The organism is Pseudomonadota bacterium (assembly GCA_039196715.1).
In the GTDB taxonomy this organism is placed as follows: Bacteria; Pseudomonadota; Gammaproteobacteria; order CALCKW01; family CALCKW01; genus CALCKW01.
Genome location: JBCCUP010000029.1, coordinates 1 through 56,292, shown reverse-complemented (window position 1 = coordinate 56,292; position 56,292 = coordinate 1). Strand labels below are relative to the sequence as shown.

The following is a 56,292-nucleotide window of genomic DNA, read 5'->3' as shown; positions in this document are numbered from 1 at the left end:
GTGTGAGATCAGCCGGGCGCCCGGTTCGCCTGAAAATCGCGCTGCGGTCAGCGCGCAAGGCCAACGGCCGTCGAGCATGCCGCGGTACGCTTCGACCGTGGAGTTGACCTCAAAAACCGAGTCAAATGCAGCCAAATCGGTGTAGTGGCGTGTTGCCGGGTGCAGCGCGACGGTGTCAAGTGTGACAGTGTCCGAGCGGCACAACAGAGCAAGGGGTTGGCTTTCCGCGATGAAACAGTGGGACAGCAAGATTCCGTGCTTGTATTGTGCTTCAGACACCAAGCGGGACGCCGCCGGATGTGCTGCGCAGAGGAAGACGTGATCTGCCGTGCCACCAGCACAGGCGGCGAGCGCGTCGGTCAGATCGTCATGCAGTGCGATCTTGGCCGCGGTGTCTGCCGCAGAGAGCCAGGCGCGCAAAACGGTGTCGTGGTTCGTGCCCTCGGGTCCGAGCGTCGCATAAACCGCTGTTTTCCCGAACGGGGTTGGCATGGGCATAGGGTGGGGTGGGCAGTCTGACGGCGGTGCCCGTCACCGACCCGGCGGATGCCGGGCCGGTGGTCAGGCGCTGCGTACGGTGGGCAACACTGTGCACGGCATTGCCCACCGTGGCCACACCGTCAGCTCAGTTCGAAGCGATCGAGCATCATGACCTTGTCCCAGGCGGCCACGAAGTCGGCAACGAACTTGCCAGCGCCGTCACTGCAACCGTAGACCTCGGCCAGCGCCCGCAGCTGCGAATGAGACCCGAAGACCAGGTCGACGCGGGTGCCCGTGCAGGCGGTCTCGCCGCTGGCGCGGTCGACGCCGTCGAACAGGCTTTCGTCGTTCTCGTTCGCTTTCCACTCGGTTGACATGTCGAGCAGGTTGACGAAGAAGTCGTTCGACAGCGTGCCGACGTTGTCGGTGAAGACGCCGTGTGATGAGCCGTCCGCGTTGGTGCCGAGCACACGCATGCCGCCGATCAGCACGGTCATCTCCGGTGCGGTCAAGGTGAGGAGGTTCGCCTTGTCCACCAGCAACTCTTCGGCCGACACGGTGTAGCGGCCTCGCTCGTAGTTGCGGAACCCGTCGGCGATCGGCTCGAGTACGTCAAACGACTCCACGTCCGTCTGATCCTGCGTCGCGTCGGTGCGGCCCGGGGTGAACGGCACGGTCACGTCGTGTCCGCCGGCCTTGGCTGCAGCCTCGATGGCCGCACAGCCGCCGAGCACGATCAGGTCGGCGAGCGAGACGGGCTTGGCGTATGCTGCCTTCACACCGCGCAGTGCATCGAGCACCTTCGCGAGCTGAGCCGGGTTGTTCACGTCCCAGTCCTTTTGCGGTGCGAGCGCGACGCGGGCGCCGTTGGCGCCGCCGCGCTTGTCCGAACCGCGGAAAGTCGACGCCGACGCCCAGGCCGTCGAGACCAGCTCCGACACGCTGAGGCCGGTGTCCAGTATCTGCGCCTTGAGGGCGGTGATGTCGGCGGCGTCGATCAGCTCGTGGTCGACCGCCGGCACCGGATCCTGCCAGATCAGGACTTCGTCGGGCACGTCCTTGCCGAGGTAGCGCGGGCGCGGACCCATGTCGCGGTGGGTCAACTTGAACCAGGCGCGTGCGAAGGCGTCGGCGAATTCCTCGGGGTTCTCGAGGTAGCGGCGCGAGATTTTTTCGTAGGCCGGGTCGATGCGCATGGCCATGTCGGCCGTGGTCATCATCGGCCGGTGCTTGATCGACGGGTCGTGTGCGTCGGCGATCATGTCCTCGTCGGCGCAGTCGATCGGGTGCCACTGGTTGGCACCGGCCGGGCTCTTGCCGAGCTCCCACTCGTACTTGAACAACACCTCGAGGTAGCCCATGTCCCAGGTGGTGGGCTTGGGTTTCCAGGCGCCTTCGATGCCGCTGGTGGTGGTGTGGATGCCCTTGCCGCTGCCGAATTTGTTCATCCAGCCGAAGCCCTGGTCCTCGATGCTGCCGCCCTCGGGCTCGGCACCGACCAGCTCGGGGTCACCCGCACCGTGTGCCTTGCCGAAGGTGTGGCCACCAGCGACCAGCGCCACGGTTTCTTCGTCGTTCATCGCCATGCGCGCGAAGGTCTCGCGGATGTCGTGACCGGAGGCGACCGGCTCGGGGTTGCCGTCGGGGCCCTCGGGGTTCACGTAGATCAGACCCATCTGCACGGCGGCGAGTGGGCTCTCGAGGTCGCGCTCACCGGAGTAGCGGCTGTTGTCCTTGTCGGAGGTTGCAAGCCACTCGGTCTCGCTGCCCCAGTAGACGTCGTCCGGCTCCCAGACGTCCTCGCGGCCGCCGCCGAAACCGAAGATCGGACCGCCCATGGATTCGATCGCGCAGTTGCCCGCGAGGATCATCAGATCGCCCCAGGACAGGGCCGCACCGTACTTCTGCTTGATCGGCCACAAGAGGCGGCGTGCCTTGTCGAGGTTGCCGTTGTCGGGCCAGCTGTTGAGCGGGGCAAAGCGCTGCATGCCCGCGCCGGCGCCGCCGCGACCGTCACCGGTGCGGTAGGTGCCCGCGCTGTGCCACGCCATGCGGATGAAGAGCGGTCCGTAGTGGCCGTAGTCGGCTGGCCACCAGTCCTGCGAGTCGGTCATCAGGGCAACCAGATCCGCCTTCACCGCGTCGAGGTCGAGCGACTTGAACGCCTCGGCGTAGTCGAAGTCGCCGCCCATCGGATTGCCTGCATCCGGGTTGGGGTGCAGCATCTCGAGGTTCAGCTGGTTGGGCCACCAATCGCGGTTGGCGGTGCCGCCGGTGTTGGCCTTGGTCAAGGCGCCGTGGAGCACGGGGCATTTGCCCATGCTGGTCATGTCGTCTGTGCCCATTGCGGTTCCTTTCTTGTTGGGTGTCGTGTGGAGTCCAAGCCCGCGCACACGTTGACACCGACTGCTCGACGACGTGTATCGCAAGGTTGCAGCAGGACAGTGTCACACCTGATATCATCAATCCAATTGATTTTATTGTCTGTTTGAATAGATAGAATTTATTAGAAAATGGTCCCGATCACACTTCGTCAACTGGAATACGTGTGCGCCCTGGCCGACACCTTGAGCTTTGTCGACGCGGCAGACCGTTGCCATGTCAGCCAACCGACGATCACGGCCGCACTGCAGGCGCTGGAACAGCAACTGGGTCTGACTGTCTTCGAGCGCGACAAGAGGCGCGTTGTCCCGACATACGAAGGCCGGTCGGTGATCGACTATGCACGCGAGGCCGTTCGGCGCGCCGAAGACCTTGTGCAATTCGCGCACAGTTGCGCCGATCCGACCGTGGGTACGCTGACTGTCGCTGCGATACCGACCATCGCGCCGTTTTGCTTTGCCGAACTGCTGATTCGCTGTGAACGGCGATTTCCGACCCTGCACGTGTCTCTGCGGGAACAGGAGACCGACACCATGGTCAAGGCGCTTGCCCGGGGTGATGTCGATATCGGTCTGCTGGCGTTGCCCGCGGACACAGCCGGCCTGCTGACACGCCATATCGGTATCGACCAAATTCGGCTGGTCGCCCCCAGTGCACACGGCGTCTGCCAGCAGTCCCAGGTGTCCCTGAAGGGATTTGACGTCGATGAACTGGTGTGGCTCGAGGAGGGGCATTGCCTGCGAGAGCAAGGCATCAAGGCGTGCGGTATCGAGCAGGACATACCTGAGCAACTCTCGGTCAACAACCTGCTGACATTGGTGCAACTCGTCGCGTCCGGCTACGGGGCTGCGCTGGTGCCTCAGTTGGCGCTCGACGCCGATCTGATGGCCGGTATGCCGGTTACCCAGGTTGAGACCGTCGAGCAACCGGCGCGTGAAATCGTCTGGGCCTGTCGCGCTTCGCACCCCAAGGTGGATTTTCTGCTCGGTGCGTTAGCCGACGCGCTGTCTTCTGCTGTCATCGGCATCCACGAGTAGCCGCCCTCCTCGGCCGCGCAGTTGCCTGTCGGGGCGGCGCGACCGCACCGCCTGCGAAGACTTGTGGCCAGGGCGAATACCGTATACTGTATTCAAAAACGCGCTGCCCACGGGTGCGCGGGTCTGACGGGCCCCGACCGCGGCCGCAGCCCCGAATCACATCTGCACGGCGCAGGTTCGTGCTACAGGAGAACGCTATGTGTGGGGTAGTTGGCTTGTTCCTCAAGGACAAGGCTCTGGAACCGCAACTTGGCGCGTTGCTGACGGACATGCTCGTGACCATGACGGGCCGCGGGCCCGACAGCGCCGGTATCGCTGTCTACCGTGGCGCCGACGACGGCCAGGTCAAGCTGACCGTGCAGTCCGCCAACCCGGATGTCGACTTCGCAGGCCTCGCTGACACGCTCGGCGCCAGTGTCACGCGTTGCGACACCCACGCGATCATCTCGTGTGCGGCCGAGGAGGCCGACGCCGTGCGCACGCGCATCGCAGCGATACCCGCGTTGCGTCTGATGTCAACCGGCGACGCCATCGAGATCTACAAGGAGGTCGGATTGCCGGCCAAGGTGGCCGAGCGCTTCGACATCCCGTCGCTCGGCGGTACCCACGGTATCGGGCACACGCGCATGGCAACCGAGAGCGCGGTGACCACGTTGGGCGCACACCCCTTTTCAACCGGGCCGGACCAGTGCCTGGTACACAATGGCGCCTTGTCAAACCACAACTCGCTGCGACGTGACCTCGAAGACGAGGGCGTCGAGGTCATGAGTGCGTGCGACACCGAAGCGGCGGCCGCGTTCCTGACCTGGAAAATGCAGCAAGGGGCGAACCTCGGCGAGGCTCTGGAAGCCAGCCTGGACGCACTCGACGGCTGCTACACCTTTGTGGTCGGCACCAAGGAAGGTTTTGCCGTGCTGCGCGATCCGGTCGCCTGCAAACCGGCTGTCCTCGCCGAGACCGACCAGTACGTCGCGCTCGGCTCGGAGTTCCGAGCGCTGGCCAACCTGCCGGGCATCGACGACGCCCGCATCTGGGAGCCCGAACCGGCGACCGTGTACGTCTGGGAGCGCCAGGCATGACCGTCCTCGACCTGAGCGCGATCAAGCTTCGTGAGCTCAACGCCACGCTGCAAGGTGTGGAGCCCGACTCACACGCGGCCTTCGAGGTGCGCAATCCGCAAGGGGGGCACGCGATTGCCGTGGGCCTGAATGCGCCCATTGATGTGACCATCAACGGCTCGACGGGCTACTACTGCGCCGGCATGAATCAGCTCGCGACCGTGCGCGTCACCGGGTCCGCTGGCCCCGGCGTCGCGCAGAACATGATGTCCGGCAAGGTGATCGTCGACGGCGACGCCAGCCAGTACGCCGGTGCAACCTCGCGTGGGGGCATCCTCGTGATCAAGGGCAACGCCACGAGCCGGTGTGCGATTCAGATCAAGGGTGGCGACGTGGTCGTTCACGGTGACATCGGCCACATGTCGGCCTACATGGCGCAGTCGGGCAGCCTGGTGGTGCTCGGCGACGCCGGCGCCGACCTCGGTGACAGCATCTACGAGAGCCACCTGTTTGTGCGCGGCTCGGTCAAGTCCCTGGGCGCGGATTGCGTCGAAAAGGAGATGCGGCCGGAGCACGTCGAGCATCTCAGCCGATTGCTGCACGAAGCCGAGGCGGACGCGAAACCCGAAGAATTCCGGCGTTACGGATCGGCCCGCACGCTCTACCACTTTGAAGTCGACAACGCGGGACCCTACTGATGGACCACACACCACGGACGCACCCGGTCAAGCCCTGGACGTTTGACGATTACATCAATTCCTACATCCGGCGTGCCGCCGCGACCGGCGTATACGACATCCGCGGCGGCGGTGCCAAGCGACGCATACCGCATTTCGATGATCTGCTGTTTCTGGGTTCCGCGTTGACGCGCTTCCCGTTCGAAGGTGCACGCGAAGCCTGCGACACGGCCGTGACGCTGGGCTCGCTGAACGCCGAGAACCCGATTCAACTCGATATCCCGATCACCATTGCCGGCATGAGTTTCGGCGCGCTCTCCGGCCCGGCGAAAGAGGCCCTCGGCCGCGGCGCCAACCTCGCCGGCACCTCGACCACCACCGGGGACGGTGGCATGACCCCCGAGGAGCGCGGTCACTCGAACAAGCTGGTCTACCAGTACTTGCCGTCGCGCTACGGCATGAACCCCGATGACCTGCGCAAGGCGGACGCAATCGAGATTGTCATGGGCCAGGGCGCCAAGCCGGGTGCGGGCGGCATCCTGCTGGGACAGAAGGTCAGCGACCGCGTGGCGGACATGCGCAACCTGCCCAAGGGCATCGACCAGCGCTCCGGCGTGCGGCACCCCGACTGCAGCGGCGCCGATGAGCTGGAGATCAAGACCCTCGAGCTGCGTGAGATCACCGGCTGGAAAGTGCCGATCTACATCAAGGTCGGCGGGTCACGTCCGTATTACGACACGGCATTGGCGGTGAAAGGCGGTGCCGATGTGGTCGTTATCGACGGCATGCAAGGTGGCACGGCAGCCTCGCAAGAGGTGTTCATCGAGCACGTCGGCTTGCCCACACTCGCGTGCATCCGGCCCGCGGTGCAGGCGCTGCGAGACCTTGGCGTGTACCGCAAGGTGCAATTGGTGATCTCCGGTGGTATCCGCACAGGTGCGGACGTTGCCAAGGCACTTGCGCTTGGTGCGGATTGCGTGTCCATCGGCACGGCAGCGTTGATCGCGTTAGGTGACAACAACCCGGCACTCGAAGCGGAATACAACGAGCTTGGAACCACCGCCGGCGCCTACGACGACTGGCACGAGGGGCAGGACCCGGCGGGCATCCTGACCCAGGACCCGGAGCTGCAGTCGCGGCTCGACCCGGTGTTGGGCGGGCGGCGGCTGGCCAACTATCTGCGCGTCATGACCATGGAGGCACAATCCATCGCGCGCGCCTGTGGCAAAACCAGCTTGCGCAGCCTCGAACCCGAGGATCTCGTTGCCTTGACCGCCGAGGCGGCCGACATGGCGGGCGTGCCGACCGTGGGCCAGAGCTGGGTGCCCGGCAGCGCCAAAGACCTCTAGGCTGGCGAGCTTCTCGCCGTCGCAGCGGCGCTCGCCGCCGGCGCGTGGGGTCGCTGGCGCAATCAGGGCTCAACCCAGATGTTGCGTCGGCCTGTTGCGCGTGACAGGGCAGCACGGACGGGCGCTGCACGGCGTGAGCACAGCTGCCCCAGCGACGCGGTCCTGCACTACTGCCAGATGGCCCTCGCGCGTGCGATCGCCGCGCGCACCTCATCCGGCGCCGTGCCTCCGTAGCTGGTCCGGCTGCCGAGTGAGGTGTGCACGCGCAACGCGTCATAGATCGACTCGTCGATGCCCTGGTTCAGGCTTTGCAACTGCGTGAGGCTCAGCTCATGCAGCTCGATGCCGGCCTCTTCGGCCAGGGCGACGGCGCGGCCGGTAACGTGGTGCGCGTCGCGAAACGGCAGGTCGAGCTCGCGCACCAGGAAATCCGCGAGGTCGGTAGCGGTCGGGAAGCCGCGTGTCAGAAAGGCCTGCATGCGGTCGGGGTTCGGCTGCATGTCCTCGACCAGGCCGGTCATGACCTGCACGCAGAGGTCGATGTTGTCCGCCGCCCGAAACAACGGCTCCTTGTCTTCCTGCATGTCCTTCATGTAGGTCAGCGGCAGGCCTTTCATGACGATCAGCATCTGATTGAGCGCACCGATCACGGTGCCGGGCTTGGCACGCAACAGCTCGGCGGCGTCGGGATTCTTCTTCTGCGGCATGATCGAGCTGCCGGTGGTGAAGGCGTCGCTCAGCTCGACGAACTTGAACCCGTCGGAATTCCAGATTGTCACTTCTTCGGCAAAGCGCGAGATGTGCACCGCGAGCATCGAGACCGAGAACAGGTACTCGGCTACGTGGTCGCGGGCGGACACGCTGTCCATCGAGTTCTCGGTCGGTGCGCTGAAGCCGAGCGCATCCGACGTGAACTGACGGTCGATGGGAAAGGGGGTGCCGGCGAGCGCGGCCGCACCGAGCGGACACTGGTTCAACCGGCGGCGACAGTCCTGCAGACGGCCATGGTCGCGCCCGAACATCGCGACGTAGGCCATCAGGTGGTGGCCGAAGGTCACGGGCTGCGCCACTTGCAGGTGGGTGAAGCCCGGCATGACGGTGTCGGCGGTGCTGTCGGCTTTTTCGATCAGGGCGCGTATCAGGCCCACCAGGCGCGCACTCAGGCCATCGATTTCGTCGCGCATCCACAGCCGCAGGTCGGTCACGGTCTGGTCGTTGCGTGAGCGCGCGGTGTGCAGTCGGCCGGCTGCCGGTCCGATCTTCTCGCGCAGCAGCGACTCCACGTTCATGTGGATGTCTTCGAGCTCCACCGAGAAGCGCACCAGGCCTGCGTCGATGTCGGTGCGAATCTCCTCGAGGCCCTGACAGATGGCAGTGCAGTCACTCTCCGAGATGATGCCCTGGCGCGCCAGCATGGTGGCGTGGACCTGACTCGCCGCAATGTCCTGGCGGTACATGCGCTGATCGACGTCGATTGATGCGTTGATCTGTTGCATGAGTTCGGATGGGGATTGGCTGAAACGGCCACCCCACATGGCGTTGGCATTCGAGTCGGACATGTCGGTTCCGGTGCGCAGACGAAAAGGCACGATGGTAGCACGCAGGCCCGGTCGGTCTGATCGTGATACGTGGCCGCGGTGGACCGGCAGAGACGTGTGGCGTCCCTGTGCGGACGAGACCGCACACCGGCCGCCGTTGGCGCTGTGTGTCAGTCTTCGAGCGCGAGGATGATGCGGCGGTTCTGGCGGCCTTTCTTTTCGATTTTCTGCACGCGGATCGGCCCGATTTCGCCCGTCCGAGCGACGTGCGTGCCGCCACAGGGTTGCAAGTCGATACCGGCAAACTCGACCAGTCGAATCCGGCCGCTGCCGCGCGGCGGCTTGACCGACAGCGTGCGGACCAACTCGGGTTGAGCGTCGAGCTCGGCGTCGGTGATCCAGCGCGTGCTCATGCCAGCGTCCTGGCCGATCACGGCTTGCAATTTCTCGTTGACTTCAGCTTTGTCGATCGGGTCGGGCAGGTCGAAGTCGAGGCGTGCGCGGTCCGTCTGGATCGAGCCGCCGGTCACCGGCGCCGGCACGATGGCACAGAGCATGTGCAACGCGCTGTGCAAGCGCATGATGCGGTGACGACGCGCCCAGTCGATCTGCAACGCAGCGGCGTCGCCCACGGCGGGTGCGGTGTCGCCGTCGAGTTGGTGCCAGATGCCGTCGGCGTCGCGTACGGTGCCTGTCACGGAGTAGACCGTACCCCCTGCGCTCAAGGTGCCGGTGTCGCCCGGTTGGCCACCGCCGGTCGCAAAAAACACCGTCTCAACTGTCCGGACCCCGCGTTCGTCGACCGCGGTCACGTGGGTATCTGCCTGTTGCAGGTAACTGTCTTCGCGGAAGAGTTCGGTCATGGCTGCGGGTCTGTCGGGTACTCGAATTCGGGATCGGTTGGCACTTGCAGGGCAGTGACCAGCTAGTTGGTCATGCCGGCGAGCCCGATGATCTGCAGCAGCTCGCCGTGTTCGGCGTCAGTCATGCCTTTGGCACGGGCCGCGGCGGTGTGTGAGTGCACGCAGTAGCCGCAGCCGTTTGCCGCCGAGACGGCGATATAGATCATCTCGCGGGTCTTGGGGTCGAGTGCACCGGGTGCCGCCATGACCGCCTTCAGCCCGTACCAGTTGCGGTTCAGCGCATCCGGGTCGAAGGCGAGGGCGCGCCAGATGTTGTTGATGAAGTCGCTGTTGCGGGTGGCGCGGATGTCATCGAACACGGCCTTCACGGCCGGGATCCGATCGGCTTCGGCGTCGCTCATCAGGGGGACTGTGGCCATGCGCTGCGGGTCCTCGGGTCAGCTGTGCGACCAGGCCCAGTAGAGCTCACGCGCCCGACGGGCGAGCGGTCCGTACTGCAGGTCGCGGTCTTCAAAGCGAGTGACCGGCACCACCTTTGAGATGTTGCCGGTTGAGAAGATCTCTTCGGCCTCGTGAAAGTCGGCTGTGCTGAGGTTGGTCTCGTGCACTGTGATGCCGGCCTCGCGCATCAGGCCGATCACCCGTTGCCGCGTGATGCCGTTGAGGAACGTGCCGTTGGTCTGCGGCGTGAAGACTTCGCCGCCGCGCGCCATGAACACGTTCGAGGTGGCGAGCTCGGCCACGTTGCCGTTGGCGTCGAGCACGAGTGCGTTGTTGAACCCGCGCGAGACCGCTTCGCGCACCATGCGGGCGTTGTTGGCGTAGAGGCAGGCCGCCTTGGCGTTGACCGGCATGACCTCCATGGTCGGCCGGCGGTACGGACTCAGGCTGATGCTCATGCCGGTCGGCTCGGCCATCGGCCGCGCCTCAAGGCAGAGCGCAAACGCGGTGGAATCCGGGTCTGGCGGCAGCATGCCGACGCCGTGGTCCTCGGCCCAGTACATCGGTTTGATGTACACCGCCGTGTCGGTATCGAACTTTTTCAGCCCGTCCTTCGCCAGGGTCGCGATGGCGTTGGCGTCCAGACAGGGTTTCAGATCAAGCGCCTGCGCCGAGGCGTTCACGCGCTCGGCGTGTCGGTCGAGGTCGGGCGTGACGCCCTCGAACAGACGTGCGCCGTCGAACACCAGCGAGCCGAGCCAGGTGGCGTGCGAGGTGGCGCCGAGGATGCGGAGGTCGCCGGCGTGCCAGTCGCCGTTCCAGTAGGTCCAGGTTTCTTTCGTCATGCTGTGCAGCTCGCCAGGGTGCCGCTCACGAGGGCGTCCCGGCCATTGTCACACACAACGCGTCCGACATAGGGAGCGGACGCGACCGCCGCGCCGCGTCAGACGGCTTCGGTACCGCGGCAGAGGCTGCCCCGGTCCGACGCGCATCGAAGCCGACACGGACGTGCGAGCGATGCACCACCTCGATGTCCGGGGTGAAAACGAACGCGCGTGGCAGTTGCCTTTGCGCTGCAAGGGTTGCCCGGACCGGATCGGCGAGACCGCGGTGGCCGCAGGCGCCCTGACACTCGAGCGCGATGTGACGCCTGTCGACATGACCCGCTACCAGCCCCACCAGAGGCGTGGGACAGTCGCGGTCCACGACCCGCTGTTGGGGCTCGGCAACGCAGGGCGGTTGCTGCCACGCGCGGCGCGGTTGCGCCTGGCCGAGCTGGCGGCAGATCGCCCTGAGGCGGAGCGTGTACGGCAACGCGAGGGCACCCGGGACTGCGTCACGGCGGGCAGGGCAAGCGAGCCAACGCCGAGAGCCCGACGCCGGTGATGGATGTGCCAGTGCATCTGCTGTGGCCGATCGCGACCGAGGCTCAGTTCGCGCGGGTGTCGAGCCGGTAGAACGCCGACGCAACCGTCTCGAGCACGGCGCGGCAGGCCTCGTCGCCGGCCTCGCCTGCCACGCTGACGACGTCGTCCAACACGGCGTCGTACGGGCGGGCGAGTTTCTCGACCGGGTAGTTGCTGCCGAACATCAGTCGGTCCGGGCCAAACACCTCGAAGAGCGTGTCGAGCACCGCGCGCGCGGTGTTTCGTGTCCAACCGGGGTTGTACATGCCGAGGCCGCTGATCTTCATTCGGCACTGCGGCAGCGCGGCCAGCGCCCGGATGCCGTCCCGCCAGCGTTCGAGGCCCGCCGCGCTCTGGTCCCAGGGGCAGCCGCAGTGGTCGATCGCCACCGGGACCGTCGGGTGGGTCGCCAGGAAGTCGGCGAAGCGTGGCATCTGTTCGGGGTAGGCTTGCAGGTCGAAACTGAGCCCGCGCTCATCGAGCAGCGAAAAACGGTCTCGCCACCCGGCGTCGTCGAGCAGTTCACGCGGGCTGAAACTGATGTCGGGGCGGGTTGGCACGTGCGCGACGATCTGGCGCACGCCACGGAACGCCGGTGAGGCTGCATGCGCGTCCAACACACGCTCCGCGTCACGCGAACTCAGGTTGACGAAACCGACGACCGCCATCGGCAGGCGCTGTTGGTTGGCCAGCGCCTGCACGTAGCGGGTCTCGGCCACCGGGTCCGGGATTGCGCCGTCCGCCTGGACGTGCACCGAGGCGACCAGTGTCTGCCGGGACTCGTTCTGGAATTCGTCGATACCGTAGTCGCGCTGAATCGGTGTGGGGTCGCCAAAGGGCTTGGGCGCGCCGATGTCCCGCAACCAGACATAGCCGACGTCGGGGTCTGCGCTCACGGGGTTCCAGAGGTGGTGGTGGGCGTCGACGAAGCGCACGGTGTCCTCGGTCATGGCGGTGACGGGCTCCCAAAAGCGGGAACCATGGCGGATTTTGCATACGTATTCAATCCCCCCTGAGTCGTGTATAGTCTCGCGATATCGATCGTGAGGTTGACGTGGATGGCTTCGGTAACACTCAGTAACGTGTGCAAACGCTGGGGTGACTTCGTCGGAGTCGACGATTTCAACCTCGATGTGGCAGACCGCGAGTTTCTCGTCCTGCTCGGGCCGTCAGGTTGCGGCAAGACCACCACGATGCGCATGGTCGCGGGACTCGAGGATGCGACCAGCGGCGACATCCACATCGGCGAGCGACGGGTCAACAAACTCGAGCCGAAGGACCGGGACGTCGCGATGGTGTTTCAGTCCTACGGGCTGTACCCGAACATGAACGTCTACGAGAACATCCGCTTCCCGTTGAAGGTGCGCAAGGTCGACGCGAACTCGCACGACCAGCGCGTGCGCCGGGCGTCGGCGATGGTCGAACTCGACGAGTTCCTGCACCGCAAGCCGGCTGAACTGTCGGGCGGGCAGCGTCAGCGCGTGGCCTTAGCGCGGGCGATCGTGCGCGAACCCAACGTCTTTCTCATGGACGAGCCGCTCTCGAACCTCGACGCCAAGCTGCGCGTGTCGACGCGCGCGCAAATCAAGAACCTCAGCCACGAGCTCGCTGTCACGACGATCTACGTCACCCACGACCAGATCGAGGCGATGACGCTCGCCGACCGCGTCGTGGTCATGAACAAGGGCATCATCCAGCAGGTTGGCAGCCCGACCGACATCTACGACCATCCGGCCAACACCTTCGTCGCGGGTTTCATCGGCTCACCGGCGATGAACCTGCTCGACGGTGACGTTGCGGACGGCGAGTTCCGCGCTGAAGGCTGCCGCTTCTCCGGGGTGAAGGTGCCCGGTGGCCGTGCCACGCTGGGCTTTCGTGCCGAGGACGCCCGGATTGTGTCGCCGGGCGAGGGTGAGATCGAAGCGCCGGTGTACGCCATGGAGCTGCTCGGTGACGCCACGATGATCACCGTGCGTATCAACGGTCAACTGCTCGCCGTGAAGGCAGCCAAGGATTTTCGAATCGACATCGGGCAGGGCGTCGGCATTGCGGTGCCGGACGCGAGTCGACACTGGTTCGATGCAACGAGCGGGGAGCGCGTGCCCGCGTCGTGAGGGATTCGCTGCCCGGCGACGGGCGGCACAACACGGGATCTCTGGCTGCGGCCAGCAACCCATTTTTCGCCAAAGAGGAAGTGACTATGTCAGTCAAACGCATTGCTGCAGGGGCTCTGACGCTCGCAGCCAGCATGACAACGGCCTACGCCTGCGAAATCGGCGCGCGCGTGAGCATTGTCGGAAACGAGTTCCCCGCCATCCAGACCGTCGGTGCCGGCGCGCAGGAGTGCGCGGGTGCCGAGGTCAAGACCAACCTGACCGCGGACCACCAGAAGATCAACGTGCCCGGCATGCAGGGCAACCCGGCCGAGTTCACCAGCGCAATCGTCGCCAACTCGTCCATCGTGGCGCTGATGAACGAGGACGTCATCCGTCCGCTCGACGACCTCGTGGCCAAACACGGCCAGGGCCTGAAGAAGAACCAGCTCATCACCGTCAACGGCCAGGTCATGGCCGTGGCGTTCATGGCGAACGCGCAGCACCTGGTGTACCGCAGCGACGTGCTCGAGCAGATCGGTGTCGAGCCGCCGTCCACCTACGAGGACATGCTCGCCGCAGCCAAGATGATCCGGGACAAGGGCATCATGCAGAACCCGGTCGGCGGTGCATACAAGGCGGGCTGGAACCTTGCGCAGGAATTCAACAACATGTTCCTGGGTTTCGGCGGCACGCACTTTGAATCCGGCAGTGCAACCCCGAGTGTCAACTCCGAAGCGGGCGTCAAGACCCTCGAGATGATGAAGGCCCTGTCCGAGTACATGAACCCGGATTTCCTCACCCACGACTCCAATGCCACCAACGCGGAATACCGCGCGGGCAATGTCGCGCTCATGAACATGTGGGGCTCGCGCGCAGCGACCCTGGTTGAGGCGGAAGGTGTTCCGCAAGAGGTTGTGGACGGCTTTGCCATCGCAGGCCCGATGACGGTCGGCGGCGGCAGCACACCCGCGTCCACCTTGTGGTGGGACGGCTGGACCGTGTCCAAGAACATCAGCGACGAAGAAGCCGAGGCGACCTTCATCTCCCTGACCCACGCGATTCGGCCTGACATGCTCAACGACGACACCATGTCGCTTGCGGTCTGGTTGATCGACGGTTACGAGCCGACTGATGCGGCCAAAGGCGTGTTCGCAGCGGCCCAGGCCAGCACCATCCCGTACCCGATGCTCCCGTACATGGGCCTGATGCACACTGCGCTCGGCGCGGAGCTCAGTGACTTCATGCAGGGCAAGGAAAGCGCGGAACAGGCGTTGGCGGACGTCGAAGCGGCGTACACCGCGGCGGCGAAGGAAAAAGGCTACCTGTAACAGGGTCGGTCTGATCCGACTGCCGCGACAGCGCTCGGGGTGCGCCCAGCACCCCGGGCCTGTCTTCTCTCAATCTCCTTCTCGGCGTGACACGCGATGCGACACAGTACCTTTGCTGCGTTTTTTGCCCCGACCGGTCTGGCAATGTTGTTGTTCATTGCGCTGCCCATCGTGTCGGTGGTCGTCCAGTCGTTGCATACACCACACGATGCGGTGCTGGTCTCCGTCGAGAACTGCGGTCCGTTCGGGTGTACGCAGGAGACCACGATCGACCAGGACGCGACCGCAGCCCTGCGTGATGCCGAACCGCTCGGCAAGTTCGTGGGTCTCGACATCTACATGGACCGCGGTCACTTTGCGGTGCAAGAGGTCGCAACGGCATGGACGGACCGTTTGGACCTGGGCGATTTCTTTGGCAAGCTCAACAACCTGCCGTTCTACCGTGCAATGGCTTTCACGCTGACGTTCACCGCGATCGTCACGCCACTGGTGATCGCGTTGGGCTTGGTGATCGCGTTGTCGATCAATGCGCTGCACCAGCGCTACAAGGGCGTTGCGATCTTCATTTCGCTGTTGCCTTTTGTCGTGACACCGCTGATCGGCTCTCTGGTGTTGTTCTGGATGCTCGACAGCCGAGGCATCCTCGGCAACGCGCTGCAGTGGGTGCTCGAAGACCCGGATTTCTCACTGAAGGTCTCCACTGGCCACACCTGGATGATGTTGATCACGTACGGCATCTGGCACGGCGCGCCGTTTGCGTTTGTGGTGTTGTACGCGGGCTTGCAAACGCTGCCGAAAGACCAGCTCGAAAGTGCCATGATCGACGGCGCCTCGCGGTGGGAGCAGGTGCGCTACGTCGTTGTGCCGCACCTGATGCCGTTGATCACCTTTGTGACCTTGATGCAGGTCATGGACAACTTCCGGGTGTTCGAACCCATCGTCGGGTTCAGCGCGGAGGCGCACGCGACCACGCTGTCGTGGATCATCTACAACGACCTCGGCGGTGAAACACGCCAGCTCTCCGCGGCGGCGACCACGTCGGTCATTACCATCATCGGGGTTGCCATACTGTTGTCACCGGTGCTCGTGCGCTCCTGGCGCGATTTTCAGGAGAAACACTGATGGCCACGTCTGCCGCTGACCGCCGCTCCCCGCTTTCGTGGTTCCTGCTGCGTGGGACAGTCATCCTCTGGCTGTTCATCGCGATCTTCCCGTTTTTCTGGACGGCGTGGGGCTCTTTCAAGGTGGAGCTCGATTTCTTCTCGATCGCCAACTGGATGGACGCGATCACCGGGCCGCGCACAGAGGCCACACACGGCTCACCGTTCACCGGTGCGGGTTACCACGGCGCCTGGGTGGAAGAGGGCTTCTGGCGCGCGGCGATGAACACCGCGATAGTCTGCTTTTTCACCGTGTGCATTTCGCTCACCATCGGTACCCTGGGCGGCTATGCGCTGTCCCGCTCGGGGTTTCGTTACGCGTTCTGGTTGCTGATTGCCGCGCTGATTTTCCGCGCGATGCCGCCGATCACGCTCGTCTCGGGCTACCTGCTGCCGTTTTACGAGTGGAACCTTTGGGGGCGGTTGTCGACCACAGTGGTCGTGCTGGTGGCGATCAACCAGCCGTTCACGCTCTGGATGCTGCACAGTTTCTTCCAGAAAATCCCGAAGGAACTGGACGAGAGCGCCAAGGTCGACGGCTGCACACAATTTCAGGCGTTTCGCCACGTGATCATCCCGGTGATGTGGCCTGGTGTGATCACCACGGGGCTGTTCAGCTTTCTGCTGGCCTACAACGATTTTGCGGTCACCGCGATGTTGCTCGAGAGTGAGAACCGCACCATGGTGCCGCAGATCGCGGCGTTCCTCGGCACGACCTACACCGAGGGCCAGATCATGTTTGCCGTGGCAGCCAGTGTCTCGGCGATGGTGCCGCTTTTCTTCCTGGTGATGTTTTTCCAACGGCAGATCGTCAGCGGCCTGACTGCCGGAGCTGTGAAAGGGTGAAGAGCGGTATTGCGAAGCACCATGAGACGTGCCGGTGGCACGTCGCAAGCGATGAACGCGTGAAGCGTTGCTTCGCGCCGGGTGGCGGCCCCATTCAACGGCGAGGCCGAGCCGGACTTGCGAAGCACCATGAGACGTGCCGGTGGCACGTCTCAGGCGATGAACGCGGGAAACGGTGCTTCCCGCCGGAGACATGGCGTATCCGCAGCACGCAGTCGGTTCAAACGGCAGGCGTGCGGATGCGCGAGGGTCTGTCTGCGCTGTGTGGACCCGTGGCCGTCGGATGAGCAACAAGGCGTCGTTCAAGCGCTTCTGTGAAGCACAGCGCCGCGTCGGTTCGCACGACGCGACAGCCGCGATGGACGCGTTCTACCACCCCGACGCCGCGATACACGTCGTGCACCCCTTCAACACGCTGGCTGGCCCCGCCGCGCTGCACACTGACGTTATCGCGCCGCTACGCCACGCGTTCGACCACCTCCAGCAAAGGCGCTATATCGCGTTCGGGGGAGAGTGTGATGGCGCGCAATGGGTCACTGGCACCGGGTATTTCAGCGGGTTGTTCGCGCGTGACTGGCTTGGCATAAAAGCCACGGGCGATCTCGCCCACCTGCGCTTCGGGGAATTCCACCGAATGCAGGACGGCTGTGCGATAGAGACCTACCTGTTTCTCGATATCCCCGAGCTCATGATCGCGGCCGGGCAGTGGCCGATCGCAACGGGCCCCGGGCTCCGTCGCGGTTACACCGCGTACCTGCCGGGGCCGCTGACAGGAGACGGTTTGCAGTGGCACGAAAATGAGCCGGCGCGTGGCGCGTCGTCGGTTGCGATGGTCACGGCCATGCTGCGCGCGCTCGCAACCGAGGATCAGGCTTGGCGCCCGTACTGGTGTGACGACATGCTCTGGTATGGGCCGGCGGCCTTTGGCAGCTTCATTGGCCTCGGGGCCTTTGCCGATTTCCAGGTGCCGTTCGAGAACGCGTTCAGCGAGTGGATTGGCGGGGCGGTGGTCGGCAGCAAAACCCGGCACTTCGCCCGGTTCGCCGACGGCGACTACATCTGTTCGGGCGGCTGGCCGTCGTTGAACATGGTCCAGGCCAAACCGTTTCTCGAGCAGCCCGTGACCGACAAGCGCCTGACCATGCGGGTGTCGGACTGGTGGCGACGCGAGGGCGACCTGCTCGCCGAGAACTGGGTCTTCGTGGACATTCCCGACGTGCTGCTGCAGCTCGGTTTCGACGTGTTCAACCAAGAGGCATACGCATGAAAGGGTCTCGTCCTGAGCAGGCGGCGCTGAGCCGCGACACCGATCTCTCGAAAACCGAAGACACGCGGCGCGTCATCGAGGGCATGGTCGACGGTCTGAACGACCACCGGATCGCCGACATCGGGGAGTTCTTCTCCGAGTCGTTCCGCTGGATGGGCAACACCGGCTGCGGGACCAAAACCGGCTTGCGCGCGTTTCAGGACAACTGGCAGAAGCCCTTTCAGGCGGCGTTCTCCGACAAGACCTGCATCGACGAGGCGCGGCTCTACATGGGTGAGTGGGCCGCCGCCTTCGGTCGGCAGGAAGCCGTTCACAGTGGCCGATTCATGGGCGTGGAGCCCACCGGACAACGGGTCGAGATCCGCTACATGGATTTCTGGAAGGTGGTGGACGGCAAGATCGTCGACAACTGGGTCATGGTGGATTTCCCCCATGTGCTCGCGCAGCTTGGTGTGGATGTGTTCGACGGCGAGGGGTGGGAAGCGTTCGACCGGGGTGAGCGGGTGGCACCCGCACCGCCGTCTGCGCGTGGCTCGAATCCATGACCTGCGTACTCGTGGTCGGCGACTACAACGCCGAGATAACCGCCCACGTCGCGATCGATGCCTCACTCACGGCACTCGGTGAGCGCGTGGCCGGGGCCCTCTCGCACCGGTGGGTACACACCTCGACTGCCGAGCGCGAGGACTTCGGCGCCGCAGACGGCATCTGGTGCACGCCGGCGAGCCCCTATGCCTCCGAGGCCGGCGCCATGCGCGCGATTGCACACGCGCGGACCTCGGCCACGCCGTTTCTCGGCACCTGCGGCGGCTACCAGTATGCGGTGCTCGAGTACGCGCGGCGGGTACTCGGCCTGAAGGACGCTGACAACACCGAAGTGAACCCCGACACACCGACTCCCGTGATCAACGGCTTGCAGTGTGCGTTGGTGGAAGTGCAAGGGCGCGTCAACCTGCTGCCGGACAGTCAGGCTGCCGCACTCGCGGGCGACACGGCCGTGCAGGCGGCTTACCACTGCAGTTACGGGGTCAACCGGGCCTACCTGTCGGCTTTCGTCGACTCGGAGCTGCGGTTCACCGGCTTCGATGGCGACGGTGATCCGCGCGTCTTCGAACACGCCATGCACCCTTTTTTCATCGGCACCGCCTTTCAACCCGAGCGCGCGGCGTTGTCGGGTCCGCCGCACGCCCTGGTGATGGCTTTCGCCGAGGCGTGCGCACGGTTCCACGCGCAGCGCAACGACTAGCTGGACGACAGACCCATGATCGAATACCTCAAACGCGGTAAACCCGAGGCCGAGCGCGCCGAGGACGATTCCAAGGTGCGACAGGTGGTGGAAACCACCCTGGCCGACATCGACGCGCGCGGCGACGCCGCCGTGCGGGAACTGGCGATCACCTTCGACCAGGACGACCGGGCGTCCTACCGGTTGAGCGAATCCGACATCGAGGCACTGATCGCCAAGGTTGGCAAACGCGACCTGGAGGACATCGCCTTTGCGCAAACCCAGGTGCGGCAGTTTGCCCAGGCGCAGCGGATGTCGATGACCGATGTCGAGGTCGAACCGATGCCGGGTGTCATCCTCGGCCACCGCAATATCCCCGTGCAGTCTGTCGGCTGCTACGTGCCTGCCGGCAAATTTCCGATGGTGGCGTCGGCCCACATGTCGGTCGTGACCGCCAGTGTTGCGGGGGTGCCGCGGATCGCGGCGACCACCGCTCCGTTTCAGGGTGAGCCGAACCCGGCCGTGGTCGCGGCCATGCACCTTGGCGGGGCACACGAGATCTACTGCCTCGGTGGCATCCAGGGGGTTGGGGCGCTGGCGCTCGGCACCGAAACCATCGACGCGGTGCACATGCTGGTCGGGCCGGGCAACGCCTTCGTAGCCGAAGCCAAACGCCAGCTCTACGGTCGTGTCGGCATCGACCTGTTCGCGGGCCCGACCGAAACCATGGTGATTGCCGACGACTCGGTGGACGGCGAGATGTGTGCAACCGATCTGCTCGGCCAGGCCGAGCACGGCTACAACTCGCCCGCCGTGTTGGTCACCAATTCGCGTTCCCTCGCCGAGGACACACTGGCCGAGATCGACCGCATCCTCGAGATACTGCCGACCGCTGAAACGGCGGCAGTCAGTTGGCGAGACTACGGCGAGGTGATTCTGTGCGACACCTACGACGAGATGCTGGAGGTTGCCAACGAGATCGCGAGCGAACACGTGCAAGTGATGACGCGACAGGACGATTGGTTCCTCGAGCACATGCACAGCTACGGCGCGCTGTTTCTCGGGCCGCGCACCAACGTCGCCAACGGCGACAAGGTCATCGGGACCAACCACACCCTGCCCACCAAGAAGGCCGGCCGCTACACCGGCGGGCTTTGGGTCGGGAAATTCCTCAAGACCCACAGCTATCAGAAAGTCGAGACCAACGAGGCGGCAGCCTCGATCGGCGAGTACTGCTCGCGCCTGTGCATGCTGGAGGGCTTTGTCGGCCACGCCGAGCAGGCCAACCTGCGTGTGCGGCGGTACGGCGGGCGCAACATCCCCTACGGTGAGGCCGCCGAGTAGTGGAGCAGCGCGTCAGCCTGATCACCCTGGGGGTCGATGACATCGACCGGGCGCGCGACTTCTACACCGCGCTCGGCTGGCAGACGACCGACGCCGAAGGCGGCATTGTCGTCTTCGATCTGGTGGGGTGCACGCTCGGGCTCTACGGACGCGCTGCACTCGCCGAGGAGACGGGCCTTGTGCTCGAGCGCGGTTCGGGTGCCGTGGCGCTTGCCCACAACGTGCGTGAACGCGAAGACGTTGCACGGGTGCTCGAGCGCGTCGACGTGGCCGGGGGCGAGCTTGTCAAACCGGCTCAGGACGTCTTCTGGGGCGGGCACCATGGCTATTTTCGCGACCCGGACGCGCACCTCTGGGAAGTGGCCTTCAACCCGTTTTCACCCCTGTCGGCGGACGGGGCGTTTCGGTGGCGCGGCTACGGCGACACGTGAACCCGTGTCGACACAGGAGAACGAGACCATGACCCATGTCACCCACAGTGTCCGCGGCAGGAGGCCAACGTGAGCGACGCCATCCGCTTGCCGCACACCCCGTCATTCCGTCTCGACGGCAAGCGCGCCCTGGTGACCGGCGCGAGCTCCGGCATCGGGCTGGGCTCGGCGGTGGCGCTGGCCGAGGCGGGTGCCGAGGTGCTGCTGGTGGCACGCGGTGAGGCGCGGCTGCAAGCCACCTGCGACGCGATGCGCGAGGCCGGGTTGCAGGTCGAGGCAGCGGTGCTCGACGTCAGCGACCCGGTGGCCACCCGGGCCCTGATCGACTCACAGGCCGCGTTCGATGTGTTGGTCAACGCCGCCGGTTTGGCGCGGCATACGCCGGCGGTCGACACCGACCCGGCCGATTTCGATGCGGTCTACGACATCAACGTGCGCGGAGCCTACTTCCTCAGCACGGCGGTGGCGCGCGGCATGCTCGCGCGCGGGGACGGCGGGTCGATCATCCAGATCAGTTCGCAAATGGCGCACGTCGGCGGCGTCGACCGGGCGGTGTACTGCAGCAGCAAGCACGCAGTCGAGGGCTTCGTCAAAGCCATGGCGATCGAGTGGGGGCCGGCGCGCATCCGGATCAACACCGTCTGCCCGACCTTCGTGCGCACGCCGCTGACCGAACAGACCTTCAGCCGTCCAGAGCGGGTTGCGTGGATCCGGGAGAAGATCAAACTCGGGCGTATCGGTGAAGTCGAGGACATCATGGGACCGGTGTTGTTTCTCGCCAGCGACGCATCGGCGATGGTCACGGGCACGTCGTTGCTCGTCGACGGCGGCTGGACCGCAGACTGATGCGGTCTCGATCGGTGCACCGTGGGCGCCTCATGCGGGTCGTTGCGGCAACGGTGTCCTTGGGCGCGGGCCGTGGCCAGTAACCGGGTCACGGCAGAGCAGGTCGCACGGCACGCCGGCGTCAGCCAGTCGGCGGTGTCGCGGGTGTTCACCCCGGGTGCCAGCGCTTCGGCGAACACCGTCGAGCGTGTGCGCGCCGCTGCGGCCGAACTCGGCTACCGGCCAAACGTGCTGGCGCGCTCGTTGAAGGCCGGGCGGTCGCGCATCATCGGCATCGTCGTCGCCTACCTCGACAACCCCTTCTACCCCGACGCGCTCGAAAAGCTGTCCAAGGCCCTGCAGCAACGGGGCTACCACGCTCTGGTGTTCATGGCCGGTAACGAAGCCGACAACATGGAGGCGGTGCTCGCCGAGATCCTCGACTACCAGGTCGATGGTCTGGTACTCGCCTCGGCCAGCCTGTCCTCCGAACTCACGCGCCGCTGTCAACAGGCGGGTGTGCCGGTCTTGCTGTTCAACCGGGGCCAGGGCGACCCGGCGCTCTCCGAGGTGACCTCGGACAACTACGCGGGCGGGTACACGCTCGGGCGCTTCCTGGTCGACGGGGGACACCGTCGGATCGCCCACATCGCCGGGTGGTCGGGCGCATCGACGCAACAGGATCGCGAGCGGGGCTTCCGTGACGCCCTGGCCGCCGCGGGGCAGTCGCTCTTCGCAGTCGAGGCCGGTGAATTCCACGCCGACCGTGCACGAGACGCGGCACGGGCACTGTTCGCGCGCGCCGAGCGACCGGACGCCGTGTTCGTGGCCAACGACCACATGGCGCTGGCGGTGATGGACGTGTTGCGCTTCGAGCTCGGCCTGTCGATCCCCGACGACGTGTCCGTGGTCGGCTACGATGATGTGCCGCAAGCCGCCTGGGACAGCTACCAGCTCACAACCGTGCGCCAGCGCAGTCAGTTGATGGTCAATTGCGCGGTCGAAACGCTGCTCGAACAGATTGACAACCCTGACACGCCGCCGAGCCAACACGCGCTCGAGGCCCCCCTTGTCGTGCGGCAATCCGCACGACGGCCCACAGGACCCGACGTCTCATGAAAGGTTTCGACCCGAAATTTTCGGACTTCCCCGACTACATCATCGGTATCACCAAGGAGATCTGGGAAGACCGCCAGATCGCCACCTTGCACGACTACTACAGCGAGAACATCGTTGTCCGCTCGCCTGCTTCGATCACCCTCGGCAACGCCGGTGTCATCGCCGCGACGATGGCCACGCTCGCCGAGTTCCCGGACCGCACCCTGTATGGAGAGGACGTGATCTGGAGTGGGTCGCCGGAGGAGGGCATGCTGTCCTCGCACCGCATCTTTTCCACGGCCACCCACGCAGCCGCGGGGGTCTACGGTGAAGCGACGGGCAAGACACTCGGTTACCGCATCATTGCCGACTGCCATGCCCGCAATAACACCATCGACGACGAGTGGCTGATCCGGGACCAGGGGGCCATCGTGCGCCAACTCGGCATCGACCCGAAAACCTACGCGCGCGACCAGATCGAAGCGGAAGGCGGGCCGCTGCACGCCAAGCGTCCGTTCGACCGCAACGTCGACGTGACCGGCCCGTACGTCGGTCGAGGCAACGACAACGCCTGGGGCCAGCAGTACGCCGACGTGCTCAACCGATTGATGGGGGCGGATTTCGGTGCCGTGTCGGCCGTGTACGATCGCGCGTGCCACGTCTTCTACGCCGGCGGCGAAGAGGGGCACTCGCACGGGGCGGTCGACCGGTTCTGGCTCGGGCTGCGGGCGAGTTTCCCGTCGGCGACGTTCCGCATCGAACACTGCATCGGGCGCGAGGACGACACCATGCCGCCGCGCGCCGCGATCCGCTTTTCGCTCGAAGGCAAACACGACGGCTGGGGCCAGTTCGGTGCGCCCAGTGGTGCCGACGTCTATGTCATGGGCATGGCGCACGCCGAATTTGGTCCCTGGGGACTGCGCCGTGAATGGGCGCTGATCGACGAGACGGCGATCTGGAAACAGATCCTGCTCCACACTGGATGACACGGAGACGCACATGAGCCGATTGCTCACCACCCACGTGGGGTCATTGCCCCGCACCCAAACCGTCGTGGATTTCATTTTTGCGCGAGAGCGGGAAGAGGCGTATGACGAGGCGGCCTTCGACACGGCGATGCACGCGGCCGTGGATGACACCGTCCGCCGTCAGGTCGAGGCCGGGGTCGACATTGTCAGCGACGGCGAAACCAGCAAGATCTCCTACGCGACTTACGTCAAGGACCGCTACACCGGCTTCTCTGGTGACAGCGAGCGCAACGCCCCGGCGGACCTCAAGCAGTTTCCGGGCTTTCTCGCGAGACTCGCCGACAGCGGTGGCACGCCGACCTACGCCCGCCCGATGTGCACCGGCGAGGTGCGCTCGAAAGGGCAGGGCGAACTGCAGAAGGACATCGCCAATCTCACCGCGGCGATGCAGGCGCACGGCGTACAGCGCGGGTTCATGAACGCCGCGTCGCCCGGCGTGATCTCCCTGTTTCTGCAGAACGCCCACTACCCGACGCGCGAGGCCTATCTCGCGGCACTGGCTGACGCGATGCGCGATGAATACCGCACGATCGTCGACGCCGGACTGGACCTGCAACTCGATTGCCCGGACCTCGCGCTGTCGCGGCACATGCTGTTCACCGACCTCAGCGACGACGAGTTCATCCGTGTGGCCGAGTCGCACGTCGAAGCGCTCAACCACGCACTCGACGGCGTTGACCCGGCCAGGGTGCGCGTGCACATCTGCTGGGGCAACTACGAGGGCCCGCACGTCTGTGACATCGACATGGACAAGGTTTTCACGACCTTGATGAAGACCCGGGCGCGCTACATCCTGTTCGAGACCAGCAACCCGCGGCACGGGCACGAGTGGACGGTGTTTCGCGACCGCAAGCACGAGATTCCGGACGACAAGGTGTTGATCCCTGGCGTCGTCGACACCACCAGCAACTTCGTCGAGCACCCTGAGCTGGTCGCGCAGCGCATCGAGCGCTTTGTCGACATCGTCGGCTCGGACCGGGTCATAGCCGGCTCGGACTGCGGGTTCGGCACCTTCGCCGGCTATGGCGCGATTGACCCGGACATCGCCTACGCCAAGATCGCCGCGATCAGCGCCGGTGCGCGCCTCGCCGAGGGCCGCTTCGATGGATGACGCGCTGCTCGACCTGTTGCGCCGCGTCGACACGCCGACAGTGTGCAATGCCATCGAGGTCGCCGAGGGCAAGCGCGGTTTCGACCGCTTCACGCGCGGCACCGTGCTGGCGTCGGCGCCCACCGCCGGCGCCGTGGTCGGGCAGGCACGCACGGCCAAGATCGCTGCGGTCGCGCCGCCCAGCGAAGCGCCCGAGGTCATCCGGGCTCGGCGCATGGCGTACTACCGGCACATGAGCGAGGGGCCGCGCCCCGCGCTGGCGGTGGTCGAAGACGTCGACCACCCGTCGTGCATCGGCGCCTACTGGGGCGAGATCAACACCACGGTGCACAAGGGTTTCGGCCTGGCCGGTGCGCTGACCAACGGCGTGATGCGGGACCTCGGCGACATGCCCGACGGTTTCCCGGTGATCGCGGGCTCGATCGGTCCGAGCCACGGTTTCGTGCACGTGCGCGAGATCGACACGCCGGTCACGGTGTTCGGTCTCACCGTACACCCGGCCGAATGGGTCCACGCTGATCGCCACGGCGCAGTGGTGATTCCGGAGCCCGTTTTGCCGGCCTTGCACGACGCGATCCTGAAAATGCAGGCGACGGAGCAACTGGTGCTCGAACCGGCGCGGCGCGACGGCTTTGACTTCGCGGCCTTCGAGGCCGCGTGGTCGGCGTTCGAAAAGGCGCGTACGTGAAACGTAGTTCCCTGTGTACAGGGTCAATGCGACAAAATGGCTGGCGGGTTTAGTTCACTCCCGCGGAATTTTGGTCGACAAATCGGATTTTTGCTCTTTTTGGGTCTGGTATACGGGGCGCGGTGTGTGAGAAAAAGGGGTTGTGCCAGGTAACGAAAAGTCCAATTGGAGATGGCTAATGGCAGAGGAACTGCGCAAAGAAACACTCATGGATAAAGCCGTTCAACACTACAGAACACTGAAGCCGAATATTCGTAGCGGTGACTTGATCTTCGCTTCTGGGAACTACTACACCTCCAGGCTCATTCGGGAGGCAACGGACTCAAGTTGGAGTCATGTTGGGATCCTGTATGTAGCCAAAGATATCAATCGGACACTGATACTGGAGAGCGTTGAAGATTCTGGTGTGCGGGTGGTGCCCGTCGAGAAGTATTTAACCGACTATGCGAACGACAAGCCCTACGAAGGAGAGGTGGTTGTTGCACGCGTGAGGGGGCCAAACGCCAGTGATCGTAAAAAAATGATTGCCTCAGGCGTCGACGAGCTAACCCGGCCCTATGATCGTGACGAAATAACCCGGATCGCCGCGAGAATCGCTCTTAAAATAGGCCGGTACAGGCGTGACAGAGAGTACATCTGTTCAGAATTGGTTTACGAGTGTTTCAAGAACGCAGGGTGGCAATTTTCCTTTGACGCCCGTGGGTTTATCAGCCCGGCTAACATCTGGAGCCACAACGAAGTCAGTCTTATAGGTCGAATCTTGTGACGATCCACAGGAGTAAAATCGACGCTTCGTAGAACGCTTCGTGTAGCACTTGTTTCGTGAGATTGATCCGCGCTGCAGTCTAGTGAGCGTGCCCCGTACAGGCCGAACGCATCCGACTAAGTAGGGAAATTCGTACCACCGTGATACGGCGGAATCCCTATGTAGCGCGGACTGTCAGTCGGCACTGATCCGCAAGCCGTCGCCGTCGAAGAGGTGGACGTTTTCGCTTCGCAGTGACAGCTCGGTTGTCTCGCCGCTGGCACCGGCGGCGCCGGCGCGCTCGGCGATGAAGTGCGACACCCCGAGTGCGCTGCCGTGCAGGTGGCTGCTGCCGCCGAGTTGTTCGACCAGGTCGACCTCGAGCGCGAAGCGCACGTCGCCGTCGTCGCCCGCGAGGTCCTGCGGGCGAATGCCGAGCGTGACCGTCTGACCGGTGTGCAGGTGCGACCCCGACTGACGAACCGACAAGGTGTCGCCGTTCGGTGTCTGCAGCACGAGGTGGTCGGCCGCGGCGGCGTTCACTGTGGCTTCGACAAAATTCATCTTGGGCGAACCGATGAACCCGGCGACAAAGGCGTTCGCCGGCCGGTTGTAAAGCTCGAGCGGCGCGCCCACCTGTTCGATGATGCCGGCTCGAAGGACGACGATGCGGTCGGCCAGGGTCATCGCTTCGACCTGGTCGTGCGTCACGTAGATCATCGTTGTGGCGAGCTGCTGGTGCAGCTTGGCGATTTCGAGCCGCATGTCGACACGCAGCTCGGCATCGAGGTTTGACAAGGGCTCGTCGAACAGAAAGACCTTCGGGTCGCGCACGATCGAGCGACCGATTGCCACGCGCTGCCGCTGGCCACCGGACAGTTGCGCGGGTTTGCGGTCGAGCAGGGCATCAAGTTGCAGCGATTTCGAGGCGGCCGCGACCTTCTCGGCGATGACGGCAGGGTCAACGTTGTTCATCCGCAAGCCGAAACCCATGTTGTCGCGCACCGTCATGTGCGGGTACAGCGCGTAGCTCTGGAACACCATCGCGATGCCGCGGTCGACTGCAGCGCGGTCGGTGACATCTTCGTCGTCGATGTGAATCGTGCCGGAGCTGAGGGTCTCGAGGCCGGCGATCAGACGCAACAGTGTGGATTTGCCACAGCCACTCGGACCGACGAAAACGGTGAATTCCCCGTCGGCGATGTCGAGATCGACCCCGCGGATGACGTTCACGTCACCAAAGGTTTTCCTGGCGTTCTCCAATTTGACTCGCGCCACGGCGATGCCTCCTTCAGGTCAGGTGTGCCGAGCCCGTCGGCAACAGTCGATTTCCTACGGTGTGCGCGCTCTCTCGCACCCACTGACGCCACTGTTCAAAACTGCCCGGCTCGACCCGAAAGGTCGGTGCGGACACGCTGATGGCAGCCACGGTCTCACCGGCGCAATCCACGATCGGCGCCGCGATGCAGCGGATGCCGACGTGGTGTTCCTCGTTGTCCTCGGCGATCCCGTGAGCCGCGACGGTGTGGAGCTGCTCGAGCACCTTGCCGGGTTCGGTCACGGTGTTGCCGGTGAAGCGCGCGAAGGCGGTGCGTTCGATGATCGCCTCGCGCTGGGGTGTCGGCGCGGCGGCGAGCAGCGCCTTGCCCGCGGCGGTGCACCAGGCTGGCACGCGGTGGCCGACGCTGACCGAGGTGCGCACGCTCTGCGCGCTCTCGACACAATCGAGGTGGACTACGTGCGTGTCGGCCAACACGGAGAGCATCACGGTTTCGCCGGTGCGTTCGGACAGGGTTTCGAGCGCGTCCCGCGCCAGGTGACGCAAATCGTTGCGTGACCAGATGCGGTTGGCCCACTCGAGCAGCCGAAAACCGGCGCGGTAGGTGTTGGCGTGTTCGTCAAACACCACCAGCCGCTCGTCGATGAGGTCAGCCAGTGCACGGTGCAGGCTCGCCTTGGGGTAGCCCGTTTGCACCTGCAACTCTGCAAACCGAAACGCCGTACCGGCCGTGATGATGTCGAGCAGAGTGATGCTCCGCGAGAACGCCGAGGCGCGCGCGCGGCCGCTCTCGGCGCCAGGGTCGGCCTCGCGCTCGGTTGGGTCGGCGTTCTGTTTGACAGGGTTTGGCATCGCGGGCTACTTTTGGAACATTGTTCCATATTGCATGATTTGAGACAATCGTGAACTTTGCTGACCCGCGGATTGCCGCGGGCCGCCACCGTCACCCGCGAGCATGAACCCGACATCCACACCCGCCATCTGGCGTCTCGACGGCGCCGATCAGACGCTCGTGCTGATCGGCGAGGGCACTGCTGTGCCCCGGTTGCTGTGGTTGGGCGATCGGTTGCCAGACGGGCTCGACGCCGCTGCACTGGCCGCCGTGCGTGCGGAGCCCCTGGCGCACGCCACCGTGGACACGCCGCCGCACGCGTCGGTGTTCCCGGTGCTCGCCAACGGCCACGCTGGGCCGCCCGCCCTGCGCGCGCACCGTGCTGGCCGTGGCTTCGGCCACCGACCCGAGCTGGCGTCGGTGTCCCGCGAAGACGGCGCGCTGCGCGTGCACCTCGCCGATCCGGGTGCGGACCTCGCCGTGACGGTTGACGTGCGGCTCGATGTCAGCAGCGGCGTCTGCGTGTGGTCGACCGAGCTCCGCAACACCGGGCAGGACGCGTTGACGGTCGATTGGCTGGCGGCTGCGAGCCTGGAGTTGCCCGTCGCATTCGGGGCGTGTGAACACTTCGGGGGTCGTTGGGGGCAGGAATTGCAGTGCCAGCGGCTCGAAATCGACGCGGGGCCTTTGCTGCGCGAGAGCTGGCGGGGCCGCACGGGTCACCAATCCTACCCGGGCGTGGTTGTGGGCGAGCCTGCTTTCGATTGCCACAGTGGCGCCTGTTGGGTGGCGCAATTGGGCTGGAGCGGCAACCACCGGCTGCAACTGCAGCGCGATGACCACGGTGTGCCGGTATTGCAATTCGGTATCGCCTATCACCCGGGCGAGTGCGAACTCGGCCCGGGCGAGTCGATGACCACGCCGCCGGTGTACATCGCCACCGGCCGAGGGCGAGATCGGGCAAGCCAACGGGTGCACCGCCACGCGCGCACGGGCGTGTTACCGCGTTGGACGCGTCAGCGGCGCCCTGTCCACTGCAACAGCTGGGAAGCGCTGTACTTCAACCACGAGGCGGACACGCTCCAGGCGTTGATCGACGCCGGCGCCGCCGCGGGTGCCGAGCGCTTCGTGCTTGACGACGGCTGGTTCAACGCACGACGCAGCGACACCGCGGGCCTCGGCGATTGGTGGGTCGACGAATCGGTGTACCCCGACGGCCTGCGCCCGGTGGTCGAGGCGGTGCGGGCGCACGGCATGCAGTTCGGCCTCTGGTTCGAACCCGAAATGGTCAACCCTGACTCCGAGACCCTGCGCGCGCACCCCGACTGGGTATTACGTCTGGACGGTGTTGAAACGCCATTGGCACGCCAGCAACTGGCGCTCGACCTCGCTCGAGCGGATGTGTGCGACTACCTGTACGAACGGGTGTCGAGCCTCGTCGACGAGTACGAGGTCGATTACATCAAATGGGACATGAACCGCGACCTGGTGCTGCCGGGTGACGGCAAGCGTGCCGTGGCGGCCCGTCAACCCGACGCGGTGCGCAACGTGATGAGCCGTCTGACGGCGCGCTTTCCACGGCTCGAAATCGAGACGTGCGCCTCGGGCGGCGCACGCCTGGACTGGGGGCTGCTGGCGGTGTGCGGGCGTGTATGGCTGTCGGACAACCTCGATCCGATCGACCGACTGCGCATGCAGGCGGCCGCGAGCGTGTTCCTGCCGCGCGAAGTGCTGGGCTCCCACGTCGGCCACCACCGTGCACACCTCACGGGGCGACAGACGCCGATTGCCACGCGGGCCATCGTGGCGCTCGGCGGGCAGTACGGATTCGAAACCGACCTGCGCACGCTCGCCACGGACGATCTCGATGTGCTCGCACACTACACGGCGGTGTACAAGGCGCACCGGGACTGGCTTGCCGAGTCGACGCAGTGGACTGTCGCGGGATTGCCGGTCAGCGCGCTGGGAGAGGCGCGCGTCTCACCCGACGCTGCGGTCGCACTGGTGAGTGTGGTTGTGCAGTCGGCACCGCCGCAAGCGTCGCCGGGCTGCCTGCGCATCCCGGGCCTCGACCCGGATGCACAGTACCGCGTTTCGGTCGCCAACCACGGGCTCGAGGAGCTCGCGCCGTTCAACCGGGCTTTCCCGCTGTGGTGCGAGCGCGAGACGCGGGTGCACGGTGCCGTGCTCGCGACCGTCGGCCTGACGCTGCCTGTGATGCCCGCCCAATCCGCGCTGCTGGTGTTGGTGCTGCGAGATGAGTGAGATGCACGATTTGCAAGACGAGTTCGGTCACCGCTACCAGGACGCCCGCGGCGTGCGGGCCTTTCACGCACCGGGTCGTGTGAACCTGATCGGTGAGCACACCGATTACAACGGGGGGTTGGTGCTGCCCTGTGCGATCGACCGAGGCACGCAACTGCTGGTGCGCCGCACCGCGGCACGCAGCATCAAGCTCGCCTCGCTGAATTTCGACCTGATCGCGATCCTCTCGCCTGACGAGGCGGGCACGGCCGTCGGCGACCACTGGATAAACTACCCGCTCGGCGTGATCGCGCAGTTTGCCAAGCGCGGTGTCACGGTCACGGGCATCGAATGCCTCTACCGCGGCGACATTCCGAATGGGGCGGGCCTGTCTTCGTCGGCGTCGGTGAACATCGTTACCGCGGTGGCGCTCAACGCCGTGTTCGAGTGCGGTTTCTCGCAGCTCGAACTCGTGCACATGGCACAGGCCGCCGAGAACGAGTTCATTGGTCTCGCCTGCGGGGTGATGGACCCGTACGCCATTGCGATGGGGCAACGTGGCCACGCGATGGCGCTCGACTGCAGCACGCTCGAGTGCGACCAGGTGCCGCTCGACCTCGATGGCCACACGCTGGTGATCAGCAACTCCAACCAGCGGCGGGAGCTCAATGACTCGGGCTACAACACGCGTCACCGCGAGTGTGTGACCGCGCTCGAAATCGTGCAGCAGTCGCACGGCATCGAGGCGCTGGCGGCGCTCGACATGGCGACACTCGCGTCGCAGGCGAGCGCCTTTGCCGGACAGGACACGGCCTTTCGGCGGGCCCGTCACGTGGTCACCGAACAGGCGCGGGTGCTCGGGGCGTGCGAGGCGTTGCGCGCGGGCGACCTCGCGCAGTTCGGGCAGCACATGTGCGCGAGCCACGCGTCGCTGGCGCAGGACTTCGACGTCTCGACGCCGGCGCTCGATGCGCTGGTGGCCGCGGCGATGGCCGTGCCCGGCGTGGTCGGCAGCCGCATGACCGGCGCCGGCTTCGGCGGGTGCACGGTGTCACTTGTGGCAGACACGGCCTTGGCCGCCTTCGAAAGCGAGGTCAGTGCGCGGTACCACCGTGAGACCGGACTGACCGCCGATTTCCACCCGGTGGTCGCGTCCGACGGCGCGGGCGAGCGGCCGTTGTGAGTGCGAACTGGCAGCACCGGTGGCACCCGCTGCGCCAGGAATGGGTGCAGATCGCCGCGCAGTCCGCCGGCCGACCCTGGTCCGGTGCCAGGGTTGGTGCCCGGACCGAGACCGTTCCCGAACACGACCCGGGCTGTTACCTGTGTCCACGCGTGACGCGGGCGACCGGCGCCACCAACCCCGACTACGTCGGGCCCTTCGCTTTCGACAACGATTTTGCCAACCTGGTCGCCGATCCGCCTGGCCTGCAGTCCGAGGATGCCGACCCCTTGCACCGCACCGCCTTGCCGCGCGGACGCTGCCGGGTGCTGTGCTGGTCGGAGCGACACGACCTGACCCTGGCAGACCTGAGCACCGCAGAGATGGCCGCTGTGGTCGCGCTGTGGCGGGACGAGTACCTCACGCTCGCGGCCGACCCCACGATCCACCAGGTGATCGTGTTCGAGAACAAGGGTGTGGAAATCGGGGTGTCTAACCTGCACCCGCACGGCCAGGTGTACGCGACGGATTTCGTCACCGACACCGCGGCGCGGCAGCGCCACGCCCAGGCGTCCTACCTCGCGGAGCACGGCCGACCGCTGTTGCAGGACCTGCTGGCGCGCCCGACCTACGACGGCGCTTTACTGGTGTCCGCCAATACAACCTGGCGGGCCATCGTGCCGTTCTTTGCCCGCTTTCCGTTCGAAGTCTGGATCGTGCCCGAACGGTCGTTTTCGCACCTGGGCGAGGCCTCGGTGCCGGAGTTGTCAGATCTCGCGTCGCTCTACCGCGACGTGGTGCGTCGGTTCGACGCGGTGTTCGAGCAGCGCACGCCGCACAACACGCTGTTGCACAACGCGCCCTGCGACGACCACCCGGACAACGCCGCAGTGGGCTTCCACATCGTTGTGCAATGCCCGTTGCGCGCACCCGGCATGCTCAAGTACATGGGGGGCTACGAGCAGTCGGCCGGCAACATCGTGAACCCGGTGCAACCCGAGGACGCCGCCAAGCGGCTGCGCGGCGCGGGAGCCACGGTGTGAGACTCGGCGTCTGTTACTACCCGGAACACTGGCCACGCGAGCGCTGGGCGGACGACGCCGCACACATGGCCTCGCTCGGCATTCGCGTCGTGCGCATTGGCGAGTTTGCCTGGAGTCAGATCGAGCCGGCAGCCGCGGACTACCGCCTCGATTGGCTGGCGGAGGCGATCGACACGCTGCACGGGGCAGGGCTCGAGGTGGTCCTCGGCACGCCGACCGCGTGTCCACCGAAGTGGCTGGTCGATGCGCACCCCGAGATCCTGCCGGTCGACGCGGTGGGCCGGGTGAGGGGGTTCGGCTCGCGGCGCCACTACGACTTCTCCTCGCCCGTCTACCGTGAGCACAGCCGACGCATCGTCACGGTGTTGGCGGACACGTTCGGCACGCACCCGGGGGTCGTCGCCTGGCAACTCGACAACGAGTACGGGTGCCACGATACGATTGAGAGTTTCTCCGACGCGGCGCGCACCGCCTTCCAGAGCTGGTGTCGCGCGCGGTACGTCGATGTCGACACCCTCAACCGGCTCTGGGGCAACGACTTCTGGAGTCTCAACTACCCGACGTTCGAGTCCATCGAGCCACCGGCTGGCACGGTCACGGACACCAGTCCCGCGCACCGCCTCGCCTGGTGGCGTTTCAGTTCCGAGCAGGTGGTGGCGTTCAACCGCGAGCAGGCCGACATCCTGCGCGTGGCGTCGCCCGGTCGTGACCTGATGCACAACTACATGGGCAACTTCACGGCCTTTGATCACCACGCGGTCGCACGCGACCTCGACGTGGCGGGTTGGGACAACTACCCGTTGGGTTTTCTCGACCGCGACGCCGCGACCGAGGCCGATCGGGTGCGCTGGTTGCGCACCGGCCACCCGGACGACAGTGCCTTCCACCACGACCTCTACCGCGGGGTCGGCCATGCACAACGCGGCCGCTTCTGGTTGGTTGAGCAACAGCCCGGGCCGGTGAACTGGGCACCACACAACGCAGTGCCGCTGCCGGGCATGGTGCGTCTCTGGGGGCTTGAGGCCGCCGCGCACGGCGCCGAGCTCTGCAGTGTGTTCCGGTACCGCCAGCAACCGCGCGCGCAGGAACAGTTCCACGCCGGCCTGCTGTTGCCCGACGGCAGCGAAAGCCCGGCCGCCGACGAGATGCGCGCATTGCGTGACGACCTCGCGTCGCTCGGTGCGCTGGACGATACCGCGCAAGCGCCGGTGGCGATGGTGTTCGACTACGACGGCCAGGCCGCGCTGGGGGCCGCGCCCCAGGGGGCCAACGCAGACCCGCTGGGTGCCGTGAAAGGCTGGTACCGCGCCGTGCGGGCGGCGGGCGTGTCGCTGGACATCCTGCCACCGGACGCCGATTTCGACGGCTACGCGCTCGTGATCCTCAGCAACAGCGCGGTCGCCGACGACGCGCTCGTCGACCGGCTCGACGCGAGCGGTGCGACCGTGGTCGCGGCAGCGCGAAGCCAGAGCTTCGACGCCGAGTGTGCGATCCCCGACACCCTGGCACCCGGCAGCTTGCAACGCGTGTTGCCGCTGCGGGTGATCCAGGTCGAATCCTTGCCGGACACGGTGAACGAGCCCGTCGACGGCGACCCCGACACGGTCGCGTGGCGCTGGCGCGAGCGGGTTCAGAGCGCACTCACGCCGCACGCCCACTTTGCCGACGGTTGGGGGTTTCACTACCAGTTGGGCCGGTGGCACTACGTCAACGCGCGCTTGACCCAGGCGAGTTGCAACCGCTTTGTGCGAGCACGCCTCGCCGACAGCGGTGTGGCCGTGGTGCCGTGTGAGGGGGGCTTGCGGTTGCGGCGACGTGGCCAGCTGGTGTTCGCAACCAACTACGGACCCGAGGCGGCCGAGCTGCCGCACGCGGGTGAGTATCTGATCGGCTCGTCGGTGCTGCAGGCTGCGCAATGCGCGGTCTACCGGGACGGGGCCGGTTGAACGGACGTGTCGCCGTGGGTGACCCCGGTGACCGAGGTGGCGGTGTCGCCGCCCGGCAGTCAGAGACTGTCGAGAGGAGGGAGGAAGTGAGTGTCGGGGACTGCGGGATGTGCTCTGACGCACCGCGCGATACGCGCGTGGCGGCGGGGGGATTCCGCGGTCTCCAGCGGAGCGTGGCGAGACGGAGAAGTGATATCGTTGACCCGCGCGACGCACAACAACAGTCGGCCTGCACAGGCCAAACAGCGTCAAACTCATGCCAATTTGGAGGCACAACATGACATTTTCGCTCAAGAAGTCAGTGGCAATGCTCGCCCTGTCTACCACCGTGTCGACCGCCGCGCTGGCGGGCGATCTGGTGATCAACTTCGACGACCCGAACCCGGGCCCGAAAGCCGGTTTCGAAGCGGCGGTTGAAGCGTTCAAGAAAGCCAACCCCGACGTCAACGTCACGGTCAACATCAACGACCGCGAAGCGCACAAGACCGCGATCCGCAACTTCCTGTCCGCCGACGCGCCGGACATCACGTCCTGGTACCCCGGCAACCGCATGGCGCCGTTCGTCAACGCGGGCCTGTTCGAGGACGTGTCTGACGTCTGGGACGCGAACAACTTCCACGAGGACCTCGCCGCGATCAAGCCGACGATGACCATCGACGGCAAGCAGTGGGGCGTGCCCTACACCTACTACCAGTGGGGCGTGTACTACCGCAAGGACATCTTCGACAAGCTGAACCTGGCCGAGCCGACCAACTGGGACGAGTTCAACGCGGCGGCCAAGACGCTGATGGACGCCGGCGTGACGCCGATCACCATCGGCACCAAGTACCTCTGGACCGCAGCGGGCGTGTTCGACTACCTGAACCTGCGCATCAACGGCTACGAAGTCCACAACGACCTCACCGCCGGCAAGATCAAGTACACCGACGAGCGCATCAAGAACGTGTTCATGACGTGGAAAGACATGGTTGACGCGGGCTACTTCGTTGACAACCACGCCACCATGTCCTGGCAGGAAGCGATTGCACCCTTCGCCAACGGCGACGCGGCGATGTACGTGATGGGCAACTTCTCCGTGGACGGCTACAAGAACGCCGGCCTCACCGAAGACCAGATCGACTACTTCCAGTTTCCGGAAATCACCCCAGGCCTCGCACGGGCAGAAGAGGCGCCGGCTGACGCGTTCTTCATCCCGTCTCGGGCGAAGAACAAGGAAGACGCGCGCAAGTTCCTCGCGTTCATCGCACAGCCGGACATCCAGACCGAGTGGAACAACACCATCGGACAGTTGCCGATCAACAAGAACGCGCAAGTGGGCGACAGCAAGTTCCTCAAAGAGGGCTTCGAGACCCTGTCCACCGCATCGGGCCTTGCGCAGTTCTACGACCGCGACGCGCCGGCTCAGATGGCCAAGGCGGGCATGGAAGGCTTCCAGGAGTTCATGCTCGACACGTCCAAGATGGACGCGATCCTCGAGCGTTTGGACAAGGTTCAGGACGACGTCTACAACTGAGCCTGATGGCTGCCAGGTGGCCTCGCGCCACCGGGCGGCGGTCTGTGCAATGCACTCCGTGCCGTCCGGGCACGGGGTGTGCGCCACCCGACACACGGTAGGAGAGACGCATGGCAACAACGGACACCGGTCTCGGCCGAACCAGCCGCGACACGTGGCTCTACCGCAACCGCATCAAGCTCGCGCCGTGGCTGTTCGTCGCGCCCGCGCTGCTGTTTTTCGCGGTCTACGTGATCATACCGATCTTTCAGTCGATCTCGATTTCCTTCTACGAGTGGAACGGCCTCTACAACGCCGAGGGGGAATCGACGGCGGAGTGGGTCGGCTTGGAGAATTACGCGAAACTGCTCGACGACGAGCGCTTCTACGTGTCGCTCAAGAACAACGTGATCTGGCTGGTGTTCTACATGCTTGCCGTGCCGATCGGCCTCGCGATCGCGCTGTTTCTCAACCAGACCGTGACCGGCATACGACTGTACAAGTCGCTCTTCTTTTTTCCCTTCGTCATCTCCCAGGTGGTGGTGGGGCTGATTTTCGGGTGGTTTTACAACCCCGACTTCGGCGTGATCGGGTCGCTGTGGAAGGCGGCCTTCTGTGAGGAGACGATCAACATCGTCGGCAACGTCACGACCAAATGCAGCGCGCCACCGCCCGACATCCTCGCCGACGAGAACTGGGCGACCTTTGCGATCATCTTCGCCGGTCTCTGGCCGCAGATCGCCTACTGCATGATTCTCTACCTGACCGGGCTCAACAACGTCTCGCCCGATCAGATCGAAGCGGCCCGTCTCGACGGCGCGCGTGGCTGGCGCATGCTACGGCACGTGATCCTGCCGCAACTCGCACCGGCCACCTTCCTCGCCATCGTGGTCACGGTCATCGGCGCACTTCGCTCTTTTGACATGATTGCGATCATGACGCGCGGTGGCCCTTTCGGGTCGACCAACGTGCTGGCGTATTACATGTACGAGACCGCCATCTCCGAATACGGTGACCGGTACGGCTACGGGTCCGCGATCGCGACCGTGCTGTTCCTGATCATGCTGGTGTACATCTCGTACTTCCTCTGGCGCATGTACCAAGACGAGAAGGGGCGTTGAGATGTTTCCGAAACCCATAGAACAGTCTTCACCCGCTCGGCAACTGCTCTACAAGTTCTCGTTGCCGATCGTCCTGTTCATCTGGCTGCTGCCGCTGCTCGCGATCTTCATGACGTCGATTCGGCCAGCGGTCGACATCAACTCGGGCAACATGTTCGGTTGGCCGTCGTCGTTCGACCTGATTCCGAACTACATCGCTGTCTTCACCGATTCCGAGGCCCTGGTGTACTTCTGGAACTCGGTTAAGGTGACCATACCGACCGTGATCATATCGGTGTCGCTGGCTTGCCTGGCTGGCTACGGCCTGGCGATCTACCGCTTCCGCTTTGCACTGCCGCTGTTCTTCCTGTTCATTGCGGGCAACTTCGTGCCGTTTCAGATTCTGATGGTGCCGGTGAGGGACCTCTCCGTACGCACGGGCCTGTACGACACGGTGACTGGCCTGGTGCTGTTCCACGCAGCCTTCCAGACCGGCTTCTGTACCTTGTTCATGCGCAATTTCATCCGCGACCTGCCGCGCGAGCTCATCGAGAGTGCGCGCATCGAGGGCGTCGGCGAGTTGCGTATTTTCTGGTACCTCGTGCTGCCGCTGGTGCGGCCGGCGATCGCGGCGCTGTCGGTGCTGATCTTCACCTTCATCTGGAACGATTTCTTCTGGGCGACGGTCCTGACCCAGGGTGAATCGTCGAAGCCGATCACCGCGGGCATCCGCGCCCTGAACGGGCAGTTCGTCTCGCAATGGCACCTGGTGTCGGCGGCGTCGTTGATGGCGGCCGTGCCGCCGGTGGTGATCTTCTTCGCGATGCAAAAACACTTCATTGCCGGTCTGACACTCGGTGCGACCAAGGGCTGATGTGAGAAGCCTGGCTGCGCCCCGACGCCGACTCGCCCGCGCATGAGCGGTCTGATCGGCTCGTTGACCACGGTGGAATGGGCGCTGCTTGCGCTCAACACCCTGCTGTTGGTGTTTGCCAAGCCGATCCTGTCGCGGATCACCTCCACCGCGGACGAGCGTTCGAGCGCGTGGCGACTGAACGCGTTTCGCGGCCTGAACGTGTTGATGCTGCTCACCGTCGGCACCGGGGCGGCGCTCGGCCCGAACGCGGGCGAGCGCGGCGTGTTGCTGAAGTTGCTGCTGGTTTTGGCGACGGTGTGGTGTTTTTACCTCGCCATGCAGCTCGCCGGCTACGGCCTGCGGCAACGCTATGGCGTGCGGCGCACAGTCGACGGTCAGGAGGTGCTCTCGGACAGCTGGACCTCGCGCCTGTTGTATTTGCTCGCCTGCGGTTTCCTGTCGGTCCTCGGCTTGGTCACGGCCATCCAGATTGCCGGCTTCAACAGCCTCTTGCAAACCACTGGCGTGCTCGGGTTTCTCGGCGTGTTTCTGGCGCTCACGCAATCGAGTTGGTTGCCGGACATCGCCGCCGGCCTGATCCTGCTCGATGGGCGGATGCTGGAAGAGGGCGACATCGTGCTGGTGCCCTTTGGCCAACAGCGAACGACCTGCGCCGTGCACAAGACCAAACTCTTCCACACCGAGCTGCTCGACCTCGCCGACAACCACCGCATCATGGTCAGCAACGCCTGGTTGCGCGGGCAACCGCTGCACAACCTCAGCAAGTTTGCGTCAGCCAAGGGGTTGCGTGAGGCGCTCCACTTCAAGATCGGCTACGAGGTCACGGCCGACACAGTGCGGGCGCTGATGGCCTCGGCGGCCGAACGGGCCGCGGCCGACGGCGTCGCCTTCGAATCGCAGCATCCGATCGAGGTCGTATTGCAGGACACCGGCGACCACGCGCTCGAGTGGATGGTGTGCTATTACACCAAGGCCGTACGCAAACGGCTGCTGATCCGACAACAGATGCGCGAACATATCCTGAACGAAGCCCAGTCACGCGGCGTGTCGCTGGCGACTCCCTTTGGCGTCAGCCTGGACGGCAGTGTCCTCCCGGCGGGCACCGGAGCGACGCCGTGACCGAGGCGCGGGTGAGCCGCATCGCCGGCGACGGCATTGGCGTGGATGTCACGGCAGCGACCTGCGAGGTGTTGGCGGTGGCGGCCGAGTGCGTGCCGGGGTTTTCTTTGGCCTACCGTGACATCGATGCGGGGGCGGGCCTGTATGCCCGCGAGGGCATCGACATCGAAGCGGGGGGCGAGCGTGCTGCCGGCGAGGCCGACGCGATTCTGCTCGGCGCCATCGGCCTGCCGAGCGTGCGCCACACGGACGGCACCGAGATCTCGCCTCACCTCCGTCTGCGCGATCGCTTCGGGCTCTACGCCGGGGTGCGCCCGGTCAAGGCCTACCCGAACGCGCCCCAGCGGTTGGCCGATCCCCGTGCCGCCGACATCGACCTGGTGATCCTGCGGGAATCGACCGAGGGCTTGTTCTACTCTGCCGCCGTACACGGTCGCAGCGAGGTCATCGGCGACAGCGAGGTGCGGGACACCCTGCGGATCACGCGTACCACCACCGAGAAACTGCACCGCTTCGGCTTCAACTACGCGCGCAAGCGCAAGGCGCGCGGGAAACGCGGCTTGCTGACCTGCGTCGACAAGGCGAATGTGTTCACGTCGATGGCCTTTTTCCGGCGTATTTTCGACGAGGTTGCCGACGCCAACCCGGATATCGAACGGGGGTACAACTACGTCGACGCGCAGGCGCTCGACCTGATTCGCCAGCCCTGGGCCTTTGATGTGCTCGTCACCGAGAACATGTTCGGTGACATTCTCTCGGACCTTGCCGGCGGACTGGTGGGCGGCATGGGCATGGCGAGCTGTGCCGAGATCGGCGACGACATCGGCTTGTTTCAACCGGCCCACGGCAGCGCGCCCGACATCATGGGCAGCGACCGCGCCAACCCCTTGGCCGCGATTCTCAGCGGCGCGCTGATGCTGGATTACCTCGGCGACACACTCGACTGTGCCGCGATGAACGAGGCTGCCGAACTGATCGAACGCTCAGTGGAGGCCGGTTTCGCGGCAAACACCCTGCGGCCCGCGGAATTCGGCGGTGACATGGGGACACGCGCCATCACGGCCGCCGTGATCGCATCGCTGCGCGCACAGGACTGACGCTCAGGTTACGTGGTCTATCGCCGGCGAGCTGTGACGGGCGTGCCAGGGCCCCGCGCGGCCGCTAGTGGTCGCCCCAGGCCCGGATGCGAAACAGCATCTTGTTGACCCGCAGGATCTCGCGAACCGTGACGGTGCCCTCGGTGGCAGTCCCGTTCTTGACGAGCAGGACGTGGCCTTCCTCGGCGTCGATCAGCTGGCTCAGGACCTCCTGGATGCGCGTCGTCGGCTCGATCAGGGTGACGTTGGTGCCGGCGAGGGCGTGCAACGGCTCCTCGAAGGCCGGGTCGCTGCTCTCGCTGATCTCGTTGAGCGGCAGCAGGTCGAGCTGGCTCACGGGCTTGCCGCCGCTGGCGTCTGGCAGGCTTGCAATGTGTGCCATTTCCCGGATGCCCTCGGGCGCCTGCATCGAGATCAGCAGGTCGTCTGTGGTCAGCACGGTGTCGACGTTGCCGTCCTGATCGCGCAGGCCGATCACGGTGGTCTCGTGCTCGTGCATCGCCTTGACCGCATCGAGACCGGTCTGGCTGTCGTCGAGGATGACCAGCGGCTGCATGATGTCGCGGGCCGTTTGCGCACCGCGGAAGAAGATTTCGTCGATCTGCAAGGCGTCGAGGTCGATCAAACGCAGCCGCTGCAGGGGTTTGATCTGGTTGTAGAGCTGGTAGTACGCCATCATCGTCTTGAGAAAATCGATGGGCTTGACCACGCCGAGGACGGTCTTGGCGTCGTCGTAGACGAACAGGCAGTCGCCCGTTCCGTTGAGGAAAAACTCCACGGCTTCGAGCGGGGTGGTCGTCGAGGGCACGTTCGGGACCGGCCGCGACACCAGTGCCGTGAGTTTGGTGGCGAGGATGCGAACGTCGTCGTCTTTCTCGGCCAGGGTGTTCAGGAAGCGCGGAAAGCAGCGCTGAATCGTCGACCGGCTCAGCACGCCGATCAATTGCCGGTCGTCGGGGTCGATGACGCCGACCGAGCCGATCGAGCGCACGTCCTTGCGCCCGACGAGGTGGCCGAAGGACGTGTCGCACGACGCCGTGGGCACCTGCGGGTCCATCAGATCGGTGACCGACTCCAGTCGTGAGAAGAACCCGAATTCGTTCCGGGCCAATTGCTGGAAGAGGTCGACGACGCGTTGTTGAGCCACCATATCGTTCAAACTACCTTGGTCGGTTTAACGTCTCGCGGTGTCGGCGTGCGGTGCGCTCTGCACGCTGACGGTACCGCTGCACTTGCGGCTCGCTTGTGCTCTGCTGCATTCGCTCGTTCACGGCGTGTCCTTCACACGGGAATCCGGAGGTGTGTTTGGCTGGCGGCTGCGCAGCACACGCCGGCGCACACCGATCCAGCGGCAACGACGCAAGATTTGTACCTCGCACCCGGGTGCCCACGCACCGCGGGGCGCGGCACGGTGCGCCGGCCCGTCAGCGTGGCGCACGCCCGGCTCGGGGCGCCCGATCAGGCGGGATCGATGTCGATGACGGTGATTTCCGCCCGGCTGCCGATGCGGAAGATCGGTCCCCAGCAGCCGGTGCCCGGCGCGACATAGAGGTGGTGTTGACCGGTACTGTAGAGACCGCGCCAGTGCGGGTGGCGGCGCCGAACGAGCACGGAAAACGGCCAGACCTGGCCTGCGTGCGTGTGGCCCGAGAGCATCAGATCCACGCCGACGCGTTGGGCAGCATCCCAATCGTCGGGCTTGTGGTAGAGCAGCACGCTGAAGCGTTCGGGGTCGAACGGCACGCGCGGCAGGGCGTCGACCAGGTAGTGGGCCGCATCGCTGTCGTCGACGCCGAGGAGCTGCAGGTCGCCGAGCGTTTCCGAGGCGTTGCGCAACACCGTCACCTGTTGTTCCCGGATGTCGTGCAGCAGGGCATCGAGCTTGACGTAGCGCTCGTGGTTGCCAATCACCATGTAAACGGGCGGGTGCTCAACGGCGAGCGCACCGAGCTGCGCCGCGCCGATCTCCCCACCGTCAACCAGGTCGCCGGTGATCACGATCGCGTCGGGCTGTTGGGCGATCGCACGCGCCATCGCACGCGACAGGGTGTTGGCCCCGAGCGAGCCGAGGTGAACGTCGGTCAACTGCACCAGCCGGCGCGATGCACCCACCTTGTCGCTCTGAAAACGCAGCGTGCGGACGCGCGGCGAGAGGGCCAGGTACAGCCCCAGACCCAACACGATGGCGGCGAGCGCAACCGCAATCCCGCCCCGGTGGGCAGCCAGCGGCGTGAGGCTCAGCGGCCAGCTCAGCAGCAGTCCCACCGCACACGCGTAGCCGACGGAGATGCCCTGCATCAGGACTTGACGTACCCGGGGCAGGGGGCGTTGCAGGGCGTACCACATGAGCCCCGCGTAGGGTACGGCGAGGGCCGCGGACAGCAGCAGGACCGCGCCGGTCGAGAGCGACGCCATCAGGCCTGACAGCGTGGCCAGGGGCAAGGCGACCACCAACCAGGTGGTGAAGGCGAACAGGAAACGGATCATCTGAGTGGGCACCAATCGGCGTTGCCGACGCGCGTACAGGCCTGTGCGCGCGTGACCCGGCGAGTTGCGCGGCTCAGACACCGGCGCGTGGCGGCGGTTCCGGTCACAGCTGCCGCTTGTTCGGCTCGCCCGCGACCTCCCGCGCGAGGCGGGGCACGAGGTACCCGGGCAGGCGGGCCTGCATCACCCGGTGCAGCGAGCGGGCGCGGGCGTCGGTCACGTGGAAGTGGGCGGTGCCCTGCACGCGGTCGGGCAGGTGGAGGTAGTACGGCAGGACGCCACACGCAAACAGCCGTTCGCTCAACGCGACCAGGGCGTTCGCGTCGTCGTTGACGCCCGCGAGCAACACGCTCTGGTTGAGCAGGGTCGCGCCCGCGTGCTGCAGGGCGCGCAGGGCCCCCTCTACGCGGCCGTCGAGCTCGTTGGCGTGGTTGGCGTGAACCACGAACACGGTGTTGAAACGCGTCGTCGACACCCAGTCGAGCAGCTGAGTGTCCACCCGCTCCGGCAGCACGACGGGCTGGCGCGTGTGAATGCGCAACCGGGTGATATGGTCCAGTGACTCGAGGTCGCGCACTTTTGCACTGAGCGCGGCGTCGGTGGCGTTCAACGGGTCTCCACCACTCAAGATCACTTCGTTCACAGCCGGTTGGCGGGCGAGGTAGTCAAGCACGGCAGCCCACGCGTCCCGGCCCAGCCGGTGCGCGTCGTAGTCGAAGTGGCGCCGGAAGCAGTAGCGGCAGTGCACTGCGCAACTCCCCGTGACCGCCACCAGCGCACGGCTTGCGTATTTGTGCAGGACGCCAGGCACCGCGGTTGCCGCGGTCTCGCCAAGCGGGTCGTTGGTGTACCCCGGTGTCACCACCGCCTCGGCGAGGTCAGGCAGCACCTGCCGCAGCAGCGGGTCATGGGGGTCACCGGTGCGCATGCGCGCGACGAAACCGCGCGGCACGCGCAACGGAAACCCGCGGCAGACCCGCTCGAGGTGCTCGCTGTCGGCGGGCGTGAGCGCCAGCAGGGTGCAGAGTTCGGCCACGTCCTGCACGGTGTCGGCGAGGGCGGCCTTCCAGGGCGGGCGTCGGTCGTTGGGGTGGGGGTCGCGCGGCGCGCGCGCGGGTTGCAAGCTCATCGGGGGGCGGGCTTCGGGTGCCCGGCCATTGTACGCGCTCGCGCTGATCAGTGAGACAGCCTGTCGATGTGGCGTTGCAGCACCGCCCGGGCGTGGGGCGCCTTGGCCAACGACAGTGCGGCACGGTACGCCGCGCAGGCCTCGATGTGTCGATCCAGTCGCTCGAGCACGCGGCCTCGCGCGCTGTTGAGCAGGTGGTAGTGCGAGAACGCAGGTTCTGCACCCAAGGTGTCGATGCACGTCAGCGCGCGTGCCGGGTCGCCCGCCTCGCACACGGCTATGGCGTGGTTGAGGCGGTACAACGGTGACGCGTTGAAGGCGAGCAGCTGCGCATAGAGCGTGGCAATCGAGGCCCAGTCGGTGTCATCGATGTGCGCGGCCTGACAATGAATCAGGGCGATCGTGGCCTCCAGGTGGTACCGGCTGCTCGGCAACCCGGCGTGCAGCAACCAACGTCGGGCTTGCTCGATCAGCCCCTGATCCCAGCGGCGTCGGTCCTGGTCGGCCAGCAGGTGGGTGGCGCCGGCCTCACCCGTTCGGCTTTCGATGCGGGCTGCGTGTGCCAGCATCAGGGCAAGCAGGGCCGAGGTGGCTGGTGTCGCAAGGCGGTGGTTCGCGAGCAGGTGGCAGAGGCGTGTGGCCTCCTCGCACACGTCTTCGCGCACCGGGTCATCGCCACTGCTGGCGCTGTAGCCTTCGTTGAACATCAGGTAGAGCGCGTGGTGAATGGCATCCAGCCGCATCGGCAGATCGTCGTCGGCGGGCAGTGACAACTCCACACCGAGGGTGCGCAACCGCAGGCGGCTGCGCTGCAGGCGCTTCTTGACCGCCTCGTCCTGCATCAACAGGCCGGCGGCCACCTCGCTGACACTGAAACCGCAGAGGATCTTCAGGATCAGCGCGAGCTGGGCGCGCCGGTCCAGCGCCGGGTGACAGCACACGAACATCATGCGCAACAGGTTGTCGGGTAGGCGCGCGTGCACCTGCCAGTCGTCGTCGAGCGCGTCCTGCGTTGTGTCTTCGACCAGCAAGTGGCGCTTGCGCTCGGCCATGGCGTCGTGCCGGAGTTGGTCGATCAGGTGTCTGCGGGCGACCTGGTGCAGCCAGGCAGCCGGTTTGTCCGGTGCCCCCTTGAGCGGCCAGTGCACCATGGCCTGTTCCAGGGCCGCTTGCACGGCGTCCTCGGCGGCTTGCAGTCGGGCAATGCCGAATCGCGTGCAGAGCTGGGCAATCAGGTTCGCCGACTCGTGGCGGAAGAAGTGCTCAATCAGCGGTTGCACGCAGTGCGACGCGCCGTCGCTCCCCGTGCCAACGGACGCCGCGGCGTCCGTTGGCCGGGCAGGCCGGTCGTTCTGCACGGTCTCAGTTGACCTCGAACTCGACCACCGGCCGCACCTCGACCCGCCCGCCGTCGGCGAGCACCGGGCACCCGGCTGTGAGGGCGACGGCCGCGTCCAGCGACTCCGCCTGGACAAACGAGTACCCGCCGATCAGTTCCTTGCTCTCGGCAAAGGGCCCGTCGGTGACACCGTCGTCCGAGACCATCTTGCCCGTGTACTCAAGCGGGTTGCCGGGTTCCACCATCCAACCGGCTTGCATGCCGGACTCGATCCAGGTGCTCCAGGCCGTCATGATGGCCTGCATGGCCTCGGGGGAGGGCTCGCTCTCGGGTGGGGTGCTGCGGTAGATGAAGAGATAGCGTGTCATTGTCGTGTCCTCGCGGCGGTTGTACGCAGCGACGCGATTGCGCCGCTTTCGTACAAGACGACGATGCTACGCGCGAATCGGGGACACCGCGGGCGAATTTTTTTCAGTGCCTGCGGCAATGAGGGCGTCAGTACGACAGGGCAGCTCGAGGTGGCGGCGGTCCGCTCCGGTTCAGAACCGGATCTCGTAGGCCATTTCCGTCACGTGCTGATCGCCGACCGTGTCCCCGTTGGAGCGTACTTCGCGGTGCTGGATCTGCCAGTTCGCGCGTTCGCTGACCCGGTAGCGGAGGCTCAGGCCCCACTCCCGGTGTTTCAGCGTGGTGCCGTCGAGGCTCAGCACGTCCGCGTGCATGTCGACGCTGTCGCCGAGCGATTGGGTGAGGCGACCGGACAGGTGTGTGAGCGACTCGCCCCACGCGGTGTTGTCGTGGTGCAGCAGCCTGCCAACGCCGATGGCGGTGTCGAGCTGTACACCGGGCGCGTCGACAAGCTGGCTGCCCAGGCCCAACACCATCGGTGAGGTCGTGGCCGCACGGTCGGGGCGCGAGACACGCGCACCCGGGCCGAACATGTAGCGGTTGTCACCCAGGTGCAGGCGGGTCGTGTCGCCAAAAGACAGCACCTCCTCGGGCGCCAGTTGCAGGGGTGGGGTGCCGTTCAGGGCGCCGAGGCGTGGCGCTTGCGGGGCGCTCGGTGCAAGCTGGTCGTGCCACACGCCGGCCAGCCCCATCACCGCGGACACCGCCACCAACAGGTATACTTTTCGGGCCTTGAACACGGTCGACACAGACTCCGATCACGCCATGCATCCCCTGCTTAGCGGCCCGGTGCACGGGTTTCCGAAGGCCTCCGCGTGACATTGTCATCTTCGTCTCCGTCCCGCCGGGTGGCGAGCGATCAGCTCGGTCCGCACCCGGACCTCGACGCGCGGGTGGAACGCCACCGGCGGCATGCCTTCCGCCGCCCACCGCACACCGCCTCGGTGGCGGCCTTCGAGCGTGCCGGCGCCTGGCTGGCCGCGCAGGGTGCGGCACCGCTGATTCTCGACATCGGCTGCGGCACGGGCGACAGCAGCCGGGCGCTGGCACACGCTCACCCGGATGCGGCCGTCGTGGGCATCGACAAGAGCGCGGCCCGGCTCATTCGCAGACGGCGGACGAACTCGCCGGACAACCTGCTGTTGCTGCAGGCCAACGCCTTGGATGTGTTGCCACGGGCGCGCGCGGCGGGCTGGCGCTGCGATCGAGTGGCGCTTTACTACCCGAACCCGTGGCCGAAGGCCGCACAACTGAACAAGCGGTGGCACGGCTCGCCGGTCTTCGCCGACCTGATAGCCCTGGGCGGGCAGTTGGAGTTGCGCTGCAACTGGCGCACCTACGCAGACGAAATGCAGCTCGCGTTGCGCGCGTTTGGCGTGGCGAGCGAGGTCGGCACGTTGGCGGTAGCGACCCCGATCAGCCTGTTTGAGGCAAAGTACGCGGCGAGTGGCCACACGCTGTGGCGCTTGACGGCCAACCTCGGCGCCGCCCGTCTGGATTGAGCACCGCGCGGCTGCCAGGCTTCGCGGCAGAACCGGGTGATGGCTGCCGCGAGCGACTACAGCCACGCCCATGTCGATGCGAATCGGGACGTCCACCTCTCGCTCGACCCTGCGGCCCGGACCCTCGTCCCGCTGATGTCCATGCCCGCGTCGAACAACGCCCCGGCCGCGCACAGTGTCACGACGATCGGCACCGAGAGGCTCGCCCCGAGAGCGGTTGATCTGCGCGACACGGTCTTCGACGCCCTCGGGCAAGGCGATGCCGACGCCGCCGAACCTACCGCGTGCGAACACATGGCCCGAACGCAACGGATCCGCATGTACCTGTTGCGTGAACGCCCGCCCGTGGACCCGTGCGACGACGCCTGCGTAACCCACGGGTCCCAGCAGCCGGCGCGTCGACTTGGGGACGCACAGCATGGTTCGGCGGCAGGGCGCCGCTGCGCCAGTGGGCCCGTGTTCAGTTGCGCTTCAGCCCCAATTGCAACGCGTTCACGCGCTTGTCAGGTGAGGTCATGAAGCTGCCATCCGTCGGCCGTGCCGCGAAGTGGAGGCGGTCGTCGATCACGGCGAGCACTTCGTATTCGACAGTGGGCGTGTTTGCCGGCAGGCCAAGCGGGGCACAGCCGGTGTTGAGCACGTCCTGTGTCACGCCCACGGCCCAGGTGTCGGTGCCGCAGCTGCCGGGCTCCGCGCTGTTGAGGAAGGCCGCGAAGCCCTCGGCGACTGGCGTGAAGCGGACGTAGTCGTCGATGGTCAGCACGGCGTCGTGGGCACCGGCGATCACGGCGGATGGCTCGACAAACTCGACGGTCCCGCCGAAGTGCAAGTGCTGCAGTGCGCTCTGGCAGCCAGCGTCCGCGTAGGTGGTGAAGCTCGCGTCGATGCGGTTGGGTGCGAAGCGGATATTGCGTGTCAGCCACCATGCGCCCACGCTGCCGTCGGCGTTCTGTTGAGGTCGCAGTTCACAGCCGACCGACACCCAGTGGCCGATGATGTCGGCGGGTGTGTTGGCGTGAGCAGGGCTGATCGAGGCGGAGCAGAGGGCAACGCAGGCGGCGTAGCGAAGGGTGTTCATGGCGGGTGGTCTCGTGGTGGGGAGACCGCAACACTACGCGGCGCACTGCATATCAGGAATGCTGAATCGCGTATGTGTTAATTTCCGATTTCCCGAAGTTACGGCGTGCAACCGGATGTCCAACGCAGCGTATCTCCGACACCTCGCCAACTATTCGGTTGTGGTCGAGGCGGGCTCGATGAGCGGCGCTGCCGAGCGCCTGGTCGCGAGTGCGTCTGCCATGAGCGAATCGGTCAAGATCCTCGAGAACTACTACGGCGAGCCCCTGCTCGAGCGCCACCGATCCGGTGTCACACCGACAACGGCCGGTCTCTCCGTGTACGAACACGCACGCGACATGGCGCAGGCAGCTGACCGCGCACTGACGGTAAAACGTCGTCCTCAGCCGCGACCCAAGCTGCGTGTGAGTTTGCCGATCGAACTGGCCTGCGGCTGGTTTCACGACGCGATTGAGCGGGTGCTGGCCAGCGAGGCAGCGCCTCAACTGACCCTCCTGGCCGAGGATGAGCTGCTGGACCACGACCGCTTCTCGCGCGACCTGTACATCCGTGTCTCGAGCAGCAGCCTGCCGAAAACCCTGACGGTTCTGCACCGGCACCGCACACGCTCCGTGCTCGCAGCGCACCGCAGTCTGCTCGGGCACCGTAACCCGAATCGGCTCAGTGACATCCGGACCTTGCCGTTCCTGTGCAAGCCCCACATCGGCTCCAAGGTGACCTTGTCGATGCCGAAGCGTGTCGGCGGCGAGGTGGTAGGCGCGCACGAAGTTGCGTTCGACCGCACCGTGCACGTCAACGACACGCAAGCGCGCATTGCCCTGGCCAGGCGGGGGCTCGGGGTCGTGGGGTGCATCTGGGACACGTTGCAGGCCGACTTCGATTCCGGCGATATGGTCCCACTTGCACCGCGCAAACTGTCGGTGCCGCTGGAACTGCACATCGTCAGCCCACACAGGGCACCGTCCGCGCCGGTGCGCGATCTGGCAGCCGCCTTCGCCGCGTCGCTCTGAGCACAGCTGCGTTTCGTGCATGCGAGCCTTGAGTCGACCGGTGCTGGGATGACGTTGCCACCGTCGCGGTGACCTGTCTGCGGCACTGAGGCCCGCCTACGGCAAGTGCGTCTCCGCTGGCCGTACCTATCTCATTTGCTTACTTATGAGTATCGCTTGACCTCTGCAGATCACAAGAGTTTACTGTGGTCATCATGCGACTTGATGGGCGCGTCCAAAAGGGACCGACTTGCATAAAATGGCACCCTGTCGTCATGTCTGCGTCACACGTGGCGGTTAACGTCGGTTGACCGTCACGTCCGTTCACACCGAGGGAGATAGAGATGAAACGCTTTGTACCAACGTGCCTTGCCGCCGCGACACTGATGGCGTCGGGTACCGCGCTAGCAGCGACGGAGATCCAGTTCTGGCACGCGTTCACCGGGCGACTGGGTGACCTTGTTGCCGAGCAGATCGACACCTTCAACGCGTCACAATCCGACTACACCGTTGTCGGCAGCCACAAGGGCAACTACTCGGAAACGTTGAACGCCGGAATCGCCGCGTTCCGCGCGGGCGAGCAACCGCATGTCTTGATGGTGTTCGAGGTCGGCACAGCGACCATGATGGCCGCCAAGGGCGCGATCAAACCGGTTTACGAGGTCATGGCCGATGCGGGTGCGGACTTCGATCAAAGCAAGTACATCGGTTCGGTCAAGGGCTACTACACCTCGCCCGACGGCAACATGCTGTCGCTGCCGTTCAACTCCTCCACGCCGGTGCTGTGGGTCAACCGCGACCTGCTCAGCCAAGCGGGTATCGACCCGGACACCGACATGTCAACCTGGGAGCAGGTGGGTGAAGTGCTCGACGGTTTGAAGGCGGCTGGCGTCGAATGCCCGCTGACCACCGCGTGGCAGAGCTGGATCCACCTTGAGAACTTCTCGGCCTACCACGACACACCCTTCGCCACCCAGGACAACGGCTTTGCCGGCACGGACACCGAGCTTGCGTTCAACGGCGCAGCCCAGGTGGCACACTTGTCAGCCATGGGTGAGTGGGCTCAGGATGGCAAATTCTTCTACGCGGGTCGCCGCAACGAGGGTGGTGCCAATTTCCGCGGTGGTGAGTGTGCGCTGTTCACCGAGTCGTCTGCGGGCTACGCCGGCATCAAGGCGGAGGCCCAATTCGATTTCGAAGTTCGGCCGCTGCCGTATTGGAAGGCGGTGACCGACGAGCCGCAGAACACCATCATCGGCGGCGCCTCGCTCTGGACCCTGGCCGGCCACGAGAACGCCGAGTACGAGGGTGTGGCCGCGTTCATGAACTTCCTCTCGTCCGCGGATATCCAGGCCAAGTGGCACCAGGATACCGGCTACCTCCCGATCACCGCCGAGGCGGGGGACAAGACCCGCGCCATGGGTTTCTACGATGCCAACCCGGGCACCGACATTGCGGTGATCCAGATGACCGCGAAAGAGCCGACGGCCAATTCCAAGGGCCTGCGTCTGGGTTCCTTCGACCAGATCCGCGGCATCATCGATGAGGAGCTCGAGGCCATCTGGACGGGTGACAAGAGCGCGCAAGAGGCAATGGACAGCGCCGTGACGCGGGGCAACGCCCTGCTGCGCCGCTTCGAAGCCGCGAGTCGCTAGGGCGCTGCTGTTGCGGTCCGGCACTCGGCCGGGCCGCGCGGACCACCGACATGGAAAAACGGGTCACGTTTCGCGGCGTCTGGTTGCCGCTCTTGCTCATTGCGCCGCAAATCGTGATCACGGCCGTCTTCTTTTTCTACCCCGCCGGGCAGGCGATCTGGCAATCGCTGTTCATTCCCGACCCCTTCGGTTTGTCGATGACGTGGGTCGGGCTTGGTAATTTCGACTTCCTGCTCTCCGACCCCTACTACCGGGCCTCGTTCGGCACGACGGCGGTCTTCTCGATAGGCGTCACGCTCGTGTCGATGGGCGTGGCGTTGTTGTTGGCCGTACTGGCCGACCGGCTGATCAAGGGCTCAGGGACGTACCGCACCTTGTTGATCTGGCCCTACGCGGTGGCACCGGCTGTCGCGGGTGTGCTCTGGCTGTTCATGTTCAACACCCGTGTCGGGGTGGTGTCGTGGTACCTCGGGCAACTCGGCTACGACTGGAACCACGTGTTGAACGAGGACGAAGCGATGGGTCTCGTCGTGGTCGCATCGAGCTGGGGGCGCATCAGGTACAACTTTTTGTTTTTTCTCGCAGGCCTTCAAGCGATACCGCGGTCGGTCATCGAGGCCGCGGCGATCGACGGCGCACGGTTCTGGACCCGCTTTCGCACAATCGTGTTTCCCTTGCTGTCGCCCACCACCTTTTTCCTGCTGGTGGTCAACATCGTCTACGCCTTCTTTGAAACCTTCGGCGTGATCCACACCATCACGTCGGGCGGGCCGCAGCAGGCCACGACCATCCTGGTGTACAAGGTCTATGCGGACGGTTTCGTCGGCCAGGATCTCGGCTCGTCGGCAGCGCAGTCCGTGATCCTGTTGGTCGTGGTGTCGATCCTGACCATCATCCAGTTCAAGTACATCGAACGGCGGGTGCACTACTGATGGCCGCGCGGGACGGCATGGTCGAGAAACGCGGCGCCGGGCTCTGGTTGACCCACGCCGGGTTGATCATCGGTGTGCTGTTCATCTTTTTCCCGATCTGGCTCGCGTTCGTTGCGTCCACCGTCGAGCAGCAGGATATCGCGCGGCCGCCGATGCCGGTCTGGCCCGGCGGCCACCTGGTGGAGAACTACAGCCGTGCGCTGTCCTCCGGCGTCAACGCGCCGGTGCTCGACATGCTTTTCAACTCGGCGGTGATGGCACTCGGCATCGCGCTGGGCAAGATTGCGATTTCCTTGCTGTCCGCCTTTGCGATCGTGTATTTCCGGTTTCCGGGGCGGCGCCTGTTCTTCTGGTTGATCTTCCTGACGTTGATGCTGCCGGTTGAAGTGCGCATCGTGCCGACCTACGAGGTGGTTGCGGGTTTCGGCATGCTGAACAGCTACACCGGGCTGATTTTTCCGCTGATTGCGTCGGCCACCGCCACGTTTCTGTTTCGGCAGTTCTTCATGACGGTGCCCGACGAGTTGGCCGAGGCCGCCCGCGTTGACGGAGCGAAACCGATGCGCTTTTTCGTTGACATCCTGTTGCCGATGAGCCGCACCAACGTCGCTGCCTTGTTCGTGATTCTTTTCATCTACGGCTGGAACCAGTACCTCTGGCCGTTGCTGATCACCACCGACCCGTCAATGAACACCATCGTCATGGGCATCAAACAGATGTTCCCGTCGGGTGACGACACGGCCGATTGGCCGGTGATCATGGCGACTTCGTTGTTGGCGATGGTGCCGCCGGTGTTGGTCGTGGTCAGCATGCAGCGTCTTTTCATTCGCGGACTGGTCGACAGCGAGAAATAGAGCATGGCACGGGTCACACTGCACGACGTCAGAAAGCGCTTTGGCAAGACCGACGTGATTCACGGCGTCGACATCGACATTGCCGACGGTGAGTTCATCGTGATCGTCGGGCCGTCCGGCTGTGGCAAGTCGACGCTGCTGCGCATGGTGGCGGGTCTGGAGACCGTGACGTCAGGCGAGGTGCAGATCGACAGCCGCGTGGTGAACGAGCTCGAACCGATGGACCGTGACATCGCCATGGTCTTTCAGAACTACGCGCTCTACCCGCACATGTCGGTGTTCGACAACATGGCATACGGGCTCAAGATCGCCAAGGTGCCGAAGGATGAGATCCGGCGGCGGGTCGACCAGGCGGCCGAGATCCTGCAACTCGGCGATTACCTGAACCGCAAGCCGCGTGAGTTGTCCGGTGGTCAGCGCCAGCGGGTTGCCATGGGCCGCGCGATCGTGCGCAAACCTGCGGTGTTTCTGTTCGATGAACCGCTCTCCAACCTTGACGCCAAACTGCGGGTGCAGATGCGGCTCGAAATCAAGACACTGCAACGCGAGCTCGGCGTCACCTCGCTGTATGTCACCCACGACCAGGTCGAAGCCATGACCCTGGCTGACCGCATGGTCGTGATGAACGGTGGTGTTGCCGACCAGGTGGGCGATCCACTGTCGGTCTACGCCAACCCGCAAACAGCCTTTGTAGCCGGCTTCATCGGTTCGCCGCCCACCAACTTCATCGACGCGTCAATGCTGGGCGATACCACGACGGATGTCAGCACCGTGGGTGTGCGCCCGGAACACATGCACCTGGTCGCGGTGTCGGACGGTGTGCTGGGGGGAGAGGTGGTTGACGTCGAGCCGCTCGGCGCGGAGACCCTGGTCCACGTGCGCAGCGATCGCCGTGCGATGCTGACCGTGCGCCAGGACAGCAGCGTCGCGCTACCGGCGGCAGGTGACACGGTCGGGCTCAGCTGGGCGCCCGCGCAAGCGATGCACTTCGACGCCGAAGGCCGCCGTCTGCAGGGCTGAACGACGGCGAGCGCACCCTCAGTGTTCTGCCAGCACCGCTTCGATTGCATCGACCACCGCGGCGCACTTCTGACCGTCGATGCCGTCGGCGTGGGGCGGAGCGAAGTGCCCGGCATCGTTGTCGAAATACAAGCCTGTTGAGTGTGCAAACTCGTCGCTGAGGGCGGCGCGCACCAGAATATCGGCACCGATGTTGACGTCGCCGCCGTCCGAACCGAAAGCGTTCTTGACCATTTTGGTGCCGAGTAGCGAGCCGGGATTGACCGCCACGACAACCGGACCGTCGTCGCCGAGCTCGTCGGCGAGTGCGCGCGTCCACATGGTCAGGGCGAGTTTGCTTTGCGCGTAGGCGTCGAAGTCGTCGCGGGCCCGCTCGCGGCCGGCGAGCGCCTGCAGGTCGACCGGCGCCTGCGCGGCCGATGAGAGGTTCACGATCCGACCGGTCGACCCCAGCGGCGTCAGCAGACGTTTGGCCAGCAGGTAGGGCGCCACAGTGTTGACGGTGAAGCGCACATCCAGCCCGTCGACCTCGGCTTGCGGCGTGTTGAACACACCCGCGTTGTTGATCAGCACGTCCAGCGACGTGAGGTCCCGGTTGATCGCATCCGCCAACGCGGCCACATCAGCGAGCCGCGACAGGTCGGCGCGGTAGACGTCGACGTCGGCATGTGGTGCTGCGTCGCGCACGGCGCGCTGTGCTGCGTCGAGTTTCTCGGCACTGCGCCCGTGAAGCAGGACGCGGTGGCCCGATTGCGCGAGCTTGGTGGCTGTCAGCAAACCGATGCCGTCGGTTGCGCCGGTGATCAACAGGGTTTTCATGCGGGTTGTCTCCTGCACGACCCGATGGCGGCGGGCCGTCGGGTCGGCGCGGGGGGATAGTGTGTCAACAGACTCTAGTGCACGGGCAGCGCCGGCGACGCGCCCGCTCGTTGCGGCGCACGTCGAACGGGTCGGGTGTGGCAAGGCCGCCCCGGTAACCTCAGGCGAGGTCGTCTTTGGCTTCGATCAAAAAATGGTGACTGACCGAACCCGCGGTCCGCGCCTTGAGGTGCGGTGCGTAGGCCGGGTCCTGCATGAACGCGAGGGCCGCATCGCGCGAGGGCCACTGGATGATGATGCGAAGCGCTGCGTCGTCGCCGTCACCCTCGACGCGTTCGTGGTTGGCTGTGCGCGCGAGGTAGGTGCCACCGTGTTGCGCCACCAGGGCATTGGCAGGGCCGATGTAGTCGGGGATCCAATCGTCGGACGTGGGTGTGACAGCAAGAACGGAGTAGTACGCCATGGGATGAGCTCTCGTGGGATGTGAAGGAGCGCTCGAGTCTATTGTCTTGATTAATTTGATCAAGATGCATAATCTGAATTGATAATATCGAAAAAAGATATAAAAGTGGACACAGACGCGGTACACCTGTTTGTGCGTGCGGCGGATCTGCGCAACATCAGCCGCGCCGGACGGGACCTCGGCCTGGCACCCGCCGCAGCCAGCGCGAAGCTCGCCAAGCTCGAGAGAAGCCTGCAGACCGAACTGCTGCACCGTTCCACGCGACGGGTATCGCTCTCGGTCGACGGCGCGGCCTTCCTGCCGTTTGCGCGCGAGTTGCTGGCGCAGGCGTCGGCCGGGCGCGCGGCGATCGGACTCGGCACGGCCGACCCGGTGGGCACCGTGCGCTTCACGGCGCCGAGCACCTTCGCGCAGCGCTACATCGCGCCGGTGTTGCCGGTTTTTCTCGACCGGTTTCCGTCGCTGTCGCTCGACTTGCACCTGTCGGACGCCCGCTTCGACCTGATCGACGGGAGTTTCGATCTGGCCTTGCGCACCGCGCAGGCGGAAGACGCCGGTTTTCACGGCCGCCGACTCTGTGCCGAGCACTATGTGCTCTGTGCCGCACCGGCCTACCTCGAGCGCCACGGCCACCCGACCGACCCCGCCGCGCTCTCGCGCCACCGCCTGATCGGCTACCGTGGCTTGCCTGCGCTGCCGCTCACGCGCAACGGGCAGCCTGTGGGGGTGTTCGACGCGGTGCGCGACGGCTGCCGCGTGGTGCTCGACGACGGCGACAGCGCACGGCAGCTCACGCTGGCGGGTGCCGGAATCTCGGTGCAGTCCACCTGGAACGTGGCCGACGCGCTCGCGTCGGCGGCGCTCGTCGAAGTCCTGCCCGACTGCACGCTGGCGTCCGATGCGGCGCTCTGGCTCGTCTACCCCAAATCCCACGTGTTGTCCGCTAAGGTCAGGGTGTTGATCGACTTTCTCATGAGCGAGATCGGCGACTACCCGCCTTGGTT

Annotated in this window: 54 protein-coding genes; 36 read left to right on the top strand and 18 right to left on the bottom strand. The window is 65.4% G+C overall.

From position 1 onward, the window contains the following. Positions 1–498 (bottom strand): hypothetical protein (locus AAGA11_11820; GenBank protein ID MEM9603544.1); only part of this gene is annotated, 498 nt, incomplete at its 3' end. A 122-nt stretch (positions 499–620) separates the two neighbouring features. Then, on the bottom strand, positions 621–2,810 hold the full coding sequence (gene katG, locus AAGA11_11815) for a catalase/peroxidase HPI (GenBank protein ID MEM9603543.1): 2,190 nt from the start codon (positions 2,808–2,810) through the stop codon (positions 621–623). A 183-nt stretch (positions 2,811–2,993) separates the two neighbouring features. Between katG and AAGA11_11810 the strand changes: the two genes are divergently transcribed. The 4 genes from AAGA11_11810 (at position 2,994) to AAGA11_11795 (ending at position 6,983) form a co-directional block, all read left to right on the top strand. Next, positions 2,994–3,899 carry a LysR substrate-binding domain-containing protein gene (locus AAGA11_11810; GenBank protein ID MEM9603542.1) on the top strand — a complete coding sequence of 302 codons (906 nt, stop codon included), beginning with the start codon at positions 2,994–2,996 and terminating at the stop codon, positions 3,897–3,899. Positions 3,900–4,096: 197 nt separating this feature from the next. Then, on the top strand, positions 4,097–4,978 hold the full coding sequence (locus AAGA11_11805; GenBank protein ID MEM9603541.1) for a glutamine amidotransferase family protein: 882 nt from the start codon (positions 4,097–4,099) through the stop codon (positions 4,976–4,978). Beyond that, positions 4,975–5,655, top strand: a complete 681-nt coding sequence (locus AAGA11_11800; GenBank protein MEM9603540.1) for a protein GlxC — start codon at positions 4,975–4,977, stop codon at positions 5,653–5,655. The genes AAGA11_11805 and AAGA11_11800 overlap by 4 nt, the downstream gene beginning before the upstream one ends. Beyond that, positions 5,655–6,983 (top strand): FMN-binding glutamate synthase family protein, encoded by a 1,329-nt coding sequence (locus AAGA11_11795; protein ID MEM9603539.1) that lies wholly within the window; start codon positions 5,655–5,657, stop codon positions 6,981–6,983. Before AAGA11_11800 ends, AAGA11_11795 begins: the two co-directional genes overlap by 1 nt. Positions 6,984–7,150: 167 nt before the next feature. On the opposite strand, the gene argH is transcribed toward AAGA11_11795, so the two are convergent. From argH to AAGA11_11775, 4 genes are all read right to left on the bottom strand, one after another. Next, on the bottom strand, positions 7,151–8,542 hold the full coding sequence (argH, locus tag AAGA11_11790) for an argininosuccinate lyase (protein MEM9603538.1): 1,392 nt from the start codon (positions 8,540–8,542) through the stop codon (positions 7,151–7,153). A 149-nt stretch (positions 8,543–8,691) separates the two neighbouring features. Continuing rightward, entirely contained in the window at positions 8,692–9,384 is a 693-nt protein-coding gene (locus AAGA11_11785) for an alanyl-tRNA editing protein (GenBank protein ID MEM9603537.1), read from the bottom strand. Between the two features lie 62 nt (positions 9,385–9,446). Then, positions 9,447–9,803 (bottom strand): carboxymuconolactone decarboxylase family protein, encoded by a 357-nt coding sequence (locus AAGA11_11780; protein ID MEM9603536.1) that lies wholly within the window; start codon positions 9,801–9,803, stop codon positions 9,447–9,449. A gap of 18 nt (positions 9,804–9,821) precedes the next feature. Continuing rightward, complete coding sequence (locus AAGA11_11775; GenBank protein MEM9603535.1) at positions 9,822–10,670, bottom strand: branched-chain amino acid aminotransferase; 849 nt, start codon at positions 10,668–10,670, stop codon at positions 9,822–9,824. Between the two features lie 172 nt (positions 10,671–10,842). Between AAGA11_11775 and AAGA11_11770 the strand changes: the two genes are divergently transcribed. Next, on the top strand, positions 10,843–11,211 hold the full coding sequence (locus AAGA11_11770; protein ID MEM9603534.1) for a hypothetical protein: 369 nt from the start codon (positions 10,843–10,845) through the stop codon (positions 11,209–11,211). 43 nt (positions 11,212–11,254) lie between these two features. Here the strand turns inward: AAGA11_11770 and AAGA11_11765 are convergent, their stop codons facing one another. Then, positions 11,255–12,181, bottom strand: a complete 927-nt coding sequence (locus AAGA11_11765; GenBank protein ID MEM9603533.1) for an amidohydrolase family protein — start codon at positions 12,179–12,181, stop codon at positions 11,255–11,257. A gap of 108 nt (positions 12,182–12,289) precedes the next feature. Between AAGA11_11765 and ugpC (AAGA11_11760) the strand changes: the two genes are divergently transcribed. From ugpC (AAGA11_11760) to AAGA11_11690, 15 genes are all read left to right on the top strand, one after another. After that, positions 12,290–13,345: a sn-glycerol-3-phosphate ABC transporter ATP-binding protein UgpC gene (gene ugpC, locus AAGA11_11760; protein MEM9603532.1), complete on the top strand. Its 1,056-nt coding sequence runs from the start codon at positions 12,290–12,292 to the stop codon at positions 13,343–13,345. Positions 13,346–13,431: 86 nt separating this feature from the next. Continuing rightward, on the top strand, positions 13,432–14,655 hold the full coding sequence (locus tag AAGA11_11755) for an extracellular solute-binding protein (protein ID MEM9603531.1): 1,224 nt from the start codon (positions 13,432–13,434) through the stop codon (positions 14,653–14,655). A gap of 96 nt (positions 14,656–14,751) precedes the next feature. Further along, positions 14,752–15,777, top strand: a complete 1,026-nt coding sequence (locus AAGA11_11750; protein ID MEM9603530.1) for a sugar ABC transporter permease — start codon at positions 14,752–14,754, stop codon at positions 15,775–15,777. After that, positions 15,777–16,661, top strand: coding sequence for a carbohydrate ABC transporter permease (locus AAGA11_11745; GenBank protein MEM9603529.1), 885 nt, complete (start codon positions 15,777–15,779; stop codon positions 16,659–16,661). The genes AAGA11_11750 and AAGA11_11745 overlap by 1 nt, the downstream gene beginning before the upstream one ends. A gap of 283 nt (positions 16,662–16,944) precedes the next feature. Then, entirely contained in the window at positions 16,945–17,928 is a 984-nt protein-coding gene (locus tag AAGA11_11740; protein MEM9603528.1) for a nuclear transport factor 2 family protein, read from the top strand. Further along, on the top strand, positions 17,925–18,473 hold the full coding sequence (locus AAGA11_11735) for an ester cyclase (GenBank protein ID MEM9603527.1): 549 nt from the start codon (positions 17,925–17,927) through the stop codon (positions 18,471–18,473). The genes AAGA11_11740 and AAGA11_11735 overlap by 4 nt, the downstream gene beginning before the upstream one ends. Beyond that, entirely contained in the window at positions 18,470–19,174 is a 705-nt protein-coding gene (locus tag AAGA11_11730) for a hypothetical protein (GenBank protein MEM9603526.1), read from the top strand. Before AAGA11_11735 ends, AAGA11_11730 begins: the two co-directional genes overlap by 4 nt. A gap of 15 nt (positions 19,175–19,189) precedes the next feature. Further along, the gene (gene hisD, locus AAGA11_11725; protein MEM9603525.1) at positions 19,190–20,497 is read left to right on the top strand and encodes a histidinol dehydrogenase; all 1,308 of its coding nucleotides are present in this window, start codon (positions 19,190–19,192) and stop codon (positions 20,495–20,497) included. After that, positions 20,497–20,928, top strand: a complete 432-nt coding sequence (locus AAGA11_11720; GenBank protein MEM9603524.1) for a VOC family protein — start codon at positions 20,497–20,499, stop codon at positions 20,926–20,928. The genes hisD and AAGA11_11720 overlap by 1 nt, the downstream gene beginning before the upstream one ends. Before the next feature lie 81 nt (positions 20,929–21,009). Next, positions 21,010–21,774: an SDR family oxidoreductase gene (locus AAGA11_11715; protein MEM9603523.1), complete on the top strand. Its 765-nt coding sequence runs from the start codon at positions 21,010–21,012 to the stop codon at positions 21,772–21,774. Between the two features lie 72 nt (positions 21,775–21,846). Then, the gene (locus AAGA11_11710) at positions 21,847–22,872 is read left to right on the top strand and encodes a LacI family DNA-binding transcriptional regulator (protein MEM9603522.1); all 1,026 of its coding nucleotides are present in this window, start codon (positions 21,847–21,849) and stop codon (positions 22,870–22,872) included. Continuing rightward, positions 22,869–23,837, top strand: a complete 969-nt coding sequence (locus AAGA11_11705) for an ester cyclase (GenBank protein ID MEM9603521.1) — start codon at positions 22,869–22,871, stop codon at positions 23,835–23,837. The genes AAGA11_11710 and AAGA11_11705 overlap by 4 nt, the downstream gene beginning before the upstream one ends. Before the next feature lie 13 nt (positions 23,838–23,850). Further along, positions 23,851–24,990, top strand: coding sequence for a cobalamin-independent methionine synthase II family protein (locus tag AAGA11_11700; GenBank protein MEM9603520.1), 1,140 nt, complete (start codon positions 23,851–23,853; stop codon positions 24,988–24,990). Further along, the gene (locus tag AAGA11_11695) at positions 24,983–25,678 is read left to right on the top strand and encodes an RraA family protein (protein ID MEM9603519.1); all 696 of its coding nucleotides are present in this window, start codon (positions 24,983–24,985) and stop codon (positions 25,676–25,678) included. The genes AAGA11_11700 and AAGA11_11695 overlap by 8 nt, the downstream gene beginning before the upstream one ends. A gap of 178 nt (positions 25,679–25,856) precedes the next feature. Then, positions 25,857–26,444 carry a YiiX/YebB-like N1pC/P60 family cysteine hydrolase gene (locus AAGA11_11690; GenBank protein MEM9603518.1) on the top strand — a complete coding sequence of 196 codons (588 nt, stop codon included), beginning with the start codon at positions 25,857–25,859 and terminating at the stop codon, positions 26,442–26,444. A gap of 174 nt (positions 26,445–26,618) precedes the next feature. On the opposite strand, the gene ugpC (AAGA11_11685) is transcribed toward AAGA11_11690, so the two are convergent. Beyond that, entirely contained in the window at positions 26,619–27,701 is a 1,083-nt protein-coding gene (gene ugpC / locus AAGA11_11685) for a sn-glycerol-3-phosphate ABC transporter ATP-binding protein UgpC (GenBank protein ID MEM9603517.1), read from the bottom strand. A gap of 13 nt (positions 27,702–27,714) precedes the next feature. Beyond that, entirely contained in the window at positions 27,715–28,554 is an 840-nt protein-coding gene (locus tag AAGA11_11680; protein ID MEM9603516.1) for an IclR family transcriptional regulator, read from the bottom strand. A gap of 103 nt (positions 28,555–28,657) precedes the next feature. Here AAGA11_11680 and AAGA11_11675 point away from each other — a divergent pair, with 103 nt between their 5' ends. From AAGA11_11675 to AAGA11_11635, 9 genes are all read left to right on the top strand, one after another. Further along, positions 28,658–30,799, top strand: a complete 2,142-nt coding sequence (locus tag AAGA11_11675) for an alpha-galactosidase (protein MEM9603515.1) — start codon at positions 28,658–28,660, stop codon at positions 30,797–30,799. A gap of 1 nt (position 30,800) precedes the next feature. Beyond that, complete coding sequence (locus tag AAGA11_11670) at positions 30,801–31,961, top strand: galactokinase (protein MEM9603514.1); 1,161 nt, start codon at positions 30,801–30,803, stop codon at positions 31,959–31,961. Further along, complete coding sequence (galT, locus tag AAGA11_11665) at positions 31,958–32,983, top strand: galactose-1-phosphate uridylyltransferase (GenBank protein MEM9603513.1); 1,026 nt, start codon at positions 31,958–31,960, stop codon at positions 32,981–32,983. Before AAGA11_11670 ends, galT begins: the two co-directional genes overlap by 4 nt. Continuing rightward, positions 32,980–34,929 (top strand): beta-galactosidase, encoded by a 1,950-nt coding sequence (locus AAGA11_11660; GenBank protein ID MEM9603512.1) that lies wholly within the window; start codon positions 32,980–32,982, stop codon positions 34,927–34,929. Before galT ends, AAGA11_11660 begins: the two co-directional genes overlap by 4 nt. Positions 34,930–35,206: 277 nt before the next feature. Next, entirely contained in the window at positions 35,207–36,442 is a 1,236-nt protein-coding gene (locus tag AAGA11_11655; GenBank protein ID MEM9603511.1) for an ABC transporter substrate-binding protein, read from the top strand. Between the two features lie 110 nt (positions 36,443–36,552). Beyond that, positions 36,553–37,542, top strand: a complete 990-nt coding sequence (locus tag AAGA11_11650) for a sugar ABC transporter permease (GenBank protein ID MEM9603510.1) — start codon at positions 36,553–36,555, stop codon at positions 37,540–37,542. Position 37,543: 1 nt separating this feature from the next. Next, the gene (locus tag AAGA11_11645; protein ID MEM9603509.1) at positions 37,544–38,395 is read left to right on the top strand and encodes a carbohydrate ABC transporter permease; all 852 of its coding nucleotides are present in this window, start codon (positions 37,544–37,546) and stop codon (positions 38,393–38,395) included. Positions 38,396–38,437: 42 nt separating this feature from the next. Beyond that, positions 38,438–39,517 (top strand): mechanosensitive ion channel family protein, encoded by a 1,080-nt coding sequence (locus tag AAGA11_11640; GenBank protein ID MEM9603508.1) that lies wholly within the window; start codon positions 38,438–38,440, stop codon positions 39,515–39,517. Next, a complete protein-coding gene (locus AAGA11_11635; protein ID MEM9603507.1) occupies positions 39,514–40,614 on the top strand; it encodes an isocitrate/isopropylmalate family dehydrogenase in 1,101 nt (366 codons plus the stop codon). The genes AAGA11_11640 and AAGA11_11635 overlap by 4 nt, the downstream gene beginning before the upstream one ends. A gap of 64 nt (positions 40,615–40,678) precedes the next feature. Here AAGA11_11635 and AAGA11_11630 read toward each other — a convergent pair whose 3' ends face one another. From AAGA11_11630 to AAGA11_11605, 6 genes are all read right to left on the bottom strand, one after another. Next, entirely contained in the window at positions 40,679–41,761 is a 1,083-nt protein-coding gene (locus tag AAGA11_11630; GenBank protein ID MEM9603506.1) for a CBS domain-containing protein, read from the bottom strand. 311 nt (positions 41,762–42,072) lie between these two features. Continuing rightward, positions 42,073–43,101, bottom strand: a complete 1,029-nt coding sequence (locus AAGA11_11625) for a metallophosphoesterase (protein MEM9603505.1) — start codon at positions 43,099–43,101, stop codon at positions 42,073–42,075. Positions 43,102–43,204: 103 nt separating this feature from the next. After that, on the bottom strand, positions 43,205–44,281 hold the full coding sequence (epmB, locus tag AAGA11_11620; protein MEM9603504.1) for an EF-P beta-lysylation protein EpmB: 1,077 nt from the start codon (positions 44,279–44,281) through the stop codon (positions 43,205–43,207). Further along, positions 44,278–45,588, bottom strand: coding sequence for a sigma-70 family RNA polymerase sigma factor (locus tag AAGA11_11615; GenBank protein ID MEM9603503.1), 1,311 nt, complete (start codon positions 45,586–45,588; stop codon positions 44,278–44,280). The genes epmB and AAGA11_11615 overlap by 4 nt, the downstream gene beginning before the upstream one ends. Before the next feature lie 4 nt (positions 45,589–45,592). Next, positions 45,593–45,937, bottom strand: coding sequence for a YciI family protein (locus tag AAGA11_11610; protein MEM9603502.1), 345 nt, complete (start codon positions 45,935–45,937; stop codon positions 45,593–45,595). Positions 45,938–46,108: 171 nt separating this feature from the next. After that, entirely contained in the window at positions 46,109–46,717 is a 609-nt protein-coding gene (locus AAGA11_11605) for a hypothetical protein (protein ID MEM9603501.1), read from the bottom strand. A 75-nt stretch (positions 46,718–46,792) separates the two neighbouring features. Here AAGA11_11605 and AAGA11_11600 point away from each other — a divergent pair, with 75 nt between their 5' ends. Then, the gene (locus AAGA11_11600) at positions 46,793–47,479 is read left to right on the top strand and encodes a methyltransferase domain-containing protein (protein ID MEM9603500.1); all 687 of its coding nucleotides are present in this window, start codon (positions 46,793–46,795) and stop codon (positions 47,477–47,479) included. Positions 47,480–47,939: 460 nt separating this feature from the next. Here the strand turns inward: AAGA11_11600 and AAGA11_11595 are convergent, their stop codons facing one another. Continuing rightward, the gene (locus AAGA11_11595) at positions 47,940–48,557 is read right to left on the bottom strand and encodes a hypothetical protein (protein ID MEM9603499.1); all 618 of its coding nucleotides are present in this window, start codon (positions 48,555–48,557) and stop codon (positions 47,940–47,942) included. A 115-nt stretch (positions 48,558–48,672) separates the two neighbouring features. Between AAGA11_11595 and AAGA11_11590 the strand changes: the two genes are divergently transcribed. The 5 genes from AAGA11_11590 to ugpC (AAGA11_11570) all read left to right on the top strand — a co-directional run bounded on the left by AAGA11_11590 (position 48,673) and on the right by ugpC (AAGA11_11570) (position 54,006). Next, positions 48,673–49,566, top strand: a complete 894-nt coding sequence (locus AAGA11_11590) for a LysR family transcriptional regulator (protein MEM9603498.1) — start codon at positions 48,673–48,675, stop codon at positions 49,564–49,566. 323 nt (positions 49,567–49,889) lie between these two features. Beyond that, a complete protein-coding gene (gene ugpB / locus AAGA11_11585; protein ID MEM9603497.1) occupies positions 49,890–51,200 on the top strand; it encodes a sn-glycerol-3-phosphate ABC transporter substrate-binding protein UgpB in 1,311 nt (436 codons plus the stop codon). 50 nt (positions 51,201–51,250) lie between these two features. Continuing rightward, complete coding sequence (ugpA, locus tag AAGA11_11580; protein ID MEM9603496.1) at positions 51,251–52,132, top strand: sn-glycerol-3-phosphate ABC transporter permease UgpA; 882 nt, start codon at positions 51,251–51,253, stop codon at positions 52,130–52,132. Between the two features lie 17 nt (positions 52,133–52,149). Next, positions 52,150–52,986, top strand: a complete 837-nt coding sequence (gene ugpE / locus AAGA11_11575; protein ID MEM9603495.1) for a sn-glycerol-3-phosphate ABC transporter permease UgpE — start codon at positions 52,150–52,152, stop codon at positions 52,984–52,986. A gap of 3 nt (positions 52,987–52,989) precedes the next feature. Beyond that, positions 52,990–54,006, top strand: a complete 1,017-nt coding sequence (gene ugpC, locus AAGA11_11570) for a sn-glycerol-3-phosphate ABC transporter ATP-binding protein UgpC (GenBank protein MEM9603494.1) — start codon at positions 52,990–52,992, stop codon at positions 54,004–54,006. Between the two features lie 18 nt (positions 54,007–54,024). Here the strand turns inward: ugpC (AAGA11_11570) and AAGA11_11565 are convergent, their stop codons facing one another. Together AAGA11_11565 and AAGA11_11560 are read right to left on the bottom strand one after the other, a co-directional pair. Beyond that, entirely contained in the window at positions 54,025–54,825 is an 801-nt protein-coding gene (locus tag AAGA11_11565) for an SDR family NAD(P)-dependent oxidoreductase (protein ID MEM9603493.1), read from the bottom strand. Between the two features lie 160 nt (positions 54,826–54,985). Beyond that, the gene (locus AAGA11_11560) at positions 54,986–55,288 is read right to left on the bottom strand and encodes a DUF1330 domain-containing protein (protein ID MEM9603492.1); all 303 of its coding nucleotides are present in this window, start codon (positions 55,286–55,288) and stop codon (positions 54,986–54,988) included. 105 nt (positions 55,289–55,393) lie between these two features. On the opposite strand from AAGA11_11560, the gene AAGA11_11555 reads away from it, so the two are divergent. Next, the coding region (locus AAGA11_11555; protein ID MEM9603491.1) for a LysR substrate-binding domain-containing protein at positions 55,394–56,292 on the top strand (899 nt) is incomplete at its 3' end.

Bases quoted from the DNA above. Each gene is read 5' to 3' on its own strand.
- katG (MEM9603543.1), bottom strand. From the start codon at position 2,810: ATGACCAGCATGGGCAAATGCCCCGTGCTCCACGGCGCCTTGACCAAG.
- AAGA11_11810 (MEM9603542.1), top strand. From the start codon at position 2,994: ATGGTCCCGATCACACTTCGTCAACTGGAATACGTGTGCGCCCTGGCC.
- AAGA11_11805 (MEM9603541.1), top strand. From the start codon at position 4,097: ATGTGTGGGGTAGTTGGCTTGTTCCTCAAGGACAAGGCTCTGGAACCG.
- AAGA11_11800 (MEM9603540.1), top strand. From the start codon at position 4,975: ATGACCGTCCTCGACCTGAGCGCGATCAAGCTTCGTGAGCTCAACGCC.
- AAGA11_11795 (MEM9603539.1), top strand. From the start codon at position 5,655: ATGGACCACACACCACGGACGCACCCGGTCAAGCCCTGGACGTTTGAC.
- argH (MEM9603538.1), bottom strand. From the start codon at position 8,542: ATGTCCGACTCGAATGCCAACGCCATGTGGGGTGGCCGTTTCAGCCAA.
- AAGA11_11785 (MEM9603537.1), bottom strand. From the start codon at position 9,384: ATGACCGAACTCTTCCGCGAAGACAGTTACCTGCAACAGGCAGATACC.
- AAGA11_11780 (MEM9603536.1), bottom strand. From the start codon at position 9,803: ATGGCCACAGTCCCCCTGATGAGCGACGCCGAAGCCGATCGGATCCCG.
- AAGA11_11775 (MEM9603535.1), bottom strand. From the start codon at position 10,670: ATGACGAAAGAAACCTGGACCTACTGGAACGGCGACTGGCACGCCGGC.
- AAGA11_11770 (MEM9603534.1), top strand. From the start codon at position 10,843: ATGCACCACCTCGATGTCCGGGGTGAAAACGAACGCGCGTGGCAGTTG.
- AAGA11_11765 (MEM9603533.1), bottom strand. From the start codon at position 12,181: ATGACCGAGGACACCGTGCGCTTCGTCGACGCCCACCACCACCTCTGG.
- ugpC (MEM9603532.1), top strand. From the start codon at position 12,290: ATGGCTTCGGTAACACTCAGTAACGTGTGCAAACGCTGGGGTGACTTC.
- AAGA11_11755 (MEM9603531.1), top strand. From the start codon at position 13,432: ATGTCAGTCAAACGCATTGCTGCAGGGGCTCTGACGCTCGCAGCCAGC.
- AAGA11_11750 (MEM9603530.1), top strand. From the start codon at position 14,752: ATGCGACACAGTACCTTTGCTGCGTTTTTTGCCCCGACCGGTCTGGCA.
- AAGA11_11745 (MEM9603529.1), top strand. From the start codon at position 15,777: ATGGCCACGTCTGCCGCTGACCGCCGCTCCCCGCTTTCGTGGTTCCTG.
- AAGA11_11740 (MEM9603528.1), top strand. From the start codon at position 16,945: ATGAGCAACAAGGCGTCGTTCAAGCGCTTCTGTGAAGCACAGCGCCGC.
- AAGA11_11735 (MEM9603527.1), top strand. From the start codon at position 17,925: ATGAAAGGGTCTCGTCCTGAGCAGGCGGCGCTGAGCCGCGACACCGAT.
- AAGA11_11730 (MEM9603526.1), top strand. From the start codon at position 18,470: ATGACCTGCGTACTCGTGGTCGGCGACTACAACGCCGAGATAACCGCC.
- hisD (MEM9603525.1), top strand. From the start codon at position 19,190: ATGATCGAATACCTCAAACGCGGTAAACCCGAGGCCGAGCGCGCCGAG.
- AAGA11_11705 (MEM9603521.1), top strand. From the start codon at position 22,869: ATGAAAGGTTTCGACCCGAAATTTTCGGACTTCCCCGACTACATCATC.
- AAGA11_11700 (MEM9603520.1), top strand. From the start codon at position 23,851: ATGAGCCGATTGCTCACCACCCACGTGGGGTCATTGCCCCGCACCCAA.
- AAGA11_11695 (MEM9603519.1), top strand. From the start codon at position 24,983: ATGGATGACGCGCTGCTCGACCTGTTGCGCCGCGTCGACACGCCGACA.
- AAGA11_11690 (MEM9603518.1), top strand. From the start codon at position 25,857: ATGGCAGAGGAACTGCGCAAAGAAACACTCATGGATAAAGCCGTTCAA.
- AAGA11_11680 (MEM9603516.1), bottom strand. From the start codon at position 28,554: ATGCCAAACCCTGTCAAACAGAACGCCGACCCAACCGAGCGCGAGGCC.
- AAGA11_11675 (MEM9603515.1), top strand. From the start codon at position 28,658: ATGAACCCGACATCCACACCCGCCATCTGGCGTCTCGACGGCGCCGAT.
- AAGA11_11670 (MEM9603514.1), top strand. From the start codon at position 30,801: ATGCACGATTTGCAAGACGAGTTCGGTCACCGCTACCAGGACGCCCGC.
- AAGA11_11655 (MEM9603511.1), top strand. From the start codon at position 35,207: ATGACATTTTCGCTCAAGAAGTCAGTGGCAATGCTCGCCCTGTCTACC.
- AAGA11_11650 (MEM9603510.1), top strand. From the start codon at position 36,553: ATGGCAACAACGGACACCGGTCTCGGCCGAACCAGCCGCGACACGTGG.
- AAGA11_11645 (MEM9603509.1), top strand. From the start codon at position 37,544: ATGTTTCCGAAACCCATAGAACAGTCTTCACCCGCTCGGCAACTGCTC.
- AAGA11_11640 (MEM9603508.1), top strand. From the start codon at position 38,438: ATGAGCGGTCTGATCGGCTCGTTGACCACGGTGGAATGGGCGCTGCTT.
- AAGA11_11625 (MEM9603505.1), bottom strand. From the start codon at position 43,101: ATGATCCGTTTCCTGTTCGCCTTCACCACCTGGTTGGTGGTCGCCTTG.
- AAGA11_11610 (MEM9603502.1), bottom strand. From the start codon at position 45,937: ATGACACGCTATCTCTTCATCTACCGCAGCACCCCACCCGAGAGCGAG.
- AAGA11_11595 (MEM9603499.1), bottom strand. From the start codon at position 48,557: ATGAACACCCTTCGCTACGCCGCCTGCGTTGCCCTCTGCTCCGCCTCG.
- AAGA11_11590 (MEM9603498.1), top strand. From the start codon at position 48,673: ATGTCCAACGCAGCGTATCTCCGACACCTCGCCAACTATTCGGTTGTG.
- ugpB (MEM9603497.1), top strand. From the start codon at position 49,890: ATGAAACGCTTTGTACCAACGTGCCTTGCCGCCGCGACACTGATGGCG.
- ugpA (MEM9603496.1), top strand. From the start codon at position 51,251: ATGGAAAAACGGGTCACGTTTCGCGGCGTCTGGTTGCCGCTCTTGCTC.
- ugpE (MEM9603495.1), top strand. From the start codon at position 52,150: ATGGTCGAGAAACGCGGCGCCGGGCTCTGGTTGACCCACGCCGGGTTG.
- ugpC (MEM9603494.1), top strand. From the start codon at position 52,990: ATGGCACGGGTCACACTGCACGACGTCAGAAAGCGCTTTGGCAAGACC.
- AAGA11_11565 (MEM9603493.1), bottom strand. From the start codon at position 54,825: ATGAAAACCCTGTTGATCACCGGCGCAACCGACGGCATCGGTTTGCTG.
- AAGA11_11560 (MEM9603492.1), bottom strand. From the start codon at position 55,288: ATGGCGTACTACTCCGTTCTTGCTGTCACACCCACGTCCGACGATTGG.